General features: G+C 70.1%; 54 protein-coding genes, 1 tRNA gene and 1 pseudogene (2 of these 56 running past the window's edge). 20 read left to right on the forward strand and 36 right to left on the reverse strand.

Annotation, left to right across the window (positions count from 1 at the left end; all coding sequences use genetic code 11):
- From O7610_RS14980 to murA, 3 genes are all read right to left on the reverse strand, one after another.
- Positions 1-464: the start of an IS110 family RNA-guided transposase gene (locus O7610_RS14980; protein ID WP_289213628.1), read on the reverse strand. The gene continues 607 nt to the left of window position 1, outside the view; only the first 464 of its 1071 coding nucleotides appear in the window; the start codon lies at positions 462-464; the stop codon falls past the left edge of the window.
- Positions 465-689: 225 nt separating this feature from the next.
- Positions 690-1538 (reverse strand): 3-hydroxyacyl-CoA dehydrogenase family protein, encoded by an 849-nt coding sequence (locus O7610_RS14985; protein ID WP_281551361.1) that lies wholly within the window; start codon positions 1536-1538, stop codon positions 690-692.
- 131 nt (positions 1539-1669) lie between these two features.
- A complete protein-coding gene (murA, locus tag O7610_RS14990; RefSeq protein WP_281551362.1) occupies positions 1670-3103 on the reverse strand; it encodes a UDP-N-acetylglucosamine 1-carboxyvinyltransferase in 1434 nt (477 codons plus the stop codon).
- Here murA and O7610_RS14995 point away from each other — a divergent pair.
- The gene (locus O7610_RS14995) at positions 3102-3674 is read left to right on the forward strand and encodes a cob(I)yrinic acid a,c-diamide adenosyltransferase (protein WP_289213529.1); all 573 of its coding nucleotides are present in this window, start codon (positions 3102-3104) and stop codon (positions 3672-3674) included. The two genes, murA and O7610_RS14995, sit on opposite strands and share 2 nt — an antisense overlap.
- 256 nt (positions 3675-3930) lie before the next feature.
- Here O7610_RS14995 and O7610_RS15000 read toward each other — a convergent pair whose 3' ends face one another.
- The 15 genes from O7610_RS15000 to prmC all read right to left on the reverse strand — a co-directional run bounded on the left by O7610_RS15000 (position 3931) and on the right by prmC (position 15872).
- Positions 3931-4368 carry a DUF2550 domain-containing protein gene (locus tag O7610_RS15000; protein WP_278171179.1) on the reverse strand — a complete coding sequence of 146 codons (438 nt, stop codon included), beginning with the start codon at positions 4366-4368 and terminating at the stop codon, positions 3931-3933.
- Between the two features lie 13 nt (positions 4369-4381).
- Positions 4382-4672 (reverse strand): F0F1 ATP synthase subunit epsilon, encoded by a 291-nt coding sequence (locus O7610_RS15005; protein ID WP_123603387.1) that lies wholly within the window; start codon positions 4670-4672, stop codon positions 4382-4384.
- An 85-nt stretch (positions 4673-4757) separates the two neighbouring features.
- On the reverse strand, positions 4758-5861 hold the full coding sequence (locus O7610_RS15010) for an LCP family protein (protein WP_289213530.1): 1104 nt from the start codon (positions 5859-5861) through the stop codon (positions 4758-4760).
- A gap of 149 nt (positions 5862-6010) precedes the next feature.
- On the reverse strand, positions 6011-7465 hold the full coding sequence (gene atpD, locus O7610_RS15015) for a F0F1 ATP synthase subunit beta (protein ID WP_282232101.1): 1455 nt from the start codon (positions 7463-7465) through the stop codon (positions 6011-6013).
- A complete protein-coding gene (locus O7610_RS15020; protein ID WP_282232102.1) occupies positions 7465-8394 on the reverse strand; it encodes a F0F1 ATP synthase subunit gamma in 930 nt (309 codons plus the stop codon). The genes atpD and O7610_RS15020 overlap by 1 nt, the downstream gene beginning before the upstream one ends.
- A gap of 11 nt (positions 8395-8405) precedes the next feature.
- The gene (gene atpA, locus O7610_RS15025; protein WP_282232103.1) at positions 8406-10052 is read right to left on the reverse strand and encodes a F0F1 ATP synthase subunit alpha; all 1647 of its coding nucleotides are present in this window, start codon (positions 10050-10052) and stop codon (positions 8406-8408) included.
- A 56-nt stretch (positions 10053-10108) separates the two neighbouring features.
- A complete protein-coding gene (locus O7610_RS15030; protein ID WP_281551366.1) occupies positions 10109-10933 on the reverse strand; it encodes a F0F1 ATP synthase subunit delta in 825 nt (274 codons plus the stop codon).
- Positions 10933-11475 carry a F0F1 ATP synthase subunit B gene (locus O7610_RS15035; protein ID WP_278171188.1) on the reverse strand — a complete coding sequence of 181 codons (543 nt, stop codon included), beginning with the start codon at positions 11473-11475 and terminating at the stop codon, positions 10933-10935. The genes O7610_RS15030 and O7610_RS15035 overlap by 1 nt, the downstream gene beginning before the upstream one ends.
- Before the next feature lie 90 nt (positions 11476-11565).
- Entirely contained in the window at positions 11566-11778 is a 213-nt protein-coding gene (gene atpE / locus O7610_RS15040; RefSeq protein ID WP_123603394.1) for an ATP synthase F0 subunit C, read from the reverse strand.
- A 113-nt stretch (positions 11779-11891) separates the two neighbouring features.
- The gene (atpB, locus tag O7610_RS15045) at positions 11892-12692 is read right to left on the reverse strand and encodes a F0F1 ATP synthase subunit A (RefSeq protein ID WP_289213531.1); all 801 of its coding nucleotides are present in this window, start codon (positions 12690-12692) and stop codon (positions 11892-11894) included.
- A 28-nt stretch (positions 12693-12720) separates the two neighbouring features.
- Positions 12721-12936, reverse strand: coding sequence for a hypothetical protein (locus O7610_RS15050; RefSeq protein WP_281551368.1), 216 nt, complete (start codon positions 12934-12936; stop codon positions 12721-12723).
- Positions 12937-13187: 251 nt separating this feature from the next.
- Complete coding sequence (locus O7610_RS15055) at positions 13188-13589, reverse strand: Cg1360 family ATP-synthase-associated protein (protein ID WP_281551369.1); 402 nt, start codon at positions 13587-13589, stop codon at positions 13188-13190.
- Between the two features lie 41 nt (positions 13590-13630).
- Positions 13631-14263: an arsenate reductase/protein-tyrosine-phosphatase family protein gene (locus tag O7610_RS15060; protein ID WP_281551370.1), complete on the reverse strand. Its 633-nt coding sequence runs from the start codon at positions 14261-14263 to the stop codon at positions 13631-13633.
- Positions 14263-14907, reverse strand: coding sequence for an L-threonylcarbamoyladenylate synthase (locus O7610_RS15065; protein ID WP_281555688.1), 645 nt, complete (start codon positions 14905-14907; stop codon positions 14263-14265). Before O7610_RS15065 ends, O7610_RS15060 begins: the two co-directional genes overlap by 1 nt.
- Positions 14908-14969: 62 nt before the next feature.
- Positions 14970-15872, reverse strand: a complete 903-nt coding sequence (prmC, locus tag O7610_RS15070; protein WP_281551371.1) for a peptide chain release factor N(5)-glutamine methyltransferase — start codon at positions 15870-15872, stop codon at positions 14970-14972.
- 102 nt (positions 15873-15974) lie between these two features.
- Between prmC and O7610_RS15075 the strand changes: the two genes are divergently transcribed.
- Entirely contained in the window at positions 15975-17531 is a 1557-nt protein-coding gene (locus tag O7610_RS15075) for a GGDEF domain-containing protein (RefSeq protein ID WP_289213532.1), read from the forward strand.
- A gap of 102 nt (positions 17532-17633) precedes the next feature.
- On the opposite strand, the gene prfA is transcribed toward O7610_RS15075, so the two are convergent.
- From prfA to O7610_RS15115, 8 genes are all read right to left on the reverse strand, one after another.
- Positions 17634-18722: a peptide chain release factor 1 gene (gene prfA / locus O7610_RS15080; RefSeq protein WP_281551373.1), complete on the reverse strand. Its 1089-nt coding sequence runs from the start codon at positions 18720-18722 to the stop codon at positions 17634-17636.
- 97 nt (positions 18723-18819) lie between these two features.
- Positions 18820-19044 carry a 50S ribosomal protein L31 gene (rpmE, locus tag O7610_RS15085; RefSeq protein WP_281551374.1) on the reverse strand — a complete coding sequence of 75 codons (225 nt, stop codon included), beginning with the start codon at positions 19042-19044 and terminating at the stop codon, positions 18820-18822.
- A gap of 233 nt (positions 19045-19277) precedes the next feature.
- The gene (gene rho, locus O7610_RS15090) at positions 19278-21248 is read right to left on the reverse strand and encodes a transcription termination factor Rho (RefSeq protein WP_289213533.1); all 1971 of its coding nucleotides are present in this window, start codon (positions 21246-21248) and stop codon (positions 19278-19280) included.
- Positions 21249-21537: 289 nt separating this feature from the next.
- Complete coding sequence (gene thrB / locus O7610_RS15095) at positions 21538-22482, reverse strand: homoserine kinase (RefSeq protein ID WP_281551376.1); 945 nt, start codon at positions 22480-22482, stop codon at positions 21538-21540.
- 34 nt (positions 22483-22516) lie between these two features.
- The gene (locus O7610_RS15100) at positions 22517-22747 is read right to left on the reverse strand and encodes a type II toxin-antitoxin system antitoxin (RefSeq protein WP_281551377.1); all 231 of its coding nucleotides are present in this window, start codon (positions 22745-22747) and stop codon (positions 22517-22519) included.
- 15 nt (positions 22748-22762) lie between these two features.
- On the reverse strand, positions 22763-23632 hold the full coding sequence (locus tag O7610_RS15105; protein ID WP_289213534.1) for an SPFH domain-containing protein: 870 nt from the start codon (positions 23630-23632) through the stop codon (positions 22763-22765).
- A 48-nt stretch (positions 23633-23680) separates the two neighbouring features.
- Entirely contained in the window at positions 23681-24904 is a 1224-nt protein-coding gene (locus O7610_RS15110; RefSeq protein WP_289213535.1) for an MFS transporter, read from the reverse strand.
- Between the two features lie 107 nt (positions 24905-25011).
- Positions 25012-28341 carry an efflux RND transporter permease subunit gene (locus O7610_RS15115; protein WP_281555689.1) on the reverse strand — a complete coding sequence of 1110 codons (3330 nt, stop codon included), beginning with the start codon at positions 28339-28341 and terminating at the stop codon, positions 25012-25014.
- A gap of 150 nt (positions 28342-28491) precedes the next feature.
- Here O7610_RS15115 and O7610_RS15120 point away from each other — a divergent pair, with 150 nt between their 5' ends.
- A complete protein-coding gene (locus tag O7610_RS15120; protein WP_281551380.1) occupies positions 28492-29016 on the forward strand; it encodes a MarR family winged helix-turn-helix transcriptional regulator in 525 nt (174 codons plus the stop codon).
- On the opposite strand, the gene thrC is transcribed toward O7610_RS15120, so the two are convergent.
- From thrC to argS, 4 genes are all read right to left on the reverse strand, one after another.
- The gene (gene thrC / locus O7610_RS15125; protein ID WP_278171212.1) at positions 28984-30033 is read right to left on the reverse strand and encodes a threonine synthase; all 1050 of its coding nucleotides are present in this window, start codon (positions 30031-30033) and stop codon (positions 28984-28986) included. The two genes, O7610_RS15120 and thrC, sit on opposite strands and share 33 nt — an antisense overlap.
- Before the next feature lie 40 nt (positions 30034-30073).
- A complete protein-coding gene (locus tag O7610_RS15130; RefSeq protein ID WP_282234783.1) occupies positions 30074-31378 on the reverse strand; it encodes a homoserine dehydrogenase in 1305 nt (434 codons plus the stop codon).
- Between the two features lie 65 nt (positions 31379-31443).
- A complete protein-coding gene (lysA, locus tag O7610_RS15135; protein WP_289213536.1) occupies positions 31444-32829 on the reverse strand; it encodes a diaminopimelate decarboxylase in 1386 nt (461 codons plus the stop codon).
- A gap of 54 nt (positions 32830-32883) precedes the next feature.
- Positions 32884-34548, reverse strand: a complete 1665-nt coding sequence (gene argS, locus O7610_RS15140; RefSeq protein ID WP_289213537.1) for an arginine--tRNA ligase — start codon at positions 34546-34548, stop codon at positions 32884-32886.
- A 105-nt stretch (positions 34549-34653) separates the two neighbouring features.
- On the opposite strand from argS, the gene O7610_RS15145 reads away from it, so the two are divergent.
- The 5 genes from O7610_RS15145 to O7610_RS15165 all read left to right on the forward strand — a co-directional run bounded on the left by O7610_RS15145 (position 34654) and on the right by O7610_RS15165 (position 38947).
- Positions 34654-35541: a thioredoxin-like domain-containing protein gene (locus tag O7610_RS15145; protein ID WP_289213538.1), complete on the forward strand. Its 888-nt coding sequence runs from the start codon at positions 34654-34656 to the stop codon at positions 35539-35541.
- A 23-nt stretch (positions 35542-35564) separates the two neighbouring features.
- The gene (locus O7610_RS15150) at positions 35565-36287 is read left to right on the forward strand and encodes a DUF305 domain-containing protein (protein ID WP_475051203.1); all 723 of its coding nucleotides are present in this window, start codon (positions 35565-35567) and stop codon (positions 36285-36287) included.
- Between the two features lie 234 nt (positions 36288-36521).
- A complete protein-coding gene (locus O7610_RS15155; RefSeq protein WP_348650045.1) occupies positions 36522-37217 on the forward strand; it encodes a winged helix-turn-helix domain-containing protein in 696 nt (231 codons plus the stop codon).
- Between the two features lie 112 nt (positions 37218-37329).
- Positions 37330-37401, forward strand: a tRNA-Arg gene (locus O7610_RS15160).
- A gap of 502 nt (positions 37402-37903) precedes the next feature.
- On the forward strand, positions 37904-38947 hold the full coding sequence (locus tag O7610_RS15165; protein WP_289211205.1) for a hypothetical protein: 1044 nt from the start codon (positions 37904-37906) through the stop codon (positions 38945-38947).
- A gap of 77 nt (positions 38948-39024) precedes the next feature.
- On the opposite strand, the gene O7610_RS15170 is transcribed toward O7610_RS15165, so the two are convergent.
- The 3 genes from O7610_RS15170 to O7610_RS15180 are packed head-to-tail and all read right to left on the reverse strand — an operon-like array spanning position 39025 to position 41505.
- The gene (locus O7610_RS15170; RefSeq protein WP_281551389.1) at positions 39025-39489 is read right to left on the reverse strand and encodes a hypothetical protein; all 465 of its coding nucleotides are present in this window, start codon (positions 39487-39489) and stop codon (positions 39025-39027) included.
- Positions 39464-40189: an RNA polymerase sigma factor gene (locus O7610_RS15175; RefSeq protein WP_289211206.1), complete on the reverse strand. Its 726-nt coding sequence runs from the start codon at positions 40187-40189 to the stop codon at positions 39464-39466. The genes O7610_RS15170 and O7610_RS15175 overlap by 26 nt, the downstream gene beginning before the upstream one ends.
- Positions 40186-41505 (reverse strand): S8 family peptidase, encoded by a 1320-nt coding sequence (locus O7610_RS15180; RefSeq protein WP_281551391.1) that lies wholly within the window; start codon positions 41503-41505, stop codon positions 40186-40188. Before O7610_RS15180 ends, O7610_RS15175 begins: the two co-directional genes overlap by 4 nt.
- A 190-nt stretch (positions 41506-41695) precedes the next feature.
- Here O7610_RS15180 and O7610_RS15185 point away from each other — a divergent pair, with 190 nt between their 5' ends.
- The 10 genes from O7610_RS15185 to O7610_RS30880 all read left to right on the forward strand — a co-directional run bounded on the left by O7610_RS15185 (position 41696) and on the right by O7610_RS30880 (position 53990).
- Positions 41696-44371 (forward strand): CHAT domain-containing protein, encoded by a 2676-nt coding sequence (locus tag O7610_RS15185; protein WP_289211207.1) that lies wholly within the window; start codon positions 41696-41698, stop codon positions 44369-44371.
- A gap of 175 nt (positions 44372-44546) precedes the next feature.
- Positions 44547-45401 (forward strand): sugar phosphate isomerase/epimerase family protein, encoded by an 855-nt coding sequence (locus O7610_RS15190; RefSeq protein WP_289211208.1) that lies wholly within the window; start codon positions 44547-44549, stop codon positions 45399-45401.
- Entirely contained in the window at positions 45398-46291 is an 894-nt protein-coding gene (locus O7610_RS15195; RefSeq protein ID WP_281551394.1) for a transketolase, read from the forward strand. Before O7610_RS15190 ends, O7610_RS15195 begins: the two co-directional genes overlap by 4 nt.
- Positions 46292-46296: 5 nt before the next feature.
- Positions 46297-47241, forward strand: a complete 945-nt coding sequence (locus O7610_RS15200; protein ID WP_289211209.1) for a transketolase family protein — start codon at positions 46297-46299, stop codon at positions 47239-47241.
- Positions 47242-47269: 28 nt separating this feature from the next.
- On the forward strand, positions 47270-48367 hold the full coding sequence (locus tag O7610_RS15205) for a sugar-binding transcriptional regulator (protein WP_289211210.1): 1098 nt from the start codon (positions 47270-47272) through the stop codon (positions 48365-48367).
- Between the two features lie 717 nt (positions 48368-49084).
- Positions 49085-50014, forward strand: coding sequence for a cellulose binding domain-containing protein (locus O7610_RS30665; RefSeq protein ID WP_353850255.1), 930 nt, complete (start codon positions 49085-49087; stop codon positions 50012-50014).
- Positions 50015-50084: 70 nt separating this feature from the next.
- Positions 50085-51268 (forward strand): IS3 family transposase gene (locus tag O7610_RS15220; protein WP_289211211.1). Its coding sequence is split into 2 segments (ribosomal slippage): positions 50085-50352 and positions 50352-51268, totalling 1185 coding nucleotides; the frame shifts between segments, so codons are not numbered across the junction.
- A gap of 97 nt (positions 51269-51365) precedes the next feature.
- The gene (locus tag O7610_RS15225) at positions 51366-52886 is read left to right on the forward strand and encodes a nucleoside hydrolase-like domain-containing protein (protein ID WP_289211212.1); all 1521 of its coding nucleotides are present in this window, start codon (positions 51366-51368) and stop codon (positions 52884-52886) included.
- Positions 52887-53112: 226 nt separating this feature from the next.
- Positions 53113-53340, forward strand: coding sequence for a hypothetical protein (locus O7610_RS15230; RefSeq protein ID WP_281551398.1), 228 nt, complete (start codon positions 53113-53115; stop codon positions 53338-53340).
- Positions 53341-53465: 125 nt separating this feature from the next.
- The gene (locus O7610_RS30880) at positions 53466-53990 is read left to right on the forward strand and encodes a glucuronyl esterase domain-containing protein (RefSeq protein WP_289211213.1); all 525 of its coding nucleotides are present in this window, start codon (positions 53466-53468) and stop codon (positions 53988-53990) included.
- On the opposite strand, the pseudogene O7610_RS30675 reads toward O7610_RS30880, so the two are convergent.
- Positions 53926-54270 (reverse strand): annotated as a pseudogene (locus O7610_RS30675) (DUF5980 family protein); the annotation flags it as partial. The gene O7610_RS30880 and the pseudogene O7610_RS30675 overlap by 65 nt on opposite strands.
- A gap of 282 nt (positions 54271-54552) precedes the next feature.
- On the opposite strand from O7610_RS30675, the gene O7610_RS15240 reads away from it, so the two are divergent.
- Together O7610_RS15240 and O7610_RS15245 are read left to right on the forward strand one after the other, a co-directional pair.
- Positions 54553-55134: a hypothetical protein gene (locus tag O7610_RS15240; RefSeq protein WP_281551400.1), complete on the forward strand. Its 582-nt coding sequence runs from the start codon at positions 54553-54555 to the stop codon at positions 55132-55134.
- A 154-nt stretch (positions 55135-55288) separates the two neighbouring features.
- A complete protein-coding gene (locus O7610_RS15245) occupies positions 55289-55885 on the forward strand; it encodes a DoxX family membrane protein (protein ID WP_289211214.1) in 597 nt (198 codons plus the stop codon).
- Positions 55886-55964: 79 nt separating this feature from the next.
- Here O7610_RS15245 and O7610_RS15250 read toward each other — a convergent pair whose 3' ends face one another.
- Together O7610_RS15250 and O7610_RS15255 are read right to left on the reverse strand one after the other, a co-directional pair.
- Entirely contained in the window at positions 55965-57218 is a 1254-nt protein-coding gene (locus O7610_RS15250) for a Dyp-type peroxidase (protein ID WP_289211215.1), read from the reverse strand.
- A gap of 4 nt (positions 57219-57222) precedes the next feature.
- Positions 57223-57671: the 3' portion of a copper chaperone PCu(A)C gene (locus tag O7610_RS15255; RefSeq protein ID WP_289211216.1), read on the reverse strand. It continues 145 nt past the right edge of the window; only the last 449 of its 594 coding nucleotides appear in the window; the start codon falls outside the window, past its right edge — the gene reads right to left on this strand; the stop codon is at positions 57223-57225.

The following is a 57671-nucleotide window of genomic DNA, read 5'->3' on the forward strand; positions in this document are numbered from 1 at the left end:
TGGCGTTGGGTGTCGGCGCGCTGGTCGACGGCGCTGCGGCGGGCCACCCGCAGGTTGCGCAGGGCTTCGACGCGGCCGTCGCGCTGCTCGGGGGTGCCGGTACGTTCGCCGGCCAGGGCGGCCTTGGCCGCTTGGATGGCGTCGATCGGGTCGGACTTGCCCTGGAAGCGGCGGGTTTTACGGTCAGGGCGGTCGACCTCGACCAGCTCAACCTGCTCGTCGCGGAGTCTGCGAGCGAGTCCGGCCCCGTAGGCGCCGGTGCCTTCGACCCCGACCCGCAGCAGACGGCCGAACCCGCGCATCCAGGTCAGCAGGGCGGTGTAGCCGGCCGTCGTGGCCGGGAACTGCTGGGTGCCAAGAACCCGTCCGACCAGGTCGATCACAGCGGCCGTGTGAGTGTCCTGGTGGGTATCGACTCCACCGACGACCTCGACCGCGGCGATATCAGGTGTAATAGAGGGCATCGTCGTCCTGTCGTTCGTGACTGGGGGCAGGGCGGCACGCACCAGCCGGGCAACGCGGACAAGACAGAGATGGGCCTCTGGCCAGGCTCCTATTAGGTCACAACGCCACGTCCGGTGAGTGCATGAGCACCTCCCGACCGAGGCCGACAAATCCCGTTAAGGACCCGAAGTCAGTCAGTAGGCGGGTCAGACCTCGACGGGAGGTGCTCATGAACATCATCTCTGTCAGTAGGTGTAGAAGCCCTGGCCGGTCTTGCGGCCCAGGTCGCCGGCGGTGACCATGCGCTGCAGCAGCTCCGGCGGGAAGAACTTCTCGTCGGCGGTGTCGGCGTAGATGTTCTTCGCCGCGTGCAGCAACACGTCCGCGCCGGTCAGGTCGGTAGTGGCCAGCGGCCCCATCGCGTGACCGAAGCCCAGCTTGCAGGCGGTGTCGAGATCCTCGGCGGAGACCACGCCGGACTCGACGAGCTTGACCGCCTCGACGACCAGCGCGGCGATCAGCCGGGTGGTGACGAAGCCGGCGATGTCCCGGTTGACCACCACGCAGGTCTTGCCGATCTCCTCGGCGAACGCCTTCGCGGTGGCCAGCGTCGCGTCCGAGGTCTTGTAGCCGCGGACCAGCTCGCACAGTTTCATCATCGGCACCGGGGAGAAGAAGTGGGTACCGACCACCGATTCGGGGCGTCCGGTGACCGCGGCGATCTGGGTCACCGGGATCGCCGACGTGTTGGTCGCCAGCACCGCGTCCGCCTTGCAGATCTTGTCGAGTGCCCGGAACACCTCGTGCTTGATCTCGATGCGCTCGAAGACGGCCTCGACGACGACATCAGCGTCGGCCGCCGCCTCCAGCTCGGTGGTGGTGGTGATCCGACCCATCGTCGACTCGACGTCGGCGGCGCTGATCACGCCCTTGCCAGCGAACTTGTCCAGGGACTGGCGGATGCCGGCGACGCCCCGGGAGGTCGCCGCGTCGTCCAGGTCGCGCAGGATGACCCGCCAGCCCGCCTGGGCGGCAACCTGGGCGATGCCCGAGCCCATCAACCCCGCGCCGATCACTGCCAGCTGACCTGCCATCTCTTCATCTCCTCGTCCACGCGCCTCGACCGGATGTGCCAGCTGGCAGCTTATCCGGCGCACCTGAACGATCGCTAACCCGGGAGGCGGGCGGCCCTCCGGCAGGCATGGCCGAGGAGCCTGCCGAGTGGTCACCCCGCCGGCGCCCCGGACAGCCGCTGCACCTGGACGCCGAGCGAGCACAGGTCGGCCACATAGTTCGGGTAGCCCCGGTCGATGTGGTGCACGTCGGCGATCTCGGTGACCCCCTCGGCGCAGAGCCCGGCGATCACCAGCCCGGCTCCGGCCCGGATGTCGGTCGCCCGTACCCGGCCGCCGACCAGCCGTTCCCGGCCGCGTACCACCGCGTGATGGCCGTCGGTCCTGATGTCCGCGCCCAGCCGCAGCAGTTCGTCGACGAACTGGAACCGGCCGTCGAAGATGTTCTCGGTGACCAGTGACGCGCCCTCGCTGACCGAGGCCAGGCCGATCGCCATCGGCAGCAGGTCGGTGGCGAAGCCGGGGAACGGCAGGGTGACCACGTCCACCGCCCTCGGCCGACGTTCCATCCGTACCCGGAAACCGTCGCCGGTGGTGTCGACGGTGGCCCCGGAGGCCGCCACCTTGTCGAGGGCGACCGCCAGGAACGACGGGTCGACGCCGCGTACCGTGACGTCGCCGCGGGTCATCGCGGCGGCGAACGCCCAGGTGCCGGCGACGATCCGGTCGCCGATGGTGGAGTGGCGGACCGGCCGCAGCTCCGGCACACCCTCGATCCGCAGGGTGGCGGTGCCGGCACCGTCGATCTGGGCGCCCATCTCGGTGAGCATCGCGCAGATGTCGACGATCTCCGGCTCGCGGGCCGCGTTGTCGATCTCGGTGATCCCATCGGCCAGCACCGCCGCCATCACCAGGTTCTCGGTGGCGCCGACGCTCGGAAAGTCCAACCAGATCGTCGCGCCGTGCAGGCCCCGCGCGGCCGAGGCGACGACCAGGCCGTCGGCGGCGGAGATCTCGGCACCCATCCGGGCCAGGCCGGCCACGTGCATGTCGAGCCCGCGCGAGCCGATCGCGTCGCCGCCCGGTTGGGCGACGGTGACGCGTCCGCACCGGGCCAGCAGCGGGCCGAGTACGCAGATCGACGCCCGCAGCCGGCGGACCAGATCGACGTCGGGCTGACAGCTGGGCGCCGGCGGCACGTCGATGATCACCGTGTCGGCGCGTGGCGAGCCGGCAACCGGCCGCAAACCAGCAGCCGACCGCGAGCCGGCGACCAACGACGGTCCGGCAACCGACAGCTGGTCGGACTCGCTCATGGTGACTTCGCAGCCGAGTCCGCGCAGCACGTCGGCCATGATGGCGATGTCGGTGATCCGCGGCACGTTGCCGATCACCGTCCGGCCCGGTGCCAGCAACGCCGCCGCCATCAGTTTCAACGCCGAGTTCTTCGCGCCCTCCACCGGCACCGTCCCGGCGAGCCGACTACCGCCGCCGACCCGGATGACGTCTCCGGACGCGGCCGGCAGCAGAGCTGGCTCGACGGTGGCGCTGCCGGCGCGGCTGAGAATCCGTACCCTGTCGCTCATGGCCGTCCACCTCACCCGCATCTACACCAAGGCCGGGGACACCGGCACGACCAGGTTGAGCAACAACGAACAGGTCGCCAAGACCGACCCGCGCATCTGCGCGTATGCCGATGTCGACGAATGCAATGCCGCGCTCGGTGTCGCCCTCGCGCTCGGTGATCTCGACGAGACGCTGCGCGGGCTGCTCGGGCAGATCCAGAACGACCTGTTCGACGTCGGCGCCGACCTGGCCACCCCGGTCGAGCCGGAGCCGGCGTACCCGCCGCTGCGGGTGACCGAGGCGTACGTGACCCGGCTTGAGGGCTGGTGCGACGAGCACAACTCACGGCTGGCCAAGCTTGACTCCTTCGTCCTGCCAGGCGGTACCCCCGGTGCCGCGCTGCTCCACGTGGCCCGCACCGTCGCCCGGCGGGCCGAGCGTTCGGCATGGGCGCTGATCACCCACGAACCGGAACGAACTAGTGCTCTCCCGGCAAAGTATCTCAATCGTCTCTCGGATCTGCTGTTCATCCTGTCCAGAACCGCAAACCCGGACGGCGACGTGCTGTGGAAACCGGGCGGCGGGCGCTGATCTCGACAAGATCGCGAATCAGCTGATGGCCGGACTGCACCACGTGGAGCTGTGGGTACCCGATCTGTCCGGGGCTGAACCGGGCTGGTCCTGGCTGCTGGGTGAACTCGGCTGGCAGCCGTACCAGCACTGGCCGGCCGGCCGCTCCTGGCGGTACGGCACGACGTACCTGGTGTTGGAGGAGTCCCCAGCGCTCACCACCCGGCGGCGCCGGCCACGGGTGGTCGCTGCTGTTCGCCGGATGCGCCTTGAGAGGTCAGGCGGCGAGGCTGCGCGAACTCCCGCCCGGCAGGCTCGCCTCGAGCCAGGAGCTGAAGCCGGTGACCGTCGACTCCGCCATGGCGATCTCGACCGGCGCGTGGTGGCTGGTGCACCGCAGGATCACCCAGTCGTGCGGCAACGCGAGCCGCTCCTGCCCTCGCGGGCTGCGCCGGCTCTCCACGGCCAGGCCGTGCCGGGACAGCACACGTTTGGGTCGCAGCGCGAAACTGAACATCCGGTACCAGCGCAGCTCATCACCGGCGAACCGGCCGAATCCGGACGACCAGCCACGGCCGTCAACCATGGTGGAGACCCGGAAGCTCAACTTGATGGTGCCGCGCACCCGGACGACCAGCGCCCGCCGGACGAACAGCACCAGGATCGCGGCGAGCAGGATCAGTACGCCGATCCCGAACCATTGGATGGTCGACATCGACGCAGCCCGCTCAGTGTCCGGATGCGGTAGCGGGGGCGGCCGGAGTGGCTTCCTCCGCGAGAATCGTCACTCCGTTGGTGGTCACCGAGAGGAACCCGCCGGCGACATCGTAAGCGAGCTGCTCCCGCCCCGGCAGCGTGATCCGTACCTGGCCGGGCTCGGCGAGCTGGCCGAGCATCGGGGCGTGGCCGGGCAGTACGCCGAGCTCGCCCTCGGTGGTGCGGGCGATCACCATCTCTGCCTCACCGGACCAGACCATCTCCTCGACGGCGACGAGTTCGACGTGCAGTTGCTTGGCCAACGCGGACTCCTTTGATGGCGAGGACCACCCGAGTTTAATCGGGGCGATGCGCGGACTCCCAGCCGGGTGCCCGCCCGGCCACCCGTTACTTTTCGCGATTGACCAGTTCAGGACGGGTCAACACGAACTGGTCGAGAGCGCCGGCCCGCAACGCGGCGAGGCATTCATCGGCGTCGTCGGTGAACCGCTCCCCCTGGTACCCGCCGACCGGGTCGGTGACGGCGACGCCCGGCAGGTCCAGCATGACGATGCCGTCGGCACGCAGTTGGCGCAGCGCCAACGCGAAGTCGACCAGCGACCGGCCCCGGGTGCCCACCACCACCGCCTCACCGGCGGCCTCCAGCACTGCGGTCAACCGACCCGGTTCGGTGATCAGGTCCCGGCTGATCACTTGCTCGGCCAACGCCCGGACCAGCTGCCGTTGGTGCCGCTGCCGGCCGTAGTCGCCGTCCGGCAGGCTGTCCCGCTGCCGGACATAGTCCAACGCCTGCCAGCCGTTGAGCCGCTGTTCCCCCTGCTTGTACTCGGCCTGCGGTCCGACGTACCCGGGGCCGTCGGGATTGCCCGGCCGCGGCCGGCCGTCCGGTTGGCGGTGCGCCGAGCGCACATCGACGTCGATGGTCATCCGTACCCCGCCGACCGCGTCGACCAGGCGTTCCAGGCCGGCGAAGTTGACGATCACACCGGCGTCGAACCGGTCGATCCCGGTGCGGGCCGAGACCGTCGCCGCGAGCAGTTGGAAACCGGTCACCGGGTCCGGGTGCTCGGCACCGGGCACCCGGCTGCCGTACGCCATCGCGGCGTTGATCCGGTCGACGCCGCCCGGATGGCCGCTGATACCGAACGCCGGGATGTCGACCAGCAGGTCCCGGGGCAGCGAGATCAGGTACGCCCGGGACAGCCCGCTCGGCACGTGCACCAGCAGCACGGTGTCCGCTCGGGGCACCTTCTCCGGCTGGTCGGTCGGCCGGTCGATGCCGGCCACCAGCAGGTTGACCGGGCCGGTGAGCCGGTCGTCCGGGCCGGTGTCCACACCGGTGCCGACGCCGACGTCGCCGAACAAATCCGCAGTGGGTACGGCGGCCGCGTACCGGTCGGCGACGGTGCGGCTGAGCACCACCACGGCCCCACCGGCGAGAAGCAACCCGACGAGTACGGCGAGCAGCGCCAGCCGTTCCGGCCGGCTCATCCTCGCTGGGCGTGCCCGGGTCCGATCCGGTTGCATCATGCTCCGCCCCCCGTCCCCCGCAGAGCCGGTCGGGTACCCCGGATGGCCGTCGACAAACGCGACGAGCGCCCCGCCGCAGTGGCGGGGCGCTCGTCAAGGCGCAGAGCGGGTCAGCTCTTCATGAGTTCCTGAGCGTTGCGCTCCAGGTCGTCGAGCCCACCGCACATGAAGAAGGCCTGCTCGGGGAAGTGGTCGTACTCCCCTTCACTGATCTTGCGGAAGGCTTCGATGGTGTCCTTCACCGGCACGTACGAACCCTTGATGCCGGTGAAGACCTCGGCCGCGTAGGTGTTCTGCGACAGGAACCGCTCGATCCGGCGGGCCCGGGAGACAGTGATCTTGTCTTCCTCGGAGAGCTCCTCCATACCGAGGATGGCGATGATGTCCTGCAGGTCCTTGTACTTCTGCAGGATCCGCTTCACCTCGGAGGCCACCGCGTAGTGCTCCTGGCCGACGAACTCCGGGGCGAGGATCCGCGACGAGGACGCCAGCGGGTCCACCGCCGGGTAGATGCCCTTGTCGGAGATGGACCGCTCCAGGTTGGTGGTGGCGTCCAGATGGGCGAAGGTGGTGGCCGGCGCCGGGTCGGTGTAGTCGTCGGCGGGCACGTAGATCGCCTGCATCGAGGTGATCGCCTGGCCCCGGACCGAGGTGATCCGCTCCTGCAGCTCGCCCATCTCGTCGGCCAGGGTGGGCTGGTAACCCACCGCAGACGGCATCCGGCCGAGCAGCGTGGAGACCTCGGAACCGGCCTGGGTGAACCGGAAGATGTTGTCGATGAACAGCAGCACTTCCTGCTTCTGCACGTCCCGGAAGTACTCCGCCATGGTGAGCGCGGCGAGCGCGACCCGCAACCGGGTGCCCGGCGGCTCGTCCATCTGGCCGTAGACCAGCGCGGTCTTGTCGATGACGCCGGACTCGGTCATCTCGTGGATCAGGTCGTTGCCCTCACGGGTACGCTCCCCGACGCCGGCGAAGACCGACGTACCACCGAAGTTGTTCGCGACCCGGATGATCATTTCCTGGATGAGCACCGTCTTGCCCACGCCGGCACCGCCGAACAGGCCGATCTTGCCGCCCTTGACGTACGGGGCGAGCAGGTCGAGCACCTTGATGCCGGTCTCCAGCATCTCGGTCTTCGGCTCCAGGTCGGCGAACGCCGGCGCCTTCTGGTGGATCGACCGGCGCTCGGTCACCTGCAGCGTCTCGCCCTCGGCCAGGTTGAGGCACTCACCGATGGTGTTGAACACCCGGCCCTTGATGCCGTCACCGACCGGCACCATGATCGGCGAACCGGTGTCGCGGACCTCCGCGCCCCGGACCATGCCGTCGGTCGGCTGCATCGAGATGGCCCGGATGACGTTGTCGCCGAGGTGCTGGGCGACCTCGAGGGTCAGGGTCCGCTCGCCGCCGGCAAGCGCGACGTCCACGTGCAGGGCGTTGAAGATGTCGGGCATCGCGTCGCGCGGGAACTCGGCGTCGACGACCGGGCCGATGACCCGGACCACGCGGCCGGTAGCCGATGCGGTCGCTCCGGTTGCCTGGGTTTCTACAGAGGCAGTCATCACACTTCACTTCCCGCCGCCGCGAGCGCGTTGGCGCCGCCGACGATCTCGCTGATCTCCTGAGTGATCCCGGCCTGACGCGCCGAGTTCATTAGCCGCGTGTACTTCTCGATCATTTCCTCGGCGTTGTCGGTGGCGCTCTTCATCGCCCGCCGCCGGGCCGCCGATTCACTCGCCGCCGATTCGACCAGTGCCGCGTAGATCCGGGTGTTGATGTACTTGGGCAGCAACGCGTCGAGCAGGGCCTCGGCGTTCGGCTCGAACTCGTACGCCGGCAGCACCCCGGCAGCGTCCCTCGGCTCGTCCTTGACCTCCATCGGGCCGAGGATCCGGGGAACCGGGGTCTGCGTCATCAGCGACTTGAACTCGGTCGAGACGATGTGCAGCTCGTCCACCCCGAGCACCTGGTCGGCCCCGCCGCCGTCGGTGTCGTCCGCCCCGCGCTGGAACGCCGCGATCAGAGTCTGGCCGACTTCCCGGGCGTCGGCGAAGCCGGGCTGCTCGGAGAAGCCGGTCCAGCTCGCTTCGATCGGCCGGTTACGGAACCGGTAGTACGAGACGCCCTTGCGGCCGATCACGTACAGCACCGGTTCCTTGCCGTCGGCCTTCAGCCGCTCGATGAGCGACTCCGCTGTCTTGATCGCGTTGGTGCTGTACCCGCCGGCCAGGCCCCGGTCGCTGGTGACCACGAGCACACCGGCCCGGCGCACCTTCGGACGTGCGGTCAGCAGCGGATGGTCGACCGAGGCGTTGGAGGCCAGCGCGGTGAGCACACCGGTGATCGCGTTGGCGTACGGCAGCGAGGCCGCCACCCGCGCCTGGGCCTTGGCGACCCGACTCGTCGCGACGAGCTCCATCGCCTTGGTGATCTTCTTCATCGACTTCGCCGAGCGAATCCGCTGGCGGAGTACCCGAACCTGCGCTGGCATCCGGAACCGCCCTATTCCTTCTCGGCGTCAGCGTCGGCGACGTACCGGGTGACGCTCTCGCGTTCCTGCTCGCCCTCCAGGGCCTCGGCCGGCGCCTCGTTGACCACCCGCTCCGGGTCCTTGGACAGGAACATCTGCTTGAACTTCTCGACCGCGTCGGACAGCGTCGCGATGATCTCGTCGTCCCAGTTGTGCGCGGCGATCGAGTCCAGCGTGCCGGAGTGGGAGTGCCGCAGGTACTCCAGGAACTCCGACTCGAACCGCCGGATCTCGCCGACCGGGATGTCGTCGAGCTTGCCCTCGGTGCCGGACCAGACCGAGACGACCTGTTCCTGCACCGGGAACGGCGAATAGTTCGGCTGCTTGAGCAGCTCGACCAGGCGGGCACCGCGCTCCAGCTGGTTGCGCGACGCCTTGTCCAGGTCGGAGGCGAGCGCGGAGAACGCCTCCAGCTCGCGGTACTGGGCCAGGTCCAGCCGCAGCCGGCCGGCGACCTTCTTCATCGGCTTGACCTGCGCGGCGCCACCGACCCGGGAGACCGACGTACCGACGTTGATCGCCGGCCGCTGGCCCTGGTTGAACAGGTCGGTCTCCAGGAAGATCTGCCCGTCGGTGATCGAGATGACGTTGGTCGGGATGAAGGCCGAGATGTCGTTGGCCTTGGTCTCGATGATCGGCAGACCGGTCAGCGAGCCGCCGCCCAGCTCGTCGGAGAGCTTCGCGCACCGCTCCAGCAGCCGGGAGTGCAGGTAGAAGACGTCACCCGGGTACGCCTCACGGCCCGGCGGACGGCGCAGCAGCAGCGACACCGCGCGGTACGCCTCGGCCTGCTTGCTCAGGTCGTCGAAGACGATCAGCACGTGCTTGCCGGCGTACATCCAGTGCTGGCCGATCGACGACCCGGTGTACGGAGCGATGTACTTGAAGCCGGCCGGGTCGGAGGCGGGCGAGGCGACGATGGTGGTGTACTCCATCGCGCCGTGCTCCTCCAGCACGCCCTTGATCGAGGCGATGGTGGAAGCCTTCTGCCCGATCGCCACGTAGATGCAGCGGACCTGCTTGGCCGGGTCGCCGGATTCCCAGTTGGCCCGCTGGTTGAGGATCGTGTCCAGCGCGACGGTGGTCTTACCGGTCTTGCGGTCGCCGATGATCAGCTGCCGCTGGCCGCGACCGATCGGGGTCATCGCGTCGATCGCCTTGATACCGGTCTGCAGCGGCTCGGACACCGACTGGCGGGCCATCACGTTCGGCGCCTGCAGCTCCAGCTCGCGGAAGCCGTCGTTGGCGATGTCACCGAGGCCGTCGATCGGCTCACCGAGCGCGCTGACCACCCGGCCCAGGAAGGCGTCGCCGACCGGGACGGAGAGCACCCGGCCGGTGCGCTTGACGCGCTGGCCCTCCTCGATGCCGGCGTAGTCGCCCAGGACGACCACACCGATGTCACGTACGTCGAGGTTCAACGCCACGCCCAGCGTGCCGTCCTCGAATTCCAGCAGTTCGTTTGCCATCGCCGAGGGCAGGCCCTCGACGTGGGCGATGCCGTCCCCGGCGTCCGCCACGGTGCCGACCTCTTCACGAGACAGCTCCGGCGTGTAGGAGGAGACGTAGCGTTCTAGGGCACCACGGATCTCGTCCGACGAGATGGTCAGCTCGGCCATCCTCTGCTTCCTCTATGTCTAGTGGCCCGGATGAACCCGGAACGGCATGGACTGAATCAGCGCCCGGCGAGCGCCTTGCGAGTGTCGATGAGGCGGCGCCGAACGGTGCCGTCGTACAGGTCGGAACCGATCCGTACGCTCATCCCGCCGAGTACGGCGGGGTCGACCGTCAACTTGACGGATACCTCCCGACCGTACATCTCGGCCAACGTGGCGCCCAGCCGCTGCTCCTCGGGCTGGGTCAGTGGTGCGGCGACCGTGACGTGCGCGACCTGCCGGTCCCGCCGGGCGGCGGCCAGCTCGACCAGCCGGCCCAGCCCGGCACCGACGGATCGCCCGCCGAAGCCCCGGACCGCCTGCTCGGCGAGGCGCACCGTGGCCGGCAGCGCCTTTCCGGTGAGCAGCGTGCGGACCAGTTCGACCCGCCGGTCGGCCGGCACGGCGACGTCACCGACCACGGCACCCAGCTGCGGGTCGCCGTCGATGATCTTGCCGAACCGGAACAGCTCGTCCTCCACCTCGGCCAGCTCGCCGGCCGACTCGGCACCGGCCAGTGCGGTGTCGACGCCGAGTCGCTCGGTGGCGTCGAGCAGCTCCGACGGCGCCGACCAGCGGGCCGCGACGACCGCGTCGAGCAGGTCGAGGCTGTCCGCGCCGGTCTTGCCTTCGAACAGGCCGCGCAGCAGCCCGGTCCGGTCGTCGGCGGGCCGGGCCGGGTCGGCCAGCGCCCGCCGCAGCCGGGGCTGACGGCGCAGCAGGTCGGCCACCGAGAGGATCTCGTCGGCCGTGGTCGCGACCGCCGTCGGGGCGGCACCGGCGACGTAGCCGACCAGTCGCTCGGTCACCGCGGCGTAGGACTCCCGGCTGGTGGCGGACTGCATCAGCGGGCCCCCGCGTTCTCCAGGTCGGCCATGAACCGCTCGACGGTGCCCTTACGGCGGGCCTCGTCGGCGAGCGCGTCCCCGACGATCCGGCCGGCCAGGTCGACCGCGAGCGTGCCGACCTCGGCCCGCAGCTCCCGGATGATGGTCTGCCGCTCGGCGGCGAGCTGCTCCTTGCCGGCCGCGATGATCCGATCGGACTCCTCCCGCGCCTTGGCGAGGATGTCCTGCCGGATCCCTTCGGCGTCGGCCCGGGCGTCGTCGCGGATGCGGGCTGCGTCGGTACGCGCCTCGGCCAGCTGGGCCTTGTACTGCTCCAGCAGCTGGTTCGCCTCAGCCTGGGCGGCCTCGGCCCGCTTGATGCCGCCCTCGATCGCCTCGACCCGCGCCTGGTACATCGCTTCCATCCGTGGGAACACGAACTTCAGCAGGACGGCGACGAGCAGACCGAAGGCGATCAGGCCGACGATGATCTCGGACAGCGGCGGGAGCAGGATGTTCCCGCCCTCTTCCGCAGCTATGTACGTGACTTCTTCGTACATGGACACTTCCCTTCGCCCGGACCGGCGCTCGCGCTGCCGGTCACCGAGTCAGACGCAGTGAGCCCGTCGGCTCACCGGATGCCGGCCGGGTCAGTTGAGCGCGAACGCGAGCACCAGACCGAGCAGGGCGAGCGCCTCGATCACGGCGAAGCCCATGAACATGTAGACCCGGGTCAGGCCGGCGCTCTCCGGCTGGCGGGCGGTCGCCTGGATGTAGGCGGCGAACACCAGACCAACGCCGATACCGGGGCCGAGGGCGGCGATGCCGTAGCCGATGGCGTTCAGGCTGCCGGTGATCTCCATGGTTGTTTTCCTCCTGCGTTGAACGCGTGTCCGTCACGCGCACGTTTAGGTGAATGTTCAGTTGTCGTCCACGCGGCTGACCCATGGACGTGTATCGGTCGAGGGAGGCGGGATCAGTGCGACTCGGCCAGGGAGTGCTGCAGGTAGGTCGCGCTGAGCAGGGTGAACACGTACGCCTGGAGGATCATGATGCCGAACTCGAAGAAGGTCATCACGATCGCCATGCCCCAGCTCAGCACCGCGATGGGCTTGATGAACAGGCTGTCGGCCTGGAACAGCGCCACGCCACCGAGGACGAACACCAGCAAAATCATGTGGCCGGCGAACATGTTCGCGAAGAGTCGGACCGACAGCGTGACCGGCCGCAGGATCAGGTTCGAGACGAACTCGATCGGCACCAGGATCGGCTGGACCCACAGCGGCGCGCCAGACACCCAGCAGACGTGCTTGACGTAGCCGAGGAAGCCCCACTTGGCGATGCCGTGGCCGATGTAGAGCAGCCAGCTGACCACCGCGAGCACCATCGGGAAGGCGATGTGCGACATCGGGGAGATCTGGGCGAACGGGACGATGCCCCAGAGGTTGTTCAGCAGGATGAAGCAGAACAACACCGTGAGGTAGGGCGCGAACCGCACCCCGTCCCGGCCGATGACGTCCCGGGCGATGTTGTCGCGAACCATGCCGTACACCGACTCGGCCAGCCACTGGCCCTTGGTCGGCACCAGCTTCGGGCTGCGGTAGGTAACCAGGAAGAAGATCATCACCAGTGCGGCGGCGATCCAGAGCAGCAGCGTGATCTTGGTGAAGGCGGCCGCCCAGGCGGTGCCGTCCAACCCGGGGATCAGGCTGCGGAAGTCGAAGGCATCCACGCCGGGAGGGAACTCCGCGGCGAGAACGGTCGGCTGCTCAATCAACGCGCATCCTCCGTTGGTCGGGCCTGGTTCACGCGCCCAGCTTCTTAACGGTCAGGTAGACCCCGGCCGCCGTCCCGCCGATCAGCCCGATCAGCAGCCCGACGTTGGGCAGGTCCAGCCAACGGTCGACGAGCCACCCCGCGCCGCCCCACACGGCCATCCCGCCGAGCAGGTAGCCGATCGCGGCAAACCCGGTGTCGGCCCCCGAGGGACCTGCGGGTTCGAAAGGTGGTTCACCGGCCATGACGCCGGAAACATATCAGGGCAACGATGAAGGCTGTGCGTCACCCCCCGCACAACCCTCGTTGTGTGGGCGACCCGGTCGCACATCAGATGGGTGCACACGCTACTCCTCTTCCGCCCCGGTCGGTATCCACTCCCCACACCACCGGCGATCTCGGCCTCAGGGTAGGGCAAATCCGACAAATCTTCGCGAAGAACGGTGATTTTCGCCGCTGACCCCGCCGTCGATGGGCACCCGGGGTCACCGGATGATCAGCGCGGATCGATCTCCACGTACGGGATCCGGGCCCGGAAGGTCCACCACACCTGCGCCGTGATCCATCCCACTGTTGCCACGATGATCGCCACCGCCAACATCCGCTGCCCCGGCCAGTCCGACGCCGCCACCGCGAACACCGCCACCCCGAGCAGCGCGAACTTCAAGCTGTAGGTGAGCAGGCCCACACTGAGCACCATCTGCGGATGCACCGAGTCCGCCCAGGCCAGCGCCAGGCTGGAGGCCACATAGCTGGCCGCCACCAGCGCGACACCGACGGCGGCGCCGACCGCCCCCGGGACTCCGTCCAGCCAGCCGCCGACCCCGGCGAGCACCACCAGCAGCACCGCCGACACCATCGACGGCACCGGCAGGTGCCGAAGCCGACTACGCATCATCGGACGACCTCCGCCTGCATCCTCTGCCCGCCCCGCCGATCTCAGGGCAGCAGCGCCACGCCGAGCGCTCCCACCGTCTCCTCGATCTCGTCGGCCACCCGGGCAAAGGTGTGGTCGCCGCGCCCCCACGGATCGTCCAGATCGTCCCCCGGCTGGGGACCGGCACCGGCCCGGACCACCGCGACCGCGGCGACCAGTGCCGCGCCCCGGGCGTGCACCGCCTCCGGGGTGACCGCCGCGTCCGGACCCGACCGGGCACCGGGCAGCCCCGCCGCGTCCACCGCCGGCAGCAACCGGCCGAACTCGCCGAGCACGAAGGTGCGCTCGGCGGCGTCCGGGCGCAACGCGAGCACGTACTCGAGCTGGTCGGCGGTGGCGGTGAGGACCAGATCGGCGGCGTCGATCTGGTCGGACCGCAGCTTGCGGGCGGCGAAGCCGTCGACCTGCCCGCCCCGGGCGAGCACCTGGCGGGCCGCCGGCGGATTCATCTCCTCGCCGGCGTGCCAACCGCCGGTGCCGGCGCTGTGGCTGTGCAACAGCTCCTCGACCGGCGGCGCGGCGGCCGGACCGAGCCGGTCCAGCCGCTGCTCGAGCGCCAGCACCAACAGCCGCTCGGCCATCGGCGAACGGCAGATGTTGCCCATGCAGACATGAAGAACGGTGAACGGCGGCACTAGGACTCCGTACCGATGATGTCCGGGACCACGTCACGCAGCTTCTCGATCGGGACCGCGCCGTCGCGGACCACCCGGGGCACGTCGCCGGTCAGGTCGACGATGGTGCTTGGCACGGGGTCGGGGCACGGGCCGGCCTCCAGGTACGCGCGCACCGAGTAGCCGAGCTGGTCCCGGGCCTCGGCGGCGGTCACCGCCGGCGGCCGGCCGGTCTTGTTCGCCGACGAGACCGCCATCGGACCGGTCTCCCGCAGCACCTCCAACGCCACCGGATGCAGCGGCATCCGGACCGCGACGGTGCCGTTGGTATCCCCCAGATCCCAGTTCAGGCTGGGCGCGTGCTCGACGATCATGGTGAGCGCCCCCGGCCAGAAGGCGTCGGCCAGGTCGCGGGCGGTCGGCGGCAGGATCAGCACCAGACCATCGAGGGTGTGCCGGGAACCGACCAGCACCGGCGGCGGCATCTGCCGGTCCCGACCCTTGGCGTTGAGCAGCGCGGTGACGGCGTACGAGGTGAAGGCGTCGGCGCCGACGCCGTACACGGTGTCGGTCGGCAGCACGACCAGCTCGCCGTTCTTGACCGCCTCGATCGCCGCGGCGATGCCTTTGTCACGGTCGGCGGCGGACCGGCAGTCATAGAGCATCACGGTGTGCCAGTCTGCCACGTGCCCGCCCGCTGATCCGCACCGATCACCGCCAGCTGCCGTCAGCCCGTCCGGCGGGTGGTCACGAAACGCGGCCGGCCGGCCAGATCGCGGTGGCTGGTGACAGCGTCGAACCGGCCGGCGGCGGCGACCAACGCGACGACGGCGGCGGCATGGCCGTCGTCGTGCTCCACGCCGAACAGCCCGCCGGGGCGCAGCAGGGTCACGGCGCGGTGCACCACCGGTCGGATGACCGCCAGGCCGTCCGGCCCGCCGAAGACCGCTTCGGCCGGGTCGTGCCCGGCGACCTCCGGCGGCACCGGGGTGCCGTCCGGTACGTACGGCGGATTGCACAGCAGCACGTCCACCCGGCCGGCGAACTCGCCGAGCAGGTCCGGATCCCGGACATCGCCGGCCCGCACCTCGATCGGCCGGTCCCCGGCGGCGGCCTGTCGCCGGGCGTTGCGGCGCAGCCAGCGCAGGCTGTCCGTCGAGCGTTCGACCGCGACCACCCGGGCCGTCGGAACCTCGTGCGCGACTGCCAGCGCCACCGCGCCACTGCCGCTGCACAGGTCGACGACGACCGCCTCGCCGGGCTGGTCACGCAGCGCGTCGACGCCCGCCCCGGCGAGCAGCTCGGTCTCCGGCCGGGGCACGAAGACCCCCGGCCCCACCGCGAGCTCGAGATAACGAAACGGTGCCGATCCGGTGAGGTGCTGCACCGGTTCCCCAGCCGCCCGGCGGGTCACCAGACTGTGGAACCTGCCGATGTCGGTCTCGTCGAAGTCGCCACTCAGTGCCAGCCGGCCACGCGGAATGTCCAGCACCGAGGCGGCAATCAGCTCCGCGTCGACCCGGGCGGCGGCGACACCGGCGGCGGCCAGCCGGGCGGCCGCGGCAGCCACGGCGGCTCGGACCGGCGTCCGATCCGGCAATCCGGAGGTGTTCTCTGGCAAGTGGTTCACGACATAATCATGGTGCGTCCACCCGGGCGTCCGTGGAACAGGTCGCGGATCGGGTCGGGTGTGTGCTCCGCCAGATTCCAGCGGGCTCCAGGGAGGTTGTGCGTGGGTTGGCTCGACCGGCTCACCGACCAGGCCGAGGCGCTGATGCAGGCCCGGGCGCTGATGGAAAGCAGCCGCTCGGCCGAAGCCTGTGTCGCCTTCGAGCAGGTGATCCGGAGCACCAGCAACCGGTACGTACGGGCCGACGCGCTGGTGCAGCGGCTCTCCGCGCTGCTCAACCTCGGCCGGTCCGCCGAGTACACGGTGGCCGTCGACCGGGCGTTCGAGGCGGCCCGGGACGTCAGCGAGCCGTACCTGCACGGCCACCTGCACGCGCTGGCCGCGCTCGCCGCCCACCAGCAGGGCGCGTTCGACCGGTGCGTCACCCATCTGGTGCACAGCGCGCGGGCGCTCGGCGCGGCCACCGACGTCGACCGGGAAACCGCCTGGGGCTGGCACGACCTGGCGATGGCCTACTCCTACCTCAGTTTCCACGGGTACGCGCTGAGTGCCATCGAGCACGCCCGGCAGCTCGGCAACGCCACCGGCATTCCAGAGGAGACCTTCGCCGCGCCCGGCATCCGGCTGCGCAACGCCGTCGCGTTGGACCATCATGGAGACACCGACGGCTGCCTGCGGGTGCTCCGCGACATCGGCAGCGACCTGGCGAAGTTCGTGCACGCCGACCGGACCGGGCTGCTACGCCCGAGCAGCCGGGTGGCGTACGGGTACGCGCTGGCCCGGCTCGCCGCGCTCGGTGAGCCGGCCCGGCTGCCCCCCGGCGCCCCGGAGGCCACCCGCCTGATGATCGACGGCGGCGACAGTGCCCGCGCCCGCGACCTGCGCCAGCTCGGGGTGGTCTGCCTGACCATCGCGGCGGACCGGCCGGCGGAGGCGTTGACCCGCCTGTCCACGGCGGTGGTCTCCGCCGAGACGCTCGGTGCCGCCGAGACGGCCCGGCTGCGCAGCGTCGCGCACACCCGGGCTGGCGACCACGCCGCCGCGCACGACGCCGACCGGTACGCGTTCCGGCTGGCCACCCGGCGCAACGACCGGCTGCGCGACATGTACGTCGACGGCATCGCCGCCCGGCTGGACCAGGAGGAGATGCGTCGCTCCGCCGCGCAGTACACCCAGGAGGCGTTGACCGACCCGTTGACCGGGCTGGCCAGCCGCCGCCACCTCGACCTCTACGTCACCGACATGGCCGGCCGGGGCGACCGGGCCGTGGTGATGGTCTGCGACCTGGACGGTTTCAAGTCGGTCAACACCGTGCATGGCCACCACTCCGGTGACCTGGTGCTGCAACGGGTCGCCGGGGTGATCAACCGGGTGATGCGCCGGGGTGACTTCGTGGCCAGGTACGGCGGCGACGAGTTCGTGGTGGTGCTGCCGGGCGCCGGCCCGGCCGAGGCGGCCGACGTGGCCCGCCGAATCACCGCCGCGGTGGCCGGTGAGGAGTGGGAGTCGCTGGTGCCTGGCACTCCGGTCGGGGTCAGCGTCGGCTACGCCGAGATCAGCGGTTCCGGTCCGGGGTTGCGCGAAGCGCTCAGCCGGGCCTTCGAGGTGGCCGCCCGACAGATGCGCGAGGCCCGGCAGCGGCCCCATCCGGTGCGCTGACCGCCCGGCCGGTGCCGGTGTGGCCGCGGTCAGCGGCACAGCCGGTGCCGGTGTGGCCGCGGTCAGCGGCACAGCCGGTGCCGGTGGGGCCGGTGGGGCCGGTCAGCGGCGGGTCAGTTCGGTGTCACCGGCGAGCCGAGCTGCCCGGTCCGCCTCGGCGAGCGCGTCGAGGACGCCGTCGAGCTCCCCGCCGACCACCAGGTCCATGTTGTACGCCGTGTAGCCGATCCGATGGTCGGTGATCCGGTTCTGCGGGTAGTTGTAGGTGCGCACCCGCTCGGACCGGTCGACCGTACGCACCTGGGAACGGCGGGCGTCGGACGCCGCCGCGTCGGCCTGTTCCTGGGCGGCGGCGAGCAACCTGGCGCGCAGGATCCGCATCGCCTGCTCCCGGTTCTGCAGCTGGCTCTTCTCGTTCTGGCAGGAGACGACGATGCCGGTCGGCAGGTGGGTGATCCGCACCGCCGAGTCGGTGGTGTTGACCGACTGGCCGCCGGGGCCGGAGGAGCGGAACACGTCGACGCGTAGTTCGTTCGGGTCGACGTTGACCTCGACGTCCTCGGCTTCCGGCAGCACCAGCACCCCGGCGGCGCTGGTGTGGATCCGGCCCTGCGACTCGGTAACCGGCACCCGCTGCACCCGGTGCACGCCGCCCTCCCACTTGAGCCGGGACCAGACGCCGTTACCGCCCTCGGGCACCCCCCGCGACTTGATCGCGAGCGAGACGTCCTTGACCCCGCCGAGGTCGGAATCCTGCGAGTCGAGCACCTCGACCTGCCAGCCGCGCCGTTCGGCGTACCGCAGGTACATCCGTAGCAGGTCGCCGGCGAACAGCGCCGACTCCTCGCCGCCCTCGCCCGCCTTGATCTCGACGATGACGTCCTTGGCGTCGTGCGGGTCCCGGGGGATCAGCAGTTCGGCGAGGCGGGCCTCCAGGTCGGGCAGGCTGGCGGCGATTGCCTCCGCCTCGACGGTGAACGCCGGGTCCTCGCCGGCCAGCTCCCGGGCGGCGGCCAGATCGGCCCGGGCCTGGGCGAGCTCGCCAGCGGCCTTGTGCAGCGGGGCCAGCTCGGCGAACCGGCGACCGACCCGGCGGGCGGTGGTCTGGTCCGCGTGGATCGCCGGATCAGACAGCTGCTTCTCCAGCTCGGCGTACTCGTCGAGGAGCCCGGTCAGGCGCTCGCTGCTCATCCAAGTACTCCTTCATCCGGGTTGAGAAGACCAGGACCGTCCAGACACCGCGGCGCCCGCCCCCGACCTCGGTCGGAAGCGGGCGCCGCGTGCACAGCTACTTGGCCTTGTTGGCCTTCGCCTTGGCGTACTTCTGCTGGAACTTGGCGACCCGGCCGGCGGTGTCGAGGACGCGCTGCTTGCCGGTGTAGAACGGGTGGCAGGCGCTGCAGGTCTCAGCGTGGATCTTGCCGCTGGGTGCGGTGCTGCGGGTGGTGAAAGATGCGCCGCAGGAGCAGGTGACCTCGGTGGTCACGTACTCCGGGTGGATGTCCTTCTTCACTGATGGTCCTCTCTTCGTCGGTCGCCGGGTCGCCGTCGACGTCGACCGCGCCGTTGCGCGGGCCGACTCTGGCGTGAACCGGAACCTGGCCTGCTGTCAGTCTGCCACGGGCCGTGGCAGCGGGTCGCGGTGGGCGGAGCGAACCGCCCACCACGACCGTCACGAACACCGCCGGACGCAACGCCCGACGGACCTGCCGGATTCCCGACCGCGCGGGGCGGCCGGCGCCGGGGTCACTCCCCCGGCGTCGACTTCGCGATCTGCATCAGGAACTCGATGTTGGTCCGGCTCTGCTTGAGCCGGTCCAGCAGCAGGTCCAGCGCCGCCTGGGAGTCCAGCGAGTGGAGCACCTTGCGCAGCTTGTGGGTGATCGCCAGCTCCTCCGGCGCGAGCAGGATCTCCTCCTTGCGGGTGCCGGACGGGTGGATGTCGATCGACGGGAACACCCGCTTGTCGGCGATCTTGCGGTCCAGCTTGAGCTCGGCGTTGCCGGTCCCCTTGAACTCCTCGAAGATCACCGTGTCCATCATGGATCCGGTCTCCACCAGTGCGGTGGCGAGGATGGTCAACGAACCGCCGTTCTCGATGTTTCGGGCCGCGCCGAGGAACCGCTTCGGCGGGTACAGCGCCGTCGAGTCGATACCACCGGACATGATCCGCCCGCTGGCCGGCGCGGCCAGGTTGTACGAGCGCCCCAGCCGGGTCACCGAGTCGAGCAGCACGACGACGTCGTGGCCCAGCTCGACCAGCCGCTTGGCCCGTTCGATGGCCAGCTCGGCGACCGTGGTGTGGTCCTGCGGCGGCCGGTCGAACGTGGCCGCGACGACCTCACCCTTCACCGACCGTTGCATGTCGGTGACCTCTTCCGGGCGTTCGTCGACCAGCACCACCATCAGGTGGCACTCGGGGTTGTTGTGCGTGATGGCGTTGGCGATCGCCTGCAGCACCATCGTCTTGCCCGCCTTGGGCGGGGAGACGATCAGCGCCCGCTGGCCCTTACCGATCGGCATCACCAGGTCGATGACCCGGGTGGTGAGGATGTGCGGCTCGGTCTCCAACCGCAGCCGATCCTGCGGGTACAGCGGGGTGAGTTTGTAGAACTCGGGACGCCGCCGGGCCTCCTCCGGCTCCATGCCGTTGATGGTGTCCAGCCGGACCAGCGGGTTGTACTTGTCACGACGCTGCTCACCCTCGCGGGTGGCGCGCACCGCGCCGGTGACCGCGTCACCGCGCCGCAGACCGTGCTTCTTGACCTGCGACATGGAGACGTAGACGTCGTTGGGCCCGGAGAGGTAGCCGGTGGTACGCACGAACGCGTAGTTGTCCAGCACGTCGAGGATGCCGGCGACCGGGACGAGAACGTCGTCCTCGGTCACCTGCGGCTCCCGGCCGCCGCCACCGTCGCCGTCACTGCGGTCCCCCCGCCGCCGACGGTCGCGGAACCGGCTGCGTCGGCTGCGCCGACCGCCGCCTTCGTTGTCGTCGTCGTCGTTGTTGTCCCGCTGGTTCCGCTCGCTGCGGTCACCCCGGTCGTTACGGTCACCCCGGTCGTTACGGTCGCGACCACCACGGCCGTCACCGCCCCGCTCGGCCCGCTCGCCACGGTCACGGTTGTCCCGCTCGCCACGGTCACGGTTGTCCCGGCCGTCACGGTTGTCCCGGCCGTCACGGTTGTCCCGGCCGTCACCGCCCCGGTCGGCCCGCTCGCCAGACTCGGTCGGCGCGGTCGCGGTCTCGTCGGTACGCGACTCGGTTGCCGACCGACGGCCCCGGCGGGTGCTGCGCTCGCGGGCCGGCTCGTCGACGATGGCGAGCTGCTCGCCGTCACCGCCGTCGCGCCGCTCGGACCCGCCGTCGCGCCGTTCAGACCCGCCGTCGTGCCGTTCAGACCCGCTGTCGCGCCGCTCGGCCTCAGGACGAACCTCGGCGCGGACCTCCTCCCGAGGGGGTGCGGTCGCCGCCGCGACCTCGGCGCGCGGCCGTGGGGCACCCCCGCCGGCCTGGCGCTCGGTGATCGCGGTGATCAGCTCACTCTTGCGCATCCGGGCGGTGCCGGAGATGCCGAGCGACGCGGCGAGGCTCTGCAACTCCGGCAGCAGCATCGCGGACAGCCCGGTGCCGGACCGCCGACGGCGGGCAGGAGCAGCGGTGGTGTCGTCAGCGACGTTGGAGACATCCGACGTCACGTCGGTGGTGTCGCTCAATGGATTCCTTCCCTCGATAGGCCGGGCAACCCGGGTCAAGACGCTAGGTGGCCGGGTGGCCTCGGTGCACCCGCCTCGCATGACACGTCGCGGGAGTCTTGGCGCAGCTTTGCCGGACCCGCTTCACCAGCCTCGGTGGGCAGCTCTCGACATCTGCAGCGATCCGTGGAGACTGCGGTTTGGCGGTGGCCTAGGCAGGGGTGAGACGGGCTTACCGCCGATAGCTTCGGGGGTGCGCCGCCCCGCAGGAGATCGCGTGCTTCGCGGCTGTGCTTGGCCTAGAGCGTAGTCAACTCTTCCGACCTGCGGCAACAGGGTCCCGCTCGGCGTGTCCTACTATAGCGCCTTCGATCCGCGCTCCGGCAACGTCTACCGGAAACAAGTGTGTCTGCCAGTCCATTCCCGGACAGAAGTCCGCCGGGACTTCGGTCAACGCCAGGACGCTCGGACCCGCCCCACTGATCACCGCAGCCACACCGGTCGCCCGCAGTCGGCAGACCAGTTCCGCACTGGCCGGCATCGATGGACCCCGGTAGTCCTGGTGCAACCGGTCCTCGGTCGCGGCCAGCAACAGCGTCGGGTCAGCGGTGATCGCGTGGCTCAGCAGGGCGGCCCGGCCGGCGGTGAACGCGGCGTCCGCGTGCGGCACCTGGGCGGGCAGCGCCGCCCGCGCCGCCTCGGTCAGACCCCGGTTACCGGGTACGTAGACGGTCAGCGACACCGCCGGATGCGCCGGCACCGACACCGCGCGCGCCCCGGAGGCCTCGGTCCAGGCAATGGTGAAACCGCCGAGCAGGCAGGGCGCCACGTTGTCCGGGTGACCCTCCAGCCGGGCGGCGATCCGTAGCGCGGCGGCGGTGTCCAGCAGCTGCGTCCCGCCGACGGCGAGCCCTCGGGCCAGTTGCACGCCGGCCACGATCGCCGCCGACGACGAACCCAGGCCGCGTGCCTGGGGGATGCGGTTCACGCAGCTCAACGCCAGTCCGGCCGGCCGGCCGCCGAGCTCGTCGAAGGTGGCGTGCATGGCGCGCACGACAAGATGGCCGTCGTCGACCGGCAGCTCCCCGGTGCCTTCACCGGAGATCTCGACCCGGCAGCCGGCGGGCACCACCCGGGCGGTCACCTCGTCGTGGTGACCGAGCGCCAACCCGAGCGCGTCGAACCCGGGGCCGAGGTTGGCGCTGGTGGCCGGGACCCGCACGGTCACCGGCCCGGGAACGAAGCTGATACCCATCGCCCCATGCTAGGTCCTGGCCGGTCGCCCGGTGTCAGGGCGCCGGTGGCCGGTCCGGGCCGTCGACCGACGCACCCGATCCAGGTGCCCGATCGGATTCAGGTGCCCGATCCGGTCCGGGTGTCCGGCCGGCGGCGCGCAGCGCGAACCGCAGCGCGTACTCGATCTGGGCGTTGACGCTGCGCAGGTCGTCGGCGGCCCACTTGGCAATCGCCTCGTGCACCGCCGGATCGAGCCGCAACAGCAGCTTCTTGCGTTCGGCCATCAGCCGTGGACCGCCTCAGCCGTAGAGAGACCCGGTGTTCACCACCGGCTGCACCGCCCGGTCACCGCAGAGCACCACCAGCAGGTTGGCGACCATCTGGGCCTTGCGTTCCTCGTCGAGGTCGACCACGTGCTCGTCGGCCAACCGCTCCAACGCGTTGGAGACCATGCCGACGGCGCCCTCGACGATCCGGAACCGGGCCGCGACGACGGCGGCGGCCTGCTGCCGGGCGAGCATCGCGTGGGCGATCTCAGGGGCGTACGCAAGGTGAGTGACCCGGGACTCCAGCACCTCCACGCCGGCCAGTTCGACCCGCTCCCGCAACTCGGCGGTCAGCTCGTCGGCGACCACCGTACTGTCCCGCAGGCTGGCCCGCTCACCGTCGTGTGCCTCGTACGGGTAGCTGGTGGCCAGGTGCCGGACGGCGGCCTCGGCCTGGACGGCCACGTACTCGACGTGGTCGTCGACGGCGAAGACGGCGCTGGCCGAGTCGACCACCCGCCACACCACGACGGCGGCGATCTCGACGGGGTTGCCGTCGGCGTCGGCGACCTTGAGCCGGTCGGTCTCGAAGTTGCGCACCCGCAGGGTGACCTTGCGCCGGACGGTGAACGGCCAGGTCCAGTGCAGGCCGGCGACGCGGATCGAGCCGAGGTAGCGACCGAAGAACTGCACGACCTGCGCCTCGTTGGGGTTGACCACGGTGAACCCGGTGGCGGCCAGCGCGACGACCCCGGCGTAGACCGCGACAGCGACGGCCATCCAGACGTCCACGTCGGCCACCGAGTTGATGCCGGGCGCCACCACCGCCAGGCCGATCAGGCCAGACACCGCCAAGCCACTGATCGCCACGAATCCGGACATCCGGAACACGGCTCGTTCCATGCTCTGCTCCCTTGCCAACCAGATCGCTATCAAAGTGATATCACGATGCTAGCGGCTGGCCGCAACGACCGAGCCCAGCCGCCGGGTCGCCAGCCGCCAGCCGACCGCATAGGTGACGGTCACCAGACCGCACGTCGCCAGGATGACCCGGGTGTCCAGGGTGTCGATCACACTGGCCACGATCAACTGACTCACCGAGATCGACAGGGTGGCGAGCATCAGATCGGTGGCGAAGACCCGGCCACGCAGCCGGTCCGGCACCACCGCCTGCAGGGCGTAGTTCGACAGCACCCAGTTGCTGCCGCCGCCCAGGTGCGCCAGGAAGACCAGGGCGAGCACCAGCGGGAACCAGGTGACCAGCGAGATGCTGGCGTAGGACAGCCCGTACACCGACATCGACGCGGCCAACCCGGTGAGCAGCCAGGACCGCCGGTTCAGCACCGGGCGGGTCAGCAACGGCCCGATGACCGCGCCGGCACCCCGCACGGCGAACAGCAGGCCGGTGCCGATCGCGCCGACCCCGTACACCCCGGCCAACAGCGGAAACAACGTGAGTACGCCGTTGCCGAGGCCGACCGCGCTCTTCGCGGTCACCAGGGCGAGCACCTGCGGCCGGCCACCGATGTAGGCCAGCGCCTCCCGGATCGCGGTCAGTGTCCGGGGCGCCGGCAGCGTGGCATCGCGTGGGGTCTGCATCGGTCGGCGGATCGACATGGTGACCACCGCCGCGAGCAGCAGCGCCGCGGCGGCGATCCAGAAGCACGCGTACGGGCCGAGGGCCGCGCTGAGCAGCCCGCCGAGCGACGCGCCCACTATCGCCATCGTGCCCCACGCGGATCCGGCGAACACGTTGGCGGCGGGCAGCTCCGCCGCCGAGACCACGTTCGGCAGCGCGGCCTGCGCGGCCGGCGAGTAGCAGGACTTGGCCACCGCGAGCGACGCGATGGCGAACAACGCCAGCCAGGCGGTACCCGAAGTGCGGACGGCCAGCAGCAACAGCACCGCGACGACGGCGGCCAGGTTCGCGGCGATCAGGATCCGACGGCGGTCGAAGCGGTCTGCGAGCGTACCGGTGAACGGCAACATCAGGGCGTGGATGCCGGTGTCCACGGCGAGCACCAGAGCGCCCCAGACGCCGCTGCCGGTGAGCTCCGGCAGCAGCACCACCAGCGGCACCATGACGAACCAGTCCGCCCCGAAGACGACCAGCTCGGCGAGGAGCAGCCGGCGGAAATCCCGGTTCCCGGTAAGGACCGCTAACGGTGAGGCCACGTACCGACACCTTACCGACCGGATACCGGACAGTGGACGAAGTGTGATCTGTGCGACGGGTCGTCGCGGGGGTCCCCGGGGCCGGTGCCCTGGGGACCCCCGCACGGTCACTTCTCCGCCGGCGGATCCGTCGGCGGCAGCGGCGAGGTGCGGCTCTTCGGCAGTTTCAGCACCTCGAACTGGTCGGTGCCGTCGACCAGCGCCGCCGAGGGGCGGGCCGGCGGCGCGGCGACCGGCGACGTACGACTGGCGGGGCCGGCGGTGTCGGAGCCGTTGCGGCCGTCCGCTGCGTCGCCGGTGCCTGGTACGGCATCGGTGCCGGTAACGGCTCCTGACGGCCGGTCCGGTGCCGCAGCGACGTCACTCGCGTCGTCGGTCGGGCCGGCCGACCGGCGGGTGGCCCGGCGCTGCCGCAGCCGATCCTTGGTGCCCTCGACCATGGTGTAGAGCGTCGGCACCAGGACCAGGGTGAGCAGCGTCGAGCTGAACAGGCCGCCGATCACCACGATCGCCAACGGCTGGCCGATGAAGCCGGCCACCCCGGTCAGGCCGAGCGCCATCGGCGTCAACGCGCAGATGGTGGCGATCGCGGTCATCAGGATCGGCCGCAGCCGACGCCGGCCGCCCTCGACCACCGCCTGGGACACGCTCATCCCCTGCTCGCGGTACTGGTTGATCAGGTCCATCAACACGATCGCGTTGGTCACCACGATGCCGACCAGCATCAACGCGCCGATCAGCGCCGGCACACCCATCGGCGTACCGGTGACGACCAGCAGACCGATCGCGCCGGTCGCCGCGAACGGCACCGACACCAGCAGGATCAGCGGCTGGACCAGGCTGCGGAACGTCGCCACCATGATCACGAAGACGATGGCGATCGCGGCGAGCAGGGCCAACCCGAGGTCGGCGAACGCCTCCGCCTGGTCGGCGCTGACGCCGCCGATGGTGTACGTCGCACCGGCCGGCAGACTCAGGTCCTCCAGCCGCTGCGACAGCTCGGCGCTGGTCTGCCCGACGTTCGAGCCGGTCGCGGTGCCGGTGACGGTGGCGCTGCGCTCACCGTCCACCCGACTGATCTGCACCGGCCCGTCGACTTCGGTGATGTCGGCGAAGGCGGCGAGGGTCGCCGGCCCGACCGGCAACGCCGCCAACTCCTCGGCCGAGGTCACCCGGGCGCTCGGGCTGAGCACCACGTCCAGCCGGTCGCCGTCGATGGTGACCTGTCCCAGCGGGCTGCCGCGGAAGGCTTGGGCGACGAGTTGCCCGAGCGCGGCCTCGTTCAGCCCGGCCTGAGCTGCCGCCGCGCGGTCGATCTGCACCTGCAGCCGGGTCACGTCCTCGGACAGGGTGCTGGTGACGTCGGCAACGTCCGGGGTCTGCGACATCGCGGTCCGGACCCGCTCCGCGGCGGTGGCCAAATCGTCCGGGTCGTTGGCCTGCACGATGACCTGCAGCTGGTTGCTGCTCCCGCCACCGGGCCCGCCGTCGGCCGCCCCGACCGTGATCTCGCCCAGGCCGTCGCGGCCGGCGAACTCGTCCCGCAGCTGCTGCTGCACGGCGATGTTGTCGGTGTCCTCGGTCAGGCTGATCGAATAGCTCGCCGTGGTGTTGCCGCCGCCACCGGCGAACGGGTTGCTGCTCGCGCCGATCGACACCTGGTAGGACTCGATCCCGTCGGTCCGCGCGAGGACCCGCTCCACCGAGATGGCGGCCCGGTCGACGGCGGCCAGGCTGGTGCCCGCCGGCAACTCCTGCCGCATGCTCAGGGTGTCCTGGCCGGCGTCGTCGATGAAGTTGGTCTCCAGCCGGGTGCTCAGCGCGAACGTGCCGAGCAGCACCGCCAGCCCGATGCCGACGGTGGCCCACCGCCGGGTGGTGGCGAACCGGATCACCGGCAGGTAGCCGCGCTGCAACGGGTTGCGCAGCTCCTTGGCTTCGGCCTCCTGCCGGACCTGCTCCACGTCGGTGCCGGCGGCGGCCGGCTTGAGGAACCAGTAGGCGAGCACCGGGATGATGGTGAGCGAGACCAGCAGCGAGGCGAGCAACGCGACGGTCACCGTGATGGCGAACGGCGCGAACAGCTGGCCGACGAAACCGCCGACGATCGCGATCGGGGCGAAGACGGCGACGGTCGCCAGGGTCGACGAGGTGACCGCGCCGGCCACCTCCCGGACCCCGGTCAGGATCGCGGTACGCCGGTCCTCGCCGTACTCCAGATGCCGTTTGATGTTCTCCAGCACCACGATCGAGTCGTCCACCACCCGGCCGACCGAGATGGTCAACGCGCCGAGGGTGAGCAGGTTGAGCGAGTAGTCGCCGACCCACAGGGCGATCAACGCGATCAGCACCGACAGCGGGATGGAGACCGCGGTGACCACGGTGGACCGGATCGACAGCAGGAAGACCAGGATGACCAGGACCGCCATCACCAGGCCGAGCAGGCCTTCGGTGGTGAGGGCCTCGATCGAGCGTTCCACGAACGGTGCCTGGTCGAACACTACGATCAACTCGGTGTCAGCGGCCGCGCCCAGCTCGTCGAGTCGGTCCCGGATCTCGTGCGAGATGCCAACCGCGTCGCCGTCGGGGCCGGCGGTCACCGCGATCCCGAGGCTGTCCGCGCCGTTGGTCCTGGTGATCGAGGTGGCGGGGGCGGTCTGCTCGCTGATCTCGGCGACGTCGTCGAGCCGCACCGGCGGCCGGCCGGACGCGGTGAGATAGATCCCGGCGAGATCGCTCAGTGAATCGATCCTGGTGCCGACCTGGACGGTCAGGCTCTCGTCGCCGTCGGTGAGGGAGCCGGCCGGGATGGTGACGCCGTTGACCCGCAGGGCGTTGCCGATAGCGCTCGGGTCGAGACCGGCGTCGGCCAGCGCGGCGTAGTCGGGGGTGATCGAGACGACCTGCTCACCGGCGCCGGTGACGTCGACGGCGCGTACCCCCTCGATGGCTTCCAGCTCGGGCAGCACGACCTCGTCCAGACGTCCGGCGAGCCCCGGTCCGCCGGCGCCGGTGGCGGCCAGCACCACAGCCGGCAGGTCGTCGGTGCTGCCGGCGAAGACGGCCGGTTCCACACCGTCGGGCAGCTGGATCCGGTTGATCGAGGTCTCCAGCTCGTTGACGGCGCTGGTCAGGTCGGTGCCGAAGGCGAACTCGACCTGCACGGTGGCGAAGCTCTCGCTGGAGGTGGAGGTGACGCTCTCGAGGTCGGCGACGCCCGAGAGGGCGTTCTCGATGGGCTCGGTCACCTGCGATTCGACGATCTCCGGTGCCGCGCCGGGGTAGACCGCGCTGATGAACGCGGCCGGGAACTCCAACGAAGGCAGAAGCTGCTGTTTGAGCGTCGGGATGGTGACGGCGCCGAAGATCGTGATCACGACCGCGACGAGCGCCACGAGCCCTCGGTTGGCGAGGCTGAGTCTGGCGAGCAACGACATGTGCGGGCTCACTCCTGGAAGAGTCCGGCGGCGGAACGACGGGAATTGTTCGGCCAAGGCTAACAGTTAGCGTCACGCGAAGTTGTTGGGATATCGTCTGCGCACGGCGGGCGGCCGGCCCACCACCGTGCCGGACCAGAGGGAGCGCAGGTGGCCCAGCGGGACGAACTGATCGACCAGATCGTGGTGACCAGCCGCCGGCTGCAGGTCCTGTTCGCCTCCGACCGTTCCGACCCGCTGTTCGACTCACAGCTCACCGTGCCGCAGCTGAAGATACTGCTACTGCTCTACCTGCGTGGCAGCGCCTCGGGACAGGAGCTCAGCCAGGTGCTCGGGGTACGGATGGCCACGGTCAGCGGGATCGTCGACCGGCTCGCGGCCCACCGGCTGGTCGGCCGCCGGGAGGACCCCCGGGACCGGCGGGTCCGCCGGATCGAGCTGACCGACGACGGGCGGCAGCTGATGGACCGGATCGTCACCGCCGGCACCGACCGCCAGGCACGGCTGTTGGCCCGACTGGACACCGACGAGCTGCGTACCGTAGCCGTCGCGACCCGGCTGCTGGTCGACGCCGCAGAAGCCGACCTGGCCGAAACCGACACGCCTCAGGTCGAGCCGCGTCACACCCGACCGGCGACGTCGTCAGGCCAGGTCGAGGGCGCGGGCCGCGAGTAGCGGATCGTTGCCGATGGTGGTCGGTGCCGGAGCGGTGGAGATCGCCCACTCCGGGTCCTTCAGACCGTGCCCGGTGACCGTGCAGACCACGGTGGCACCGGCCGGTACCTTGCCGGCGGCGGCGGCCTGCAGCAGCCCGGCGACGCTGGCCGCGCTGGCCAGCTCGACGAAGACCCCGACCTCCCGGGCCAGCAGCCGGTACGCCGCCAGGATGTCCCGGTCGGTGACCGCGTCGATCAGCCCCCCCGAGGCGTCCCGGGCGTCGAGCGCCTTGGTCCAGCTCGCCGGGTTGCCGATCCGGATCGCGGTGGCGATCGTCGACGGCTGGCGGACCACCTCGCCGGAGACGATCGGGGCGGCACCCGATGCCTGGAAGCCGTACATCTTCGGGGCGCGGGTGGCGTTGCCGGCCTCGACATCCTCCAGGTAGCCCATCCAGTAGGCGCTGATGTTGCCGGCGTTGCCTACCGGCAGGCAGTGGATGTCCGGGGCGTCGCCGAGCCCGGCGACGATCTCGAACGCGGCGGTCTTCTGCCCGTGCAGCCGGAAGATGTTCACCGAGTTGACCAGCGCTACCGGGTAGTCCTGGGCCAGCTTGGCCGCCATCGACAGGCAGTCGTCGAAGTTGCCGTCGACCTGCAGCAGGCGGGCCCCGTGCACCAGCGCCTGGGCGAGCTTGCCGAGCGCGATCTTGCCCTGCGGCACGAGCACCGCGCAGGTCAGGCCGGCGCGGGCGGCGTACGCGGCGGCCGACGCGCTGGTGTTGCCGGTCGAGGCGCAGATGATCGCCTTGTTGCCCTCCTCGACCGCCTTGGAGACCGCCATCGTCATGCCCCGGTCCTTGAACGACCCGGTCGGGTTGGCCCCCTCGACCTTGAGGTAGACGTCGGCACCGACCCGGGCGGAGAGCACCGGCGCCGGCAGCAGCGGCGTGTTGCCCTCGTAGAGGGTGATCACCGGCGTGGCGTCGGTGACCGGCAACCGGTCCCGGTACGCCTCGATCAGGCCCCGCCACATGACAACCTCCTCGGTTCGCGCCGGCACAGCGTACCGGCGGCTACTGGCCGCCCTCGACCCGCAGCACGCTGGCGATGGAACGGACGACGTCCAGGCCGCGCAGCTCCTCGACGGTGGCCGCGAGGGCGGCGTCCGGCGCCCGGTGGGTGACGATCACCAGGCTGGCGTCGTTGTCCCGGCCGGACTGGCGCACGGTGGCGATGGACACGTCGTGCCGGGCGAACACCCCGGCGACGGCGGCCAGCACCCCGGCCCGGTCGGCCACGTCGAGGCTGATGTGGTAGCGGGTGACCGCCTCCCCCATCGGCCGGATCGGCAGGTCGGCGTAGGCGGACTCGCTGGCCGTGTGCACCCCGGCGAGCCGGTTGCGGGCCACCGCGACGATGTCGCCGAGCACCGCGCTGGCGGTCGGCGCCCCACCGGCGCCCCGGCCGTAGAACATCAACTGCCCGGCCGCGACCGCCTCGACGAAGACCGCGTTGAACGCGTCGCCGACGCTGGCCAGCGGATGGCTGCGCGGGATCATCGCCGGGTGCACCCGGACGCTGACCGACTCGGCGCCGTCGGCGCCCGGGCCCCGGTCGGCTATGCAGAGCAGCTTGATGGTGCAGCCCATCGCCTTGGCGCTGGCCATGTCGGCGGCGCTGACCTCGGTGATCCCCTCGCGGTGCACGTCGTCGGCGCCGACCCGGGTGTGGAAGGCCAGCGAGGCCAGGATGGCGGCCTTGGCCGCGGCGTCGAACCCCTCCACGTCGGCGGTCGGGTCGGCCTCGGCGTACCCGAGGGCGGTCGCCTCCTCCAACGCCTCGGTGAACCCGGCCCCGGTGGCGTCCATCGCGGAGAGGATGAAGTTGGTGGTGCCGTTGACGATGCCGGTGACCCGGGTGATCGAGTCGCCGTGCAGCGAATCGCGCAGCGGGCGCAGCAGCGGGATGGCGCCGGCCACCGACGCCTCGTAGAACAGGTCGGCACCGCCCTCGGCGGCGGCGTCGTGCAGGGTGCCGCCGTCCTCGGCGAGCAGCGCCTTGTTGGCGGTGACCGCGCTCTTGCCGCTGCGCAGCGCCTCGACCAGCCAGGTCCGGGCCGGTTCGATGCCGCCGACCACCTCGACCACCACGTCGACGTCGTCCCGTTTGACCAGGCCCAACGCGTCGGTGGTGAACAGCGCCGGGTCGACCGGCAGGTCACCACGGGCCCGGTTGGGCCGGCGGACCGCGATCCCGGCGATCTCGATCGGCGCCCCGACCCGGGCGGCGAGGTCGGCAGCCTGCTCGTGCAGCAGCCGCACCACCTCGGAGCCCACCGTGCCGCAGCCCAGCAACGCCAGCCGTACCGGCTTACCCATGCTCACCCCATACCTCGCGACCGCGCGCCGCGCGCGCTATCCACGTCGTCCCGCCGCCTGCGGCGCTATCCCACGTCCAGTGCCAGCAGATCGGCCTCGGTCTCCCGACGGACGATCACCCGGGCCGCTCCGTCGCGGACCGCGATAACCGGCGGCCGGGGCACATGGTTGTAGTTGCTCGCCATGCTCCGGCAGTACGCCCCCGTGCCCGGCACCGCGAGAAGATCTCCCGGCTGCACGTCGGCGGGCAGGAATTCATCCTTCACCACGATGTCCCCGGACTCACAATGCTTTCCCACGACGCGGGCGAGGATCGGCGCCGCGGTCGACGCCCGGGAGGCGACCGTCGCCGAGTAGGAGGCGTCGTAGAGGGCGGTACGGATGTTGTCGCTCATCCCGCCGTCGACGCTGACGTAGCTGCGGATGCCGTCGACGTCCTTGACGGTGCCGACCTGGTAGAGGGTGAACACCGCCGGGCCGATGATCGCCCGGCCCGGCTCGACCGACAGGTGCGGCACGGCCAGCCGCAACGCCTCACACTCACTGTCCACGATCTTGTTCATCCGCTTGGCCAGCTCGTGGGCCGGCGCCGGGTCGTCCTGGGTGGTGTAGGCGATCCCGAACCCGCCGCCGAGATCCAGCTCGGGCAGCTCGACGCCGCGCGCGTCGCGGATCTGCGCCTGCAGCGCCAGCACCCGCCGGGCGGACACCTCGAACCCGCCGGCGTCGAAGATCTGCGAGCCGATGTGCGAGTGCAGCCCGCGCAGCTCCAGCACCCCCTCGTCGAGGATCCGGGCGGCCGCCTCGAACGCCGCCCCGCCGGCCAGCGAGAAGCCGAACTTCTGGTCCTCGTGGGCGGTGGCGATGAACTCGTGGGTGTGCGCCTCGACCCCGACGGTGACCCGGACCAGCACCTTCGGCCGGACCCCCCGGTCACGGGCCAGCGTGGTCAGCCGGTCGATCTCGTCGAACGAGTCGACGATGATCCGGCCCACCCCGGCGTCCAGCGCCCGGGTCAGCTCGGCGACGCTCTTGTTGTTGCCGTGCAGGCCGATCCGCTCCGGCGGCATCCCGGCCGACAACGCGACGGCCAGCTCACCGCCGGTGCAGACATCCAGGTGCAGGCCCTCCTCGGCGATGATCCGCACCACCGCCCGGCACAGGAACGCCTTGCCGGCGTAGTAGACGTCCTGGCCGGCGAAGGCGGCCCGGAAGTCGCGGCAGCGGGCCCGCAGGTCGTCCTCGTCGAGCAGGTACGCCGGGGTGCCGTACTCGGCGGCCAGCTCCCGTACGTCCCGGCCGCCGACGGTGATCGACCCGGCGTCCGCCCGGGTCACCGTCCGCGGCCACAGCTGCGGCAGCAGGATGTTGACGTCATCCGGGGTACGCAGCCAGCCCGGCCCCCGGCTGCCGAGGTCACCGTGCAGGGCCCCGGCCTCGTGTGCGCGCACGGCGCTACCGTCCTTCGTCGTGGATGGATCTGGGTCTGGGTACGTCGGCCGGGGTCACATCCGCTCGGGCGCCGAGACGCCGAGCAGGTCCAGGCCGTTGGCGATCACCGTACGGGTGGCGTCGTTGAGCCACAGCCGGGCCCGGTGCCGGTCGGTGATCTCCTCGTCGCCGAGCGGCATGATCCGGCACTTGTCGTAGAACCGGTGGTACGCCCCGGCCAGCTCCTCAAGGTAGCGGGCGATCCGGTGCGGCTCACGCAGCTCAGCGGCGGAGGCGACCACGGCGGGGAACTCGCCGAGCGCCTTGAGCAGCTCGTTCTCCTTCTCATGGTCGAGCAGCTCGGGCCGGAAGTCGTCCGGCCCGCCCCGCTGCAGCCCTACCTCGGCCGCGTTGCGGGCCACACTGGCGGTCCGGGCGGCGACGTACTGCACGTAGAAGACCGGGTTGTCGTTCTTGGCCCGGGTCCACCGCTCCACGTCGATGTCGATCGGCGAGTCGGACGAGTAGCGGGCCAGTGCGTACCGGGCGGCGTCGACGCCGATCGCCTCGACCAGGTCCTCCAGGGTGACCACGGTGCCGGCCCGCTTGGACATCCGCACCGGCGTCCCCTCGCGCACCAGGTTCACCAGCTGCCCGATCAGGATCTCCAGGGTCTGATCCGGGTCGTCGCCGAAGCAGGCCGCCATCGCCCGCAGCCGGCCGATGTAGCCGTGGTGGTCGGCACCGAGCATGATCACGACCTGGTCGAAGCCGCGCTCCCGCTTGTCCAGGTAGTAGGCGCAGTCGGCGGCGAAGTAGGTCCATTCGCCGTTGGACTTGCGCAGCACCCGGTCCTTGTCGTCGCCGAAGTCGGTGCTGCGCAGCCAGGTCGCGCCGTCGCGCTGGTAGGTGCGCCCCTGCTCGCCCAGCCGGGTCAACGCCAGCTCCAGCTCGCCCCGGGCGTGCAGGTCCTTCTCGTTGAAGTACGTGTCGAAGTGCACCCCGAACCCGGCCAGCGACGCCTTGATCTCGTCGAACATCAACGCCACGCCCTCGACCCGGAACAGCTCCCGGGCGGCGTCGTCGTCGAGGTCACGGACCTCGGGGTGTTTGGCGGCCACGGCACCGGCGATGTCGGCGATGTACGCCCCGCCGTACCCGTCCTCGGGCGCCGCCTCGCCCCGCGCGGCGGCGAGCAGCGAGTTGGCGAACCGGTCGATCTGGGAGCCGGCGTCGTTGAAGTAGTACTCGGTGCCGACGTCGGCCCCGGTGGCCCGCAGGATCCGGGCGAGCGCGTCACCGACGGCCGCCCAGCGGGTGCCACCGAGGTGCACCGGGCCGGTCGGATTGGCCGAGACGAACTCCAGGTTGAGCCGGCGGCCGGTCAGGCGGGTGCTGTGGCCGTACTCCCGGCCGGCCAGGACCACGGTGCGGGCCAGCGCCCCGGCGGCGGCCGAGTCGAGTCGGATGTTCAGGAAGCCCGGCCCGGCGATCTCCACCGAGGCGATCCCGTCGGCCTCGCTGAGCGCGGCGGCCAGCGCGGCGGCCAGCTCACGTGGGGCGGTGCCGACTCGCTTCGCCAGTTGCAACGCCAGGTTCGAGGCGTAGTCGCCGTGGTCTGGGTTGCGCGGACGCTCGACGGTGACCACGTCGGGGAGTAAAGATAGATCGATGTCACGGTCGACGAAGACCGACCGGGCCGCGGCGCGGACGAGCTCAGCGAGATTGGCGGGAGTCACCAAGGCATGTTACCGGGGGTAGACTCGTGGCCTTGGCGGCGACCCTCACCTGCTGTGTCCCCGCTGAATGCCCCTTGACCGACCGACCTGACGAGGCACCACACCATGAGCATCAGCACCCAGGGTGGCGACAACCGCAACCCTTCCTCCGTGGTCAGCACCGGCAAGCCGGCGGCCGGCGGCAAGCCCCGGACCGACGATAAGGCCGCGGGCAAGCCGGCGAAGGGCAAATCGGCGAGCGGCCGGGGCGGTGGCGCCCCGGCCGCCCGGGCCGCTGGCGGCAAGACCAGCGGCAAGGCCGGCAAGGGCGGCCGCAAGCCGGTCAAACCGGTCAAGGTCACCCAGGAGCGCAACTGGGGTCCGATCGCGCTGATGGTCGGCGTCGGGGTGCTGGCCACCGCGATCATCGGGTACGGGGCCTACGCGGTCTCCCAGGAGGCCCGGTCGTGGCAGGACCGCGCCTCGGACATCACCGACCTGGTCAACTACCGGGAGTCCAACCCGGCGGCGGTGCAGCCAATGGCCGGCAAGCAGTCACACGAGTGGGGGCCGCTGGAGTACGAGATCCAGCCGCCGGTCGGCAGCAGCCACAACCCGAACTGGCAGAACTGCATGGGTGACGTCTACGACGCGCCGATCGCCAGTGAGCACGCCGTGCACAGCCTGGAGCACGGCGCGGTCTGGCTCACCTACCAGGAAGGTCTGCCCGCCGACCAGGTCGAAACGCTGGCCAGCAAGATCCGGGGCAACGAATTCACCTTGATGAGCCCGTTCGAGGGCCTGGAGTCGGCGGTCTCGCTGCAGGCGTGGGGCTACCAGTTGGCCGTCGACGACGTCAACGACCCACGGATCGACGAGTTCATCCGGGCGTTGCGGCAGAACGCCACCGTCGAGCCGGGCGCCACCTGCTCGGGTGGGATCACCGCCACCGGCACCACCCCGCGTGACATCGGCGCCCAGGAGCAGCAGATGGACGGCGGCGCCGGGTCGTGACCACCAGGACGGAGACGGACGCGATGGCCGACACCGGGCGGGGGCCCGTCGACGGGCCGGCGACGCAGGACCGGCCGGCCTACCCGGCCGGCGGGGATCCGACCGATCCGCCGACGCCCGGTGGCGATGCGGCCGAAACCAGCCGCCGTGGCCGGTTCGGCACCGCGTGGCTGGCCGCAGCCGTCGTGGTCGGTCTCCTGCTCGGGTACGCCGCCGGCCTGCTCACCCCCGGTCTGCTGCGTCCCGGCGACGCCTCGCCGGAGGCCGGGTTCGCCCGGGACATGTCGACCCACCACGCGCAGGCCGTGGAGATGTCGATGATCGTGCTGGAGCGCAGCGAGAACCCGGCGGTGCGGACCCTCGCCAGCGACATCGCGCTGACCCAGCAGAGCCAGATCGGCATGATGCAGACCTGGCTACGTGAGTGGGGCCTGGAGCCGACCGGCACCCAGCCCCGGATGGACTGGATGGAAACCACCGGCGAGTGGGCGGTGGTCGACGGTCTGATGCCGGGGATGGCCACCGACGCGCAGCGGGCCGAGCTGAGGGCGGCCACCGGTGCCGAGGTGGACCGGCTGTACCTGTCGCTGATGCTCACCCACCACCTGGGCGGCATTCACATGGCCGACGGGGTGCTCGAGCTCTCCGACGACGAGGATGTGCGCTGGCTGGCCGAGTCGATGGTGAGCGGCCAGCAGAAGGAGATCGAGCTGATCCGTACCCTGCAGTCCCAGGTCGGCGGCTGACACCGCACCGCCCGACGGCGGCCCTGTGCTTACCGGCACCGCCCCGCCCGTCCCGGTCTCTGCCGGGGCGGGCGGCGTCGTATCCGCCTTTATCCCGTGGTACCCCGCCACCTCCAGCCTTGCCCGTTCCATGCCGCTATACCATGACTTCGCATACTTTGCCGGACTCTACCGTCTCAGACGTTTTCTAGGCACATATCGCTACCGTCCTGATACAGCCTCGTTGGTCCTAGCGTGGGGGCACTTCTTAGCGATACTCGGAGATCGATCACGAGCTGGTGCCGACGGCACACGCTCGGCGGTGACGGCGCGGTGGCGGCCCGCCGTCGCGGATCACCCACCGGTGACGCTGGCGGGCTGACACCGGAGCAGGAACTCGACCTGATCGGCCTGTTGCGGGGCCGATGGCCGGAGGACCACGCGCTGGACGACGAGCTGTGGAGCCGTCGTACGGTCGCGACGCTGATCGAGCGACGGTTCGGGCTGACGCTGAGCCCGGCCGACGTCGGCCACTACCTGGACGCATGGGGGCTGGCGCCCCGGCGGCCGGAGGAACGCGCCTGCGGGCTCTGCGTCGACGCGGTCAACGAGTGGGTGGAGCGGGTCTACCCGACGGTGCTGCGCGCGGCCCGGGAGCACCGGACGGACCTGTGGTGGCTCGGTCGGACCCGGTTGCACGGCACCACCCCGGCTGCGGACGTGCTGTCGGCCGCCTCGGTACGCGGCCAGATCCGGTTCATGATCCTGACGCCGTCGATCGATCCGCCGCTGCCGCGCGAGTTCCTGCTGCGGCTGTGCGGACCGGACCGGCGCGGGGCGCATCTCGTCGTGGACGGCTCCTGGGCCAGCTCCGAGCTGCCCCGCCGACTGCCTCGGACCATCGTCACGCACCTGCTGCCGAGCTGCGCCCGCCCGACCCGGTCAGCCTGAGCAACTCCCGCGTCCCGGCCGGCGACCGGACCACCGCGCCGGCGGGACCGGACACGGCGGATACCGATTCGGCGACCCGGTGCTGGGTTTGCTAATCTTCCTGGGTCGCTGAGCCCCCGTAGCTCAGGGGATAGAGCACCGCCCTCCGGAGGCGGGAGCGCAGGTTCGAATCCTGCCGGGGGCACACTTGCTGAAGAACCTTCGACCTGCACGACAAGGCCGCTGACCAGGGCGATTCCAGTCAGCGGCCTTCATTGTCTGTCATACTGTGTCCGGCCGTCACCGGCCCGTGGCGAGCAGCTGTGCCGAATGCCGCCAGCACGCCCAGCCCTGCCGTGGTGGTCGCCCCGTCGAGTGCGCCGCAGCAGATCCAGAGCCTGTTCGCCAGCCGCTGCGTCGATGTGCGCGGACCCGATACGCGGGACGGCGCCCCCGTTGCAGCTGTGGGACTGCATCAACGCACCCCAGCAGCAGTGGCGCCTGTTCTGATGAGAACCAGCTGACCAGCTCTCCGAAGAACCCAGAACTCGACACCGGACGCCAGACGCCGCAATTTTCGCCATCTGCCGATCCCGCCACCCCACCGAAGGTATTTCTGCCCGTCGATTTCTCTCGGTATAGGTATCCGCCCCGCGCGACCGTGACAGTCACGGTCTGCCTTTCACACCCCTACCTCGGGAGGAACCTTGTCCACGCGACTGACGCAACGCGTACGTCGATCAACGCTCGCCCTGGTAACCGCTGCCGCCGTAGCACTGCTGCTGCCGGTCAGCTCGGCCACGGCGGCGGCGCTGGACCGCTCGACCGGCAGCGGTGCAACCGCCGCACCCGTCGACGTCTTCATGAAGGACCATCCGTCGGACGTCGGGATTCAGCCGCACGGCCTGAACCCGATCTGGGCGAGCCCCGACATCAAGGTCTGCCCCACCGCCGTCGAGTGCGCGACCAGCCAGAACCCGATCGTCGGGCAGACCAACTACATCTTCATCAAGCTGCGCAACCCCGGACCGTACGGTTCCGGCGGCATGGAGCAGGGTGAGATCCACGTCTACCGGACCACGCCGGGTGGCGGCGCGACCTGGCCCACCCACTGGACCGAGATCGGCTGGATGTCGGTGCCGGTCTACGCCGGTGTCACCACCGTCACCATTCCCTGGAACGGTGTCCCCGGCCCGGGGCACTTCTGTCTGCTCGCCCGCTGGGTCTCCCCCAACGACCCGATGGCCTTCGAAGGTCCGAGCAACAGTGTGAACACCCGGAACAACAACAACATCGCCTGGCGCAACGTCGACTCGGTGGCGCTGTCGACCAGCGGGCAGACCGAGGTCCGGCCATTCGCGATCGGCAACGTCCTGCGGGAGCCGACCCGCAACAGCGTGGTCTTCAGCGCGGAAGGTGCACCACTGCAGGCCGCTGGCGGGCGGCTCGTGGTGGATCTCGGGCCGACGTTGTTCGCCCGCTGGGTCGAGGGCGGCATGGCCGGCAAGGGCATCCGGGAGGCGGGCCGTAACCGAGTCGAGATCGTCGAACCGGGCCAGGCCAGTCTGGACAACCTGATGCTCCGGGGCAACGAGCGGCTGACCATGCGACTGCTGTTCACCGCCACCAACCCGGTCGATAAGCCGATCGCCGTACTGGTGACGCAGTTCGGCCCGGACGTCGACGGCTCCGACCGGGCCGACCTGGGTGGTGTGCGCTACGACGTGACCGTCAGCAAGCAGGACCGTTAGCCACCTCGCAGGGCAGGGACGGAGGTGGCGTCCGGGACCCGTGACCTCCGTCCCGACGAGGTTCCGGATCTGCTGGCTCAGCGAAGACTGACCCAGCAGGTCCGGACCTTGTACGTCGCGGTGCTGGCCCGCAGCTGCACCGGGCCGGTCGGCGGTACGCCCATCGAGAAGAACCCGGCCTCGTCCACCTGGACGTCCTCGTACTGCCCGGCGGCCGACCGGGCGCTGAGCCGGCCCGTCGCGGCCGGAGAGAGCTGCCCCACCACCCCGGTCGCGGTGACCTCGATGGCGAGGACCACCGGGCCGGAACGGAAGGTCAGCGTCCGGTCGGTACCGCCGGACCGGGTCGATCCGGCCGGATCGAGGTCACAGGCCGAGTCGAAGACCAGCTCGGCGACCGCCAGCTCGGCGTCGACGGTCCGCCAGCTGAACGCGGCCAGTGCCGCGGCCAGGAAGTGCTCCGGCACCGGTCCGGAGTCGCGCAGGGCGGCACCCAGCTCGATCAGCAGCTCGTCGTCACTGTTTGGTGGCCACTGCCGCATCACGTTCACCTCCGTTCCCCTGCTGCCCCCCGGGCGGGCCGATCCTGACGTACGGGGCGAGGGCTGGGCAGTTGCGCAGCTTCGCCAAGCATCGGGCCTGGGTCGGGCCGACACTTCCAGTGGGCATGCCGAGTTGCTCGCCGATCTCACGGTAGCTGGCCGGCGGGTCGGCGACGAGTAGCGTGAGTAGTTCCCGGCAGCGCGGCGGCAACTCGGCGAGCGCATCACGCAGCGCCTGGCACCGCTCGTCCCGGAGCAGGTCCTCGTCGGGAGTCGTCGGGTCGACCAGCCGGAAGACACCGACATGCGCGTCGGTCGACTCGTCGTACGGGTCGAACGGCTGCGTACGCCGGCCGAGCCGCAGCATTCGGTGACACTCCCGTCGGGTGGTGGTCACCAGCCACGCGGGCAGAGCGTGTGCCTCGCGCAGCCGGCCGAGGTGCTCGACCAGCCGCAGCCAGACGGTCTGGTTGACGTCGGCGGCGTCGGCGTGGTCGAGCCCGTGGCTGCGGATCACCGCCGCTACCAGCGGGCCGTACCGGTGGACCAGCGCGGACCAGGCGGTCTCGTCGCCGGCGGCGGCAGCGGAAACCAGGTCGGGGACGGTAGCCGGCGCTGGGTCGGTAGCCGGTGCTGGGTCGGTAGCCGGTGCTGGGTCGGTAGCCGGCGGTGGGTCGGGGACGGCGTCGGGGCTGCTCATTCGACCAGCACGCCGTAGTCGGGGTGCCAGGCCGGGCCGGAGGTCAGCACCGCCGCGGCGGCCGCCGCGTCCAGCCCGGTGCCGGTCATCAGGGCGGCGAGCCGACCGGAGACGTGGCCGGTGGCGAAGGAGGTGCCGGCCCAGGCGGCGAAGCCGTCGAAGTGCAGCACCGGTTGGCCGGGCAGGACCATCTCCCCGTCGACGTACGTGCTGGTGCGGTCGCCGTACGCGCTGGCGTCCACCCACGAGCCGTAGTTGCTGTAGTCAGCCGGCACCGGGACGCCGTCGGTCGCGTCGAGGGCGGCGACGGCCAGCACACCCGGCAGCGCCGCCGGCCAGGACGGACGGCGGGTGCCGGCGTTGCCGGCGGCGGCGACCACCGCCGTCGTCTTGGGCAGCGCGGCGACGGCGTTGGCCAGCGGCAACGGCGGCTGGTCGTGCTGCGTGAAGTAGCCGAGGGAGAGGTTGATGACCGACACCTGCGGACCGAGCCGGCCGATCGCGGCGATCAGGCTCTCCTCGTCGCCGATGCCGTTGGCGTCCAGTGCCGACTCCGGGTCGACCCGTACACCGGGGGCGGCCTGCCGTACGACACCGGCGACGAAGGTGCCGTGCCCGCCCTGCAGGGCCAGTTGGGTGCCGCCGAGGTACAGCGGGTCCTCGTCGTCGGGCTCCGGCAGGTAGCTGCCGCCGAGCCAGTCCGGGTGCACGTCGCCGGCGAGCCGCCAGATGCCGGTGTCGCAGACACCGACCGTGACGTCGGCCCCTTCACCGAGCCGGGCCGGATCCGGCGGTGGAAGCGCGGCCGCTACCCGTGGTGGCCCGCCGGGGTTGCCCATGATGTTGCCGAAGCCGAGCAGGACGTGGTGCGGCTGCACCTGCGGGGCCCGCCCGCCGGGCCACTGGCGCGGGTCGCGGAGCTTGTCGACCACGGCCGGGACGTCGGTCTCCCGGTCGAAGCACAGCCGGCCGACTTGGGCGAACCCGTCGTCCTCGGTGACCTGGTGGCCATCGGCGCGCAGCCGGGCCGTCACCCGCTCGACGTCGGCCGGGGCGACCAGTAGCTGCCGGGGACGGTAGAGGAACTCCTTGCCGGCTGCCGCGGTGTACCGCCGTACCGCCGGGTGGGCGGCCAGGATCTCCAGGAACGCCCGTTGGTAGCTCTGGTCGAGGGACCGGTCGGCGGGCCCTGGCGCGCCGGCCTGGCCGGTCGGGTGCGACCAGTTGGTCGCCGGGCCGAGGGGCAGCAGCGCGGCCGCCAGCGCGGACCACCCCATCAGCTGCCGGCGGGAGACCTGCCCGGGGAGACCCGGCACGGGGTGACGGTGGTCGGACGACACCTGACCCTCCAAGCGGGTGGGAGACGGGGCCGGCACCACGAGGGCGACCACAGAAGGTTACGGGACCGACACGATTATTTCAAAGGATAGTTATGTGTCAATTAAATGACTGGCGCCCGGGTGCCGCCGTTGACCCGGGGTGCACGGGTGGGGAATTCTCTGTCTCGTGACCGAACGCACCGATTCCGGTGTCGACCTGGCACAGCGGGCCCTGGACACCGTCCAGCGCTACCCACACGAGGCCATCTCGATCGCCCACCGGGTGCTTGCCGACGCGCCGGACGCCCGCGCCCGATCCACTGCGGAACGCGCCATCGGCCTGGCGTTACGCGAGCTCAACGACCTAACCGGCGCGGCACGCCACCTGCACCGGGCGGTGCGGGCTGGGGACGACGCCCGGCTTCGGGCGCTGGCCCGGATGAGCCTCGGCTACGTCCTGGCCAGCGCCGGCCGGACCACTGCCGCGCTGCGGGTCGTCACCCTGGCCCTGCCGCAGCTGACCGGCGCCGACGCCGGCCGGGCCCGGATGCAGCGCGGCGTGGTGCTGCACTACCGGGGCCGGTTCGACGAGGCGGTCCGCGACTACGACCAGGCGGTGGAGATCGCCCGCCGTGAGGGCGACCTCCTGCTGGAGGCGCGCGCCCGCAACAACCGGGGGCTGCTCAACGCCCACCTCAACGCCCATCTCGATGCCGACACCGACGACGACCTGAACCGCGCCGCGGCCATCTTCAGTCAGCTCGGGCTGGACCTGGCCGCCGCCGACGCCCGGTGGAACAGCGGCATCGCCACCGGGCAACGCGGCGACGTGGCCGGCGCGCTGCACTGCTTCGCCGAGGTCGACAACGAGTACCGCCGGCTCGCAGTGCCCCGCCCCGCGCTGCTGCTGGACCGCTTCGAGCTGTTGCTGTCCGTACCGCTGATCGACGAGGCGGTCACGGTGGCCGAGACCGCCGTGACCGAGCTGCGCCGGCTCGGGATGGCCTCGGACCTGGCCGAGGCGCTGCTCGCCCAGGCGCGGGCCGCGCTGCTCGCCGGCGACCTGGCCACCGCGGCCGACACCGCCGGGGCGGCACGTAGCCGGTTCCGACGGCAGGGCCGGCGGGCCTGGGCCACCCTCGCCCGACACGTCGAGCTGCGGGCCGGGTACGCCCGGGGCACCCGGTCCCCCGCGCTGCTCGCCGCGATGATCCGTACCGCCGACCAGCTCGACGCCACCGGCTGGCCCGGACCCGCCCTCACCAGCAGGATCGAGGCCGCCCGGCTGGCCACCACGCTGGGCCGGCACAGCCGGGCGGTCGAACTGATGGAGGTCGCCGCGGACGCCCGGCGGCGGGGCACCGCACCCCGCCGCGCCCAGGGGTGGTACGCCCTGGCGTTGCGCCACCGGCTGGCCGGCGACGAGTCCGGGGCGGCCCGTGCGCTGCGCCACGGTCTAGCGGTACTCGACGGACACCGCGCCTCGCTCGGCGCGACCGAACTGCGGGCCAACAGCGGGACGTACGGTAAGGAGCTGGCCGCCGAAGGCCTGGACATCGCCATCCAGCGGGGCGCACCGGCGCAGGTGTTCACCTGGGCGGAACGGTGGCGGGCCAACGCGCTACGGATGCGGCGGGTCTCACCGCCACCGGATCCGGACCTGGCCACCGCGCTGACCGAGCTGCGGATGGTCAGCGCGGCACTCGAGGACGCGTTGTTGGCCGGCAACCCGGTGCAGACGCTACGCGGCAGTCAGGCCCGGCTGGAGCAGCGGATCCGGGAGCTGGCCCGAGGGGTCAACGGTGGCGGCGAACTGCTCGCGCCGCCCGGGGTCACCGACCTCGCTGCGGCGCTCGGCGCCGCCGTACTGCTGGAACTGGTGGCGCACGGCGAGCGGCTGCTCGCGGTGCTGGTCCACGACGGCCGACCGACGCTGCACGACCTCGGGTCGTTGACCGACGCGGTACGGGTGGCCCGGCTGCACCGGTTCGGGTTGCGCCGGCTGGTCACCACCGGCGACAGCGCCGACGCCCGGACCGGGGTACGGCACACTGCCGGCGCACTGGACCGGCAACTGTTCGATCCGGTACGCGACCTGATCGCCGACCGTCCGCTGGTGATCGTGCCGATCGGCGACCTGCACGCCGTACCGTGGTCGGGTCTGCCGACCTGTGCGGGCCGGGCGGTGACGGTGGCGCCATCGGCGACGGCGTGGCTGCGGTCCGCCGGCCGGCGGTCCGGCGGGGTGGATCCGCAGCCGGCCGGCGGACCGGCGGCTGGGGCGCAGCCGGCCGGCGGGCCGGCGGTGCTGGTGGCCGGGCCGCGACTACCGGCTGCCGAGACCGAGGTACGGCAGCTCAGCGCGGTGCTGCCCGGCTCCCGCACGCTCACCGGGGCCGCTGCCACCGCCGACGCGGTAACCGGGGCACTCAACGGCGCGCGACTGGCCCACATCGCCGCGCACGGGCGGTTCCGGGCGGACAACCCGCTGTTCTCCACACTGGAGCTGGCAGACGGACCATTGACCGCGTACGAACTGGAGCGGATCATCAGTCCGCCCGGTTGCGTGGTGTTGTCGGCCTGTGATTCCGGGCTGGCCGGGGTCCGCCCCGGCGACGAGGTGATGGGCTTCACCGCGGTGCTGCTGGCGCTGGGCGCCCGCTGTCTGATCGCGACGGTGCTGCCGGTGCCGGGCGAGCTGACCACCGTGCTAATGCTGGAGTTGCACCGCGAGATGCTGGCCGGGCATGCTCCGGCGGTGGCGCTGGCCCGGGCACAGCGGGCGTTCGCCGCGGACCCGGACGGTGCGGTCGGGGCCCGGCATGCGACGGCCGCCGCGTTCGTCTGCTTCGGCGCCGGTTGAGCCCAGGTGCCGTCGGCCGCTCCGCCGTTGGCGTTGTCGAGGGGCCGCAGAATTCGCCTGCCACCGTACCGGACCTCCGGTTAGCTGACGAGCGACGACGCTGGCCGACCCCGCCGGGCCCGCTGTCACCACCCTGGAAGCAATAGCCCGGGCGGGCGAGGTCGGTGAGCTGTCCGTGGTCGATCTGAACTACCCGTTCACTGCGGGAGTCGGTCTGTCCGAGGTGAAGGACGCGCTTGCCGAGGCCGGCCTGGCCGCCATCGGCATCACGCCGGAGATCTACCTGCGCAGGTTCAGCAAGGGCGCCTTCACCAACCCGGACCCGGCGGTACGGTCCACCGCGCTCGACCTCATGCACGAGGCGGCCGGAGTCGTCCGCGAGCTCGGCGCCGACTACGTCAAGATCTGGCCTGGTCAGGACGGCTGGGACTACCCGTTCCAGGTGGACCACCGGCAGCTCTGGGCACTGGCCGTCGACGGCATGCGCGAGCTCGCTGGCGCTCATCCCGACCTGAAGTTCGCCATCGAGTACAAGCCACGCGAGCCCCGGGTGCACATGACCTGGGACTCCGCCGCCCGTTCGCTGCTGGGCATCCAGCAGATCGGCTTGGACAACGTCGGGGTCCTGCTCGACTTCGGTCACTCACTGTACGGCGGAGAATCGCCCGCCGACGCCGCTCAGCTGCTCATCGACCACGGCCGGCTCTACGGGATGGACGTCAACGACAACCTCCGCGGCTGGGACGACGACCTGGTGGTCGGCACCGTTCACCTCACCGAGATCTTCGAGTTCTTCTACACCCTGCGGGTGAACAACTGGGAAGGCGTCTGGCAGCTCGACCAGTTCCCATTCCGGGAGGACAGCGTCGCGGCGGCCCGGCTGTCCATCCGCTTCCTCAAAGCGGTGCACCGAGGTCTGGACCTGCTCGACATTCAGGCACTACGCGAGGCGCAGCACCGCCAGGACGCACTCACCGCGCAACGCCTGGTGCAGGACGCCCTGTTGCGATCGATGGCGGTAGACCGATGAACGCGGCACCGGTCGCTGCCCCCGACAACTCGGCGCTGCCGGTTCTCGGTCGGATCGGCCCCGGGGCCGGCCGGGAAGCGATCATCGCGCACATCCGGGAAGGCGCCCGGCTCATCCGGCGACGCGACATCAGCATGATCAACGCGGCCGGGCTGGGGCATGTCGGTGGCGAGTTCAGTGTCATCGACATCCTGGCCACCCTCTATCTGCACGTGCTGGAGATCTCCGCAGACCGACTGGATGATCCCGAGCGAGATCGGCTCATCCTGTCCAAGGGTCACGCGGCCGGCGCACTCTACGCCACGCTGGCCGCCGCCGGTCTGCTCGACCCTGTCGCCCTGGACACGTTCCTGCAGCCGCTGTCGAAGCTCAACGGACATCCCGACCGGACCAAGGTCCGCGGTGTCGAGGCCAACACCGGCCCGCTCGGGCACGGTCTGCCGATCGCGGTCGGCACCGCCCTGGCCGGCAAGCTCGACGGTTCCCGTCGACGCACCTTCGTCGTCCTCGGCGACGGCGAGTTGCAGGAAGGCTCCAACTGGGAGGCGATGATGGCCGCCGCACACCACCGGTTGGAGCGCCTCACCGCGATTGTCGACCGCAACCGGCTGCAGCAGGGTGCCCGGGTCGCCGACACCAACGAGCTGGAGCCGCTCGCGGACAAGATCCGTGCGTTCGGTTGGCAGCCGGTCGAGGTAGACGGACACGACCACGGCGCGCTGCTCGACGTGCTCACCCGCGCCCCGGCCGACGGCAAACCCACGTTCGTGATCGCCCACACGGTGAAGGGCCATCCGATCACCTTTATGAGCGACGAGGTCGCCTGGCACCACAAGGTCCCCGACGCCGACCAGGTTGCCACCGCCCTCGCTGAGTTGGAGACAGAGTGAGCGCCTTGACGACCGATCAGGTCCTGCACGACTGCCGCGACGCCTACGCGGCGACCCTCGTCGAGCTCGCAGCAACCGATCCACGGATCGTCGCGGTGGTCAACGACTCGGTGGGTTCCAGCAAGCTGAGCGAGTTCGGCAGCAGATTTCCTGACCGGCTGATCAACGTCGGCATCGCCGAGCAGGACATGGTGGGCGTTGCCGCCGGCCTGGCCAACGGCGGGAAGATACCATTCGTCTCGGCCGCCTCGTGCTTCCTCACCGCCCGCGCGCTCGAGCAGATCAAGGTCGACGCCGCGTACTCCAACCACAACCTGAACCTGTGCGGGATGAGCCCGGGCATGGCGTACGGCGAACTGGGACCCACCCACCACTCGATCGAGGACCTGGCCTGGCTCCGTGCCATACCCAATCTCACGGTCATCGTGCCCAGCGACCCCGCCGAGACCGGACAGGCGGTCCGCTGGGCGGCCGGACATCCCGGGCCGGTCTTCATCCGGGTCAGTCGGATGGGAGTCGCTGCGGTCAACGCCGAGAACTACCGCTTCGTGGCCGGGCAGGCGGTCCGGCTCCGCGAAGGAACCGACGTCACGATCATCGCCAACGGAACCGTCGTGTCCGCGGCGATGGAGGCCGCCGGCCTGCTGAGTCGGCTTGACATCGAGGCTCGGGTGCTGTCGATGCCGACCGTCAAGCCGCTCGACGTCGACGCCGTCGTCGCGGCGGCACGGGACACCGGCGCGATCGTCACCGTCGAAGAGGCGCTGACCACGGGTGGCCTGGGCGGAGCGGTCGCGGAGACCGTTGTGCAGCACCATCCGGTTCCGGTCAGGTTCGTCGGCGTCCCCGGCGTGTTCGCGCCCACCGGTTCGGCCCGGTGGCTGCTGGAGCACTTCGGGATCTCTCCCGCCGGCATCGTCGACGCGGCCCACCGGGCGCTTCGACGCTGACCCGCACGGGGTTCCGAGTGTTCTGCGCGTGCGTCTGCCGACCGGAAGGCGGGCGCTACGATCGGCAGGGATCGGCCAACCGGCCCTCGGGCAAGTGCCAGAGGGTAGCCACCAAGCCGCAGCTGAGGAGGATGTCGTCGGCACGAAACCACGAGCGGCATACAGCGACGACCAGGTTCGGCTTGTCGCGAAGGTCGCCCGCATGTACCACGAACGAAACATGCGGCAGACCAGCATCGCCGATGAGTTGCACATATCGCAGGCACGTGTGTCCAGGCTGCTCAAACGAGCCACTGAGATTGGCATCGTCCGGACGATCGTGTCGCTGCCGGCCGGTGTCCACACCGACTTGGAGGAGGCTGTCGAGCAGCAGTACGACCTGCATGAGGCCGTGGTGGTCGATGCCTCGAGTGTGGATGACCTGCTCCCAGCTCTGGGCGCGGCGGCAGCCGACTACCTGGAGACCACCCTCACCGGCGGTGACCGGGTCGGCATCTCCTCGTGGAGCGCGACTCTGCTGGCCGCTGTCGAACGGATGCGTCCGTCCCGCGCCCGCGTCGTTGATCAGGTCGTCCAGATCGTCGGTGGCGTCGGGAATCCTCGCGTGCAGGTACGCGCAAACCTGCTGATGAGCCGATTCGCGGCGATGACCGGAGCCGAGCCACTTTTCATGCCGGCGCCGGCGATGCTCGGCACCGAGGCTGCTCGCGAGGCGTTGTTGCGGGATCCCACTGTCGCGGAAGTGCTGCAGACCTGGCCGAAGCTGACGATGGCACTGGTCGGCATCGGCAGCCTCGAGCCCTCGCCACTGCTACTCGAGAGCGGCAACGCCCTCGCGGAGCCTGACCAGGCGGCCCTACGCGCCGGCGGTGCCGTAGGGGATGTCTGTCTGCGGTTCTACGACGCCGTAGGTCAGGCCGTGCACACCCCGCTCAGCGACCGAATCCTTGGCATCAGTCCCACAGAGTTGCAGACGATTCCCCGGAGAGTCGCCGTCGCTGGCGGGAGGAACAAGCTCGCCGCCATCCGCGGCGCGCTGCTCGGCAAGCACGTCAATGTGCTCATCACCGACCTCACGGTCGCCCAGCTTCTGGTTGACACCCCAGATCGACCTACTTCCCGGTAGCTCATTCGATTTTGTTTCGCCGAGGCCAGCGAAACTGGTAAGTCTGGCAGGTCGACAAGATTGCCTACCGCCGCAGTCAACCGATGTCGCACCCTCGTCGAGCGGGTATTCATAACCGACTTTCCTTGCAGCGCCCGACCCCTACTGGCATGATGAGGTGTGGACAACACGCGCCGGGAGCCCAGAAGCGCTGATGTTCCGTGGCCGAGGGCAACGGCGACGGACGCACCCGTCCCTCGACGACGTAGCTGAGGGCAAAGGCCAGCAGTAGCACGCCGGCCACCCGGCGAAAAGCAGGCCCACGCCCTCAGCTACGCCCATCGCGGCGTCGCGCGGTCACCGCAACGACGCTCGCTGTCGCATGCGCAGCGCCCACTGGAAAGCGTCAGCCCGGCCGAGCACCCACAAACACCGACGCCAATCAAGGCGAAACAGCGCGCCCAACGGGCATAGAGTAGATATTCAGTGACGACTACCCTTGCAGTCGCGATTCACATCTGCGACGATGAATGTATATATGGCTTTCGGGAGACCGGGGACGCTGCTCGTTCTGTGGCCGAGGGCAACGGCCGCGGAGACTTTCGTCCTTCATACCCGCAGCTGGGGCGACAGCCGGCGAGATGTCCATTCACATTCTGGCAGCAATGCGCTCAGCTCAGGTCCAGCTGCGCTGTTCGCCGCCCGTTCTCCTGATTAGGGTGGCAGAGAGGAAGCCCGATGAGGCTTGCCCACCACAAGAGAACTCGACTGTCCGGACTCCGACGTAGCGCGCTGGCCGCGACCGCGCTCGTCGTGGCTTCCACCGCGACAGTCGCCGTCGCCACTCAAGCCAGCGCCGCAGCCGGTTGCCGGGTCAACTACAACATCACCAGCCAGTGGTCCGGCGGCTTCGGCGCGACCATCGACATCACCAACCTCGGCGACCCGATCTCCGGCTGGACACTCCAGTTCACCTTCCCCGCAGGCCAGACAATCACTCAGCTCTGGAACGGCTCGGTCAGCCAGTCCGGCAGCAACGTGACCGTCAGAAACGCCTCGTACAACGGCAACATTCCCACCAACGGCACCGTCAGCCCAGGGTTCAACGGAGCCTGGACCAACAACAACCCGAAACCCACCTCGTTCACCCTGAACGGCACCGTCTGCACCGGCTCCACCACCCCCACCACCGCACCACCCACCACCGCACCACCCACCACCGCACCACCCACCACCGCACCACCCACCACCGCACCACCCACTCAGACGGTCTTCGCCATCAACGCTGGCGGCAGCGCCTTCACCAGCTCGGACGGCACCGCCTTCGCTGCCGACACCGGCTTCTCCGGCGGCTCCACCTACACCGTCAGCGACTCCATCAACGGCACTACCGACGACGCTCTCTTCCAGAGCGAACGCTACGGCAACCTCAGCTACTCAGCCGCAGTGCCGAACGGCTACTACACCGTCACCCTCTACTTCGCCGAGGTCTACCACACCGCAGCCGGCCTCCGGAGCTTCGACGTCCTCATGGAGGACACCGAACAGGTCAGCGACCTCGACATCTTCGCCCGAGTCGGCGCGGACACCGCCTATACCACCCAGAGCTCCGTGGCAGTCGGCGACGGCACCATCAACATCCAATTCGTATCCAACGTCGAGAACTGAGGTGCCCCGAGGATTCCGGACAGGGAGCCAATAAGGTTACCCTGTAAGGAAAATCGAGGGAAGAAGCGCGATGGCACGCATAAGCTCATACACCCCAGAGTTCCGTGAAGAAGCAGTGCAACTCGTTCTACAGTCGAACAAGCCAGTGTCGCAGGTTGCCCGGGAGATCGACGTTCACCCGGAGACGCTCCGTTCCTGGGTCCGCCAGTACCGGCGGGAAAACAGCGGCGCCCAGGACAGCCCACCGATCGGCGTCGACGAGCGCGCTCGACTGAAGGAACTCGAACGTCGCAACCGGGAACTCGAAATGGAGAACAGCTTCCTGAAAAAAGCCGCGGCGTACTTCGCGAAGGACCCTCGGTAACGAGCTTGTACGAGTTCATCGAGACGATGCGACTCGACACCGCGAAGTACGCCTACCCCGTCGACTTCATGTGCGAACAACTCGGCGTGTCCAGGTCCGGATACTACGAATGGCGAACCCGCCCCGACTCCGCGACCGCCACCCGCCGCGCCCACCTTCGATCGACCATCGAGGAGGTGTTCGCCGCGTCCGACGGCACCTACGGGCATCGACGTGTCCACGCGCAACTGCGGCGCCAGGGCGTGTCCGCCGGGCCGGAACTCGTCCGCCAGCTGATGCGCGAGCTCGGGCTCGTGCCGTGCCAGCCCCGCCCGAGGCGGTGGGGTCTCACCCAGTCGTCGTCCGGCACGGTGCCTGACCTCGTCGGCCGGGAGTTCACCGCCGACGCGCCTGGCGAGAAGCTCGTCGGCGACATCACGTACATCCCGACCGGCGAGGGGTGGCTGTATCTGGCGACCGTCATCGACTGCTGCACGAAGGAAGTCATCGGATACGCGATGGACGACCACTACCAGACGCCGTTGATATCCCGCGCCATCCGTAACGCCGCCCGGAATCGCGAACTCAGGAAGAACGCCATCTTTCATTCGGACCGGGGCAGCAACTACATGTCGGACGACTACGGCAGAACGCTTCGGGATCTGAGGTTGCGGCGATCTGCTGGCCGGACCGGAATTTGTTTCGACAATGCGATGGCGGAATCGTTCTTCGGTGCGCTGAAGAACGAACGCGTGTCGCGTGTGAAGTATCCCACTCGTGAGGCGGCACGCCGGGACGTTACTGCCTACATCGAATTCTGGTACAATCGTCAGCGTCTGCATTCAGCGGTGGGCTACCGACCTCCCCGGGAAGTCCACGCAGAGTTCGAGAACCTTCAAATCGCGGCGTGAAAGAACCGGCCGAACCACTGTCCGGAAAACGCGAGGCCCCTCAAACGCAAAGGTCAACGCCATCAAAGTCGCCCGCGCCAGCAACCCCGGCGACCCAGTGGCCGCCTTCACCATCACCCCGACCAACCCCAAACCGGGCGACACCATCACCGTCGACGCCACCGCATCCTTTGACCTCGACGGCACTATCACTGCCTACCGCACCGACTACGGCAACGGCACCGTCAAGACCGGCGCAGTCACCACCCACCAGTACTCCGCCGCGGGCACCTACACCGTCACCGTCACCGTCACCGACAACGACGGCCGCACCAACTCCCTCGCCAAGTCGGTATCGGTACGAGCCGCGTCCTCGAAGCCGCGGGTCATCAACACGACCGACCTGGGGGCTGACCCGGACGACCTGCAGTCGCTCGTTCGTATGCTGGTGATGGCCAACGAGGTGGACCTGGAAGGCATCATCGGCAGCACCAGTTGCTGGCGGCCGACGCAGAGCTCCTCCAACATGAACAACCTGCTCAATCCCCGACTGAACGCGTACGGCCAGGTACTGTCCAACCTGCAACGGCACGCCGACGGATACCCGAGCCTGTCGTACCTGCAGTCCATCTCGAAGCTGGGTCAGACCGGCTACGGCATGGACGCGGTCGGTTCGGGTAGGGACACCCCCGGCTCGGAGCTGATCATCGCTGCGGTGGACCGGGACGATCCCCGGCCGGTTTGGGTCAACTTCTGGGGTGGCGGCAACACTTTGGCGCAAGCGGTCTGGAAGGTACAGAACACTCGCAGCCAGGCAGAGGTCAACCGGTTCATCAGCAAGCTCCGGGTGTACGACATCCTCGGTCAGGACGATGCTGGCGCGTGGCTGACGAAAAACTACCCGAACCTCGTCTACATCCGCGCAAAGAACCTGGTGTACAGCTGGCAGCCGTCGGACGGTTGGTTGGACTCCAACGTCCAGAACCACGGTCCGCTGGGGGCGCAGTACCCGGACAGGCAGTGGGCGACCGAGGGTGACACCCCGGCGTTCCTGCACCAGATCGCGAACGGGCTGACCGATCCGGACCACGTGGACTGGGGCGGCTTCGGCGGTCGGTTCGGCCCAGCCGAAAGGTCCGCTGTACGTGGTATGTCCTGCAGCGGTCGGCTCGACCACGAGCCGTCGTTCGACCCCTACTACATGTACACCGACGCGTCGGAGGGTGGCAGCTCGATCAACCGGTGGAGCACCGCCATTCACAACGACTTCGCGGCCCGGATGGACTGGAGCATCACCAGCAGCTACTCCGGCGCCAACCACCATCCGATCGCCGTGCTCAACGGTGACACCACCAAGGATGTCCTGGAGATGCCCGCCTCCGCTGGCTCCAGTGTGAACCTCAGCGCAGCCGGCTCCAGCGACCCGGACGGCAACTCGCTGGCGTACACGTGGTCGTACTACGACGAGCCCAGCTCGTACAACGGCAGCGTGTCGATCAGCAACAGCTCTGGCACCTCGGCCACGGTGCAGATCCCGTCGAACGCTGGCGGGCAGAGCATCCACATCATCCTGCAGGTACGTGACAACGGGTCGCCCAACCTGTACTCCTTCCGGCGGATGGTGATCAACGTCCGGTAGGTCGGGTCAGCCGCCGGCCGTGGGGACGGAGCGGCGACCAAGGGGCGCCTCCCAGGCAGGACATTGTTGGACTGCCCGGGAGGCGCCCTGCTTCCTGTGGTCCGACCGGCCAGCACCCCCGCCGCCCATTGATCTGTTTCGTTAGATTGTTCGAAACTTATCGCCGCGACATCCGCGAACTTCGATTGATGTCGCAGCCGTCACCTAGCCGGAAGGGAGAGCCCTGGTGATCATCAGCTCGGGCCGCTCGAAGATCCGTTCGGCGGTCGTCATGCTCTCCACAGCAGCCCTCGCGGTCGCTGGAGCCATGACAGTACTGGCGGGAACCCGCGCCGCCGACGCCGCCGACGGTGCCCTCGCCTTCGCCTCGAATGTCGAGGATGAGGGCGCCGACTGCCTCGTACCCAATCCAGGTTCCTTCAGCCCAGCTCCCGACTTCCAGATCCGGTCCTAAAAATCGACGGTTCGCGGATCACCACCAAGGCCGAGTGGGTATGCCGGCGGGCCGAGATCCGGGAACAGGCCGAACGGTACGTCTACGGTGACAAGCCAGCGAAGCCGGCCACCGTCACCGGCACCATGACCAGTTCCAACATCACGGTGAACGTCTCGCACAACGGCCGCAGCTCCAGCTTCTCGGCCAGCGTCCAACTGCCCAGCGGATCCGGACCCCACCCGGCCGTCATCGTCTACGGCGGTTTCGGCGCGGACACCGCCACCATCCGGTCCGCCGGTGCCGCCGTGATCAGCTTCGACCCGTTCTCCGTCGGCCAGGAAGGCACCGGACGCAGCAACAAGCAGGGTGCCTTCTACAGCATCTACGGCTCGTCCAGCAGCACCGGGCTGCTGATGGCCTGGGCGTGGGGCGTCAGCCGGATCATTGACGTCATCGGATTCCTTCCGTGGATACTCCGGCGTTGCGGCCGGGAGGAAACGGAACTCCTGCGGAGCAGGGCAGGGAAAGCCGATCCGCCGCCGGGGCGGATCGGCGTCCAGGCGCGATCGGATGCGGCAGGCCGTAGTCCGTACCCTCGGGTAGACCGTGCATGTCGACGTGCAGAGGCGATGACCACGAGCCAGCGACGAATCCAACGAAGTACGTGAAATTGGATTCGCCAGCCGGAAGGCAGACACGCTGCTCATAGTCGGACAGATGCCAGGTCGCCTGCGAGGTACCGGCGGCAGGTGCCGCCGATCCCGTGCCGACGGCCGCCGACGCGGTCGATGGACTTATCGCCAAGGTCAGCGCCAAGCCGGTTGCCACTGCGAGCGCCACCTTGACTGAGCGGGTCAATCTCACGATGAGCCTCCTTCGGTGATGCGACCTCGGACGACCTCCAACCCCAGAACCCGGTACACACCCGGTTCGCCGCCCCTCGTGCACGGAGCATCACGTGGATACTCCTCGAACACCACGCACCTCTTGGGTATCCCCTACAACCACACCAGCATCGATGTTGCCGAATCTGTCCACTCGTGCTGAATTGACTCACATCGCCGCAGCGTGGGGGCAACCGCGCTGAGAACGGCCAGCCGGGAGCATCGCAGCGTCGGCAGCGCGGCACCTGGCAGACACCCGTGCCGCACCGCCCGACAGGCTGTCCGTCAGCAACATCCACTCTGGTCTGCCAAGGCATCGGATTCGGCGACGAGGTGAGAAGTAGCCATGGTTCCCCGGGAGAGATTCGCCAGGTGGTACCGAAACCGCTTCGCCTGGGTGGCGGTGATCCTGCTGGCGAGTTCGTTCAGCGTGGTCGTACTGGCCGACTCGGCCGACCCCGACCTGGCACCGGCGGATCTGCGCGGACAGATCATGACCCGGATGCGCGCCACGCTTGAACAGGCGGACCCGGGGCAGCACAACCACGCCGATCACATCGTGCAGGCGGCCGACGGCGACGGACGGGCACCGGCGGTGATCTGCGGGGTCCACGTCTACGGCCACGAGCCGACCGACGTCGACACACTCGCCGACGTACGGACCGTCTACGGCTTCCACCTCTGCGGGGTCGCCGGACCCGACCGCCCCTGGGACGTCGCTCCGAAGCTCGCCGGTCCGGTGATCATGGACCTGTCCACCGAGCCACCCGGTATCCAGGTGGTCGAGGCCACCGCCGAGGTCATGTTCGTCGACCGGCTGCGGCAGATGTTCCCACCGAAGTACGCGGAGCTGGCGATGAAGGAGGCTCTGGCCGAGCCGGAGATGGCCGATCTGCGCCGCCGGTACGACGCCGCAGCCGGACTCTGACCACACCGAACGGAGCGCTGGCGGCGCCGACGGACGTCCCGTGGTGGTCGGGACCAAGGTCCCGGCCACCACGGGTGTTCCGCCTCAGGCGGCGGGACCCGCCAACGCGGGAAGCTGATCTCGTCACAGCGAGATACGAGTCGCGGAGGCGACGATGACCACCACCCAGCACACCAGCCACCGGTCGATCGAACGGCCCCTCGAGCGCGCCGAACTCCCCGGCGCGATGCTGACCACCACCGCCGCCCGGGCCATGGCCGTGCTGCGGATCTCCACCGGGTTCGTCTTCCTCTGGGCGTTCCTCGACAAGACCTTCGGCTTCGGCTTCGCCACCCCGGCCGAGCGGGCCTGGGTCAACGGCGGCTCGCCGACCAAGGGCTTCCTCTCCTCGGTCGAGGTCGGCCCGCTGCAGTCGTTCTTCCACTCGATCGCCGGCACCTGGTGGGCCGACACCCTGTTCATGACCGGCCTCGGCGCCATCGGCATCGCGCTGATCGCCGGTATCGGGCTGCGGGTCGCCGCCGCGTCCGGTGCCCTCATGATGGTGTTCATGTGGCTCGCCGAGTTCCCGCTCGACCGCGTCACCGCCAGCGGGGAACCCGCCCACGCCACCAACCCGCTGGTCGACTACCACATCGTCTACGCGGTCGTCTTGGTCGCCCTCGCCGCCGCCTACGCCGGCCACACCTGGGGTCTCGGCCGACTCTGGGCGAAGCTGCCCTTCGTGCAGCGCAACCGCTGGATGATCTGACCTTCCCCTCCCCCGATCGGTGTGCCGGACCGCTCCCCCGCGGTCCGGCACACCGGCGTCTGACGTGCCGCCGACCCTGTCAGGCCAGCAGACTCTCGCCGATCCAGCCGCCGGGCCCGCAGCCGGGCGGAATCGCGAACACCGCCGACCCGATCGGGGTCACCCACTCGTTGAGCAGGTCGTGGTCGGCAAGCCGCTGCTGGATCGGCAGGAACTGGGCGGTGACGTCCGCCTGGTACGCGGCGAAGATCAACCCGCTGTCCGGCGTACCGTCGGGGCCCGGCACCCCGTCGTAGTTGTACGGCCGCCGCAGGATCTTGTACCGGTCGTCGGTGATGTGCGCCCGGGTGACGTGCGAGAAGTCCGGCATGATCGGCAGCCCGACTTCGTTGACCGCGGAGAAGTCCGGTTCGTCGGTCTCCTCCTCACCGGTCAGCGGTGCCCCGCTGTCCAGCCGCCGCCCGATCACCAGCTCCTTGTCGACCCGGCCCAGCTTGTCCCAGGTTTCCATCTCGGTGCGGATCCGGCGCACCACACAGGTGGTGCTGTCGCGCAGCCAGTCCGGACCGTCAGCGGCCCAGACCGCCGTGTCGAACGCGGGCGTGTCAGGGGTCGGGTTCGCCGTACCGTCGATCTGGCCCATGATGTTGCGCTGGGTGTGCGCCTCATGTTCGACCCCCCGCCCCCGGCGGAAGCCCTGCTGCACCCAACGCACCCGGGCGAACGGCCGGGCATCCTTGATCAGCATCCGTTGCGCGTGGGCCACCGTGAGCGGATCGTCGGCGCAGATCTGCAGCAGTAGGTCACCGCCGGACCAGCCGGGTTCCAGCCGGTCGATCGCAAACGCCGGCAGGTCGGCCACCGAATCCGGCCGGCGGTCCGGCACCCCGGCCACCGCGTACAGCCCGGGGCCGAACCCGAACGTCACAGTCAACCGGGCCGGCAGCACCGCCAATTCCGGCTCGGTGTCGGCCAACGGCGCCACGCCCTGGGTCAGCCGGGCCGCATCGTCGGTGAGCAGCCGCAACAGCCGGCCCAGTGCCGGCCGGCCCGTTCCCGTGTTCAAGGTGAACGCGACGAACGAGGCGTACGCCTGTGGCGCGGTCGCCACCCCGGCCTGCCGCGCCCCGTGGAACGGCACCGTCTCCGTACCGAAATCGACCGGTAGCGGCTCGGCGGCGGCCGGGCCGGGGTCGGCCGGTTGCCGGTTGCCGGTTGCTGCCGCGGCGACCGCCGCACCGCTGGCCAACGCTCCGCCGAGCGCGGCGGCGCCGCCGGTGAACAGCAGGCGGCGGTTCACCGCCGGCCGGGCAACGTGTTCCTCAGCAGGCATGCGCTCAGCCGTTGTCCATGTCCATGTCCATGTCCATGTCCATTTCCGAGTCCGGGTCGTAGCTCTCCTCGGCCCCGGCGAAGGGCTTCGCCACCGCGCTGAACTCGTACGTCCCGCCGTCGGCGAACGTCATCGTGAAGGTGATCTCGTCACCGGGCTGAACCGCTTCGGCGATGTCCATCAGCATGATGTGGTCGCCGCCGGGTTCGAGGGTGTGGCTGCCGCCGGCCGGTACGGTGATCCCACCGCCCTTCTCCCGCATCACCATCGCGCCGTCCTGCATCGCCATCTCGTGCAGCTCGATCGGGGAGATCGCGGTCTCGACCGCAGTGACGGTGATGTCGGCGTCGGTGTCGTTGACCAGCACCCCGAAGGCGGCCGTCATGCCCTCGTCGGCGGCTTTCACCCACGGATCCTCGATGACGAGCCCGGCGGTCTGGGTCACCGCCGGGC

The organism is Solwaraspora sp. WMMA2065, from assembly GCF_030345075.1.
Classification (GTDB): Bacteria; Actinomycetota; Actinomycetes; order Mycobacteriales; family Micromonosporaceae; genus Micromonospora_E.

Bases quoted from the DNA above. Each gene is read 5' to 3' on its own strand.
- O7610_RS14985 (WP_281551361.1), bottom strand. From the start codon at position 1,538: ATGGCAGGTCAGCTGGCAGTGATCGGCGCGGGGTTGATGGGCTCGGGC.
- O7610_RS14995 (WP_289213529.1), top strand. From the start codon at position 3,102: ATGGCCGTCCACCTCACCCGCATCTACACCAAGGCCGGGGACACCGGC.
- murA (WP_281551362.1), bottom strand. From the start codon at position 3,103: ATGAGCGACAGGGTACGGATTCTCAGCCGCGCCGGCAGCGCCACCGTC.
- O7610_RS15000 (WP_278171179.1), bottom strand. From the start codon at position 4,368: ATGTCGACCATCCAATGGTTCGGGATCGGCGTACTGATCCTGCTCGCC.
- O7610_RS15010 (WP_289213530.1), bottom strand. From the start codon at position 5,861: ATGAGCCGGCCGGAACGGCTGGCGCTGCTCGCCGTACTCGTCGGGTTG.
- atpD (WP_282232101.1), bottom strand. From the start codon at position 7,465: ATGACTGCCTCTGTAGAAACCCAGGCAACCGGAGCGACCGCATCGGCT.
- O7610_RS15020 (WP_282232102.1), bottom strand. From the start codon at position 8,394: ATGCCAGCGCAGGTTCGGGTACTCCGCCAGCGGATTCGCTCGGCGAAG.
- atpA (WP_282232103.1), bottom strand. From the start codon at position 10,052: ATGGCCGAGCTGACCATCTCGTCGGACGAGATCCGTGGTGCCCTAGAA.
- O7610_RS15030 (WP_281551366.1), bottom strand. From the start codon at position 10,933: ATGCAGTCCGCCACCAGCCGGGAGTCCTACGCCGCGGTGACCGAGCGA.
- O7610_RS15035 (WP_278171188.1), bottom strand. From the start codon at position 11,475: ATGTACGAAGAAGTCACGTACATAGCTGCGGAAGAGGGCGGGAACATC.
- atpE (WP_123603394.1), bottom strand. From the start codon at position 11,778: ATGGAGATCACCGGCAGCCTGAACGCCATCGGCTACGGCATCGCCGCC.
- O7610_RS15050 (WP_281551368.1), bottom strand. From the start codon at position 12,936: ATGGCCGGTGAACCACCTTTCGAACCCGCAGGTCCCTCGGGGGCCGAC.
- O7610_RS15055 (WP_281551369.1), bottom strand. From the start codon at position 13,589: ATGATGCGTAGTCGGCTTCGGCACCTGCCGGTGCCGTCGATGGTGTCG.
- O7610_RS15065 (WP_281555688.1), bottom strand. From the start codon at position 14,907: ATGCTCTATGACTGCCGGTCCGCCGCCGACCGTGACAAAGGCATCGCC.
- prfA (WP_281551373.1), bottom strand. From the start codon at position 18,722: ATGAGCAGCGAGCGCCTGACCGGGCTCCTCGACGAGTACGCCGAGCTG.
- thrB (WP_281551376.1), bottom strand. From the start codon at position 22,482: ATGGGTATCAGCTTCGTTCCCGGGCCGGTGACCGTGCGGGTCCCGGCC.
- O7610_RS15100 (WP_281551377.1), bottom strand. From the start codon at position 22,747: ATGGCCGAACGCAAGAAGCTGCTGTTGCGGCTCGATCCGGCGGTGCAC.
- O7610_RS15105 (WP_289213534.1), bottom strand. From the start codon at position 23,632: ATGGAACGAGCCGTGTTCCGGATGTCCGGATTCGTGGCGATCAGTGGC.
- O7610_RS15115 (WP_281555689.1), bottom strand. From the start codon at position 28,341: ATGTCGTTGCTCGCCAGACTCAGCCTCGCCAACCGAGGGCTCGTGGCG.
- thrC (WP_278171212.1), bottom strand. From the start codon at position 30,033: ATGTGGCGGGGCCTGATCGAGGCGTACCGGGACCGGTTGCCGGTCACC.
- O7610_RS15130 (WP_282234783.1), bottom strand. From the start codon at position 31,378: ATGGGTAAGCCGGTACGGCTGGCGTTGCTGGGCTGCGGCACGGTGGGC.
- O7610_RS15145 (WP_289213538.1), top strand. From the start codon at position 34,654: ATGAGCATCAGCACCCAGGGTGGCGACAACCGCAACCCTTCCTCCGTG.
- O7610_RS15150 (WP_475051203.1), top strand. From the start codon at position 35,565: ATGGCCGACACCGGGCGGGGGCCCGTCGACGGGCCGGCGACGCAGGAC.
- O7610_RS15170 (WP_281551389.1), bottom strand. From the start codon at position 39,489: ATGCGGCAGTGGCCACCAAACAGTGACGACGAGCTGCTGATCGAGCTG.
- O7610_RS15175 (WP_289211206.1), bottom strand. From the start codon at position 40,189: ATGAGCAGCCCCGACGCCGTCCCCGACCCACCGCCGGCTACCGACCCA.
- O7610_RS15195 (WP_281551394.1), top strand. From the start codon at position 45,398: ATGAACGCGGCACCGGTCGCTGCCCCCGACAACTCGGCGCTGCCGGTT.
- O7610_RS30665 (WP_353850255.1), top strand. From the start codon at position 49,085: ATGAGGCTTGCCCACCACAAGAGAACTCGACTGTCCGGACTCCGACGT.
- O7610_RS30880 (WP_289211213.1), top strand. From the start codon at position 53,466: ATGACCAGTTCCAACATCACGGTGAACGTCTCGCACAACGGCCGCAGC.
- O7610_RS15240 (WP_281551400.1), top strand. From the start codon at position 54,553: ATGGTTCCCCGGGAGAGATTCGCCAGGTGGTACCGAAACCGCTTCGCC.
- O7610_RS15245 (WP_289211214.1), top strand. From the start codon at position 55,289: ATGACCACCACCCAGCACACCAGCCACCGGTCGATCGAACGGCCCCTC.
- O7610_RS15250 (WP_289211215.1), bottom strand. From the start codon at position 57,218: ATGCCTGCTGAGGAACACGTTGCCCGGCCGGCGGTGAACCGCCGCCTG.